We start from the raw sequence: 57671 nt of genomic DNA on the forward strand, positions 1-57671 counted from the left end.
AGAAAATTGGTAAAGTTGCAAAACCTAAATTTGTTTTTCAATTAACTGACTTGCCAAAAACTAGAACTGGAAAAATTATGAGACGATTACTAAAAGCAAAATTATTAGGCATGGAACTCGGTGATCTGTCCTCCCTTGAAAACCCTCTTGTTTTAGAAGAAGTACCTAAACTAGGTTGAGAAAATTCACTTTTTGATACCTTCAATTTCACGAACAATTACTTTATTACATAAAGCAAAACTAAATCGTTGAAATTTATCGTTGATCAGCAAGTTGAAGATATTGAAATGCCTGAAAATCTGAAACTAAACACGTTTCTTCAGGAATTTCACTCTGATTGCCCTCACAAAGAATGCGGATTTGGATTCTATGGATTTGCATTTGGACAATCACCATTCCCGGTTCCTCAAATAATTCAAGATACACTAATCAAAAATGTTCACAAAGGTGAATATGCTGCAGTTCCAGGAATTCCTGAACTTCGAAATGCCATATCCAAATACAATAAACATTATTTTGGAATAGATGTAATTCCTAACAGAATATACGTTGGACCTGGAACAAAAGAACTAATCTTTAATCTTTTAGAAATTTTACACGGTACTGTGATTTTACCTACTCCTGCTTGGCTTGGATATCTACCACAAATCCGATTCTTAAAAAAGAACTACCATATGCTTCCAACAAGAGCAAACAAGAAAATCTCTCCAGCTGATCTACGAAAACTTGCATTAAGATTACAAGACCGACAAAAAATATTGATTTTAAACAACCCTAACAATCCTACAGGATTATTGTATGATAAACTAGAATTAGAAGAAATTGCAGATGTTTGTAGAGAACAAAACGTCACGGTAATTTCTGATGAGATTTATGCTCAAACCTGTTATGACTTTTCCAAGTTTGTTAGTATGGGCAAAATTTATCCTGAAGGGACGTTTGTAACTAATGGATTATCAAAATCCCATGCAGCAGGTGGCTATCGTTTAGGTTATGTGATTTTTCCACAGCATGCAATTGAACTTAAAGATCAATTCAAAAAAATTCTTGCAACAGAATACACTGCCGTTTCAACTCCCATCCAACATGCAGCAGTGGCAGGTTTTGAGATTAGTTCTGAAATTGATGAATATTTTGAAGTCACAAGAAATATTCATCATATTATGGGGGAGTATACTTATCATGAATTATCTTCTATTGAAGGAGTAAAAGCAACAAAACCTGATGCAACATTCTATCTATTAGCGGATTTTAATTCATATGCTCCCGAATTACAAAAAGCAAAAATTTCCACATCTCAAAAACTATCTGAAGCATTAATTGTTCATCCTTATCATACTGCAATTGTAGGTGGTGATAGTTTGGTTCTAGAAAGAACTGATTTTAGTGCACGAATAGCATTTGTTGATTACAATGGTGCTGCGGTATACAAAAATTATCTGGAGCACAAGCCAAAAACTAATTCTGAAAGGACTCAGTTTGTAAAAGACAATGCCCCCAAAATTATTTCAGGAATCAAAATGATCGAACAATTCTTTGAAGATCTTAAGAATGATAATTTACACGAGTTAAATGCTAAAAAGAGTTCAATGATTACTACTGGTTAGTTTTTTACTAATTTTTTCATATTCTTCAAATGATATTTCTCCTTTTGCAAGTCTTAATTGAAGTATGTCTATTGGTTTTGTTCTAATAACTGGATGAATAATCTTGTTCTTGATATAGTCAGTATTAATTGAAATTTGTCTTGTATTGTGATTTACTTTTCTTTTTATTCCATATACTGCACCAAAGAGCACTCCTAATCCCCCAACGGCTAATGCTATTTGTGCCATTTCTGAATTGTTTGTTTGTGTTGTTTTTTGATGGATTAGTGTTGCATCAGCTTCTTGTATAAGATCTTTTTTGAGAATTGAATTTATCCCTGAATCTTCATTATCTATCCCAACTGCTTCCTCTATTGTAATGTCTGGATAATTTCTATCAAACCAAGATTTGTATGTTGGTTCATTGTAATATCTATCCAAATAATATTGTTGATCTTTATTTGGATCCACAAAATCTGCTATACTGTCTGCATATGCATCATCTAACATTGAAATTACAGTCATTGAAATAATTCCAAACATCAATGCAGTTAGTATTGACTTTTTCAACAACACTAATTACTCATTTTTTGATTTAAAAGACGCGTACCTTTTTTCCATAAGAAAAAATAGCAAGTTTTATTACAATTGGAAATTTTGTACCTGGATCTCTTTTTTTGATAATGTAAAGTAAAACATTGTTCCTTTACCACCTTCACTTTTTACGCCTATGTTTCCGCCTAGTTTCTTTACAATTCCTTCACAAATTGCCAAACCAAGCCCACTACCTTCTTTCTTTCTCTTTGATGTTGCATCTATTTGATAGAATTTTTTGAAAATATTTTTTTGTTCCTCGTTTGAAATTCCTACTCCGTTATCTTTAACAAAAAATACTATCTGATTTACCTCATCATATGTACCAATCTCGATATGAGGGTTATCTTTTGGCACAAATTCAATGGCATTTGATATTAGATTGGAAAATACTTGGTTGATTCTGTCTGGATCTGAGACTAACTGGTGATTTTCTTTGATATTTTTCTCTAATTTGATTCCTTTTAGATTACATATTGGCAAAAATGCATTGTATGCTGTATCGACAATTTTTGCTGAATTAATATTTGATTTTGTAATTGTTAATTTCTCTAAATCTATTTTTTGAACAATTAAAACATCTTGAACAAGTTTTTGCAATCTAGTAATTGCTAAATCAATTTCATTTACTGCATCTAGTTGTTGAGAATTTAATTTTCCTAACAACTCTTCTTTTTTTAATAATTGAACATATCCTAAAATTGGCATTAGTGGTGTTTTTAGTTCATGTGATACCATTGACATGAATTCTACTTTACGTTTATCCATGTCTTGAAGCTGTTTGTTTACCTTTCTTTCTTTTTTGATTGTATCTGAAACAATACCTGTCATGTTTTTGAAATTTTCATGAAGAAAATGAAGTTCTTTAATGCCATTATGTGGTAAAAAGTCCTCATCAACTTTTGTTGTTGCTGAAAATTCATTCATTTTCCCAATTACTGATTCTATTGGCATTGTTATTTTTCTAGAAACATAAAATGTTCCTATTAATGATCCAATTGATACTATTCCTGAAAATGCTAACATTACTAATCCCATGGTTTGGTCTGCAGTTGTGATGTAATTCAAAAATCCCATATAGAAAATTATAAAGCTTGTAACTCCAAACATCAAAAATAACACATGTTTAATTTTTAACATGTTGATTCTCCTACAGATTTGCTATGTGAGATATTTTTTCTAATAGCACATCAATATCTACTGGTTTTTGTAAAATTATTTTTGTTCCAGATTGTTTGATCTTTTTCATATTTTCTTGAGATATATTTGAAGCAGTCAAAACAATTACCTTGTATTTGATATCTGACTCATTAATTTTCTCTAAAACATCATATCCGTCCATATCAGGCATGGTTAGATCAAGTATGATTGTATCATAATCATTTTTGATAATGTATTCTAATCCGTCTTGAGCATGATTTGCAATTGTACATTTGTGATTATTTAGTCTCAAAAATGTAGATACCATCTTTGTTATTTGCTCATTATCATCAATCATCAATATATTGAGCTCTTTTTTGACAGTTGTAGTGTTACTCAATTTTTACTCCTTTTTTTACAAGAACTTTTTTGTGAATATACTCTAGGATTTTCTTCTCTTGTTCTATTTCTCTTAATCTATGTTCATACTCTATTTCGTTTAGTTCAGTGTTTTCTTTCTCTATTATATGTTCAGATTTTCTCCAAATCATTTTAAATAATGATTCTAGAGTCGATACAAAAGATTTTGAATCAGTCCACATTGCCATAAATTCTGTATCCGGATTATTTACAAAAAATAACACTTCAGATTCATCTTTGATTATGAATGAAAAATTATCTTGATGATTATCATCTAGTTTTTTGATATTTTTTAATTCTATTCCCTCAAAGACATAATTTCCTTTTTCCGAAAATGTTGTGATTATTTCTAATTCTGATTTTGTATTTTTTAGATAATCCACAAAATCCGTATGATAAAATTTTATGAAATTGGCTTCAGTTCCTAGAACATGAATAGATTTTTTGGTAGTTTTAGTCATTTGCTCAATTTTTACTAATATTGAATTTCTTCCCTGTAAACTTTGAAATCTATTTTCAGGTAATTCTGCTTTTTCACTGTGAAATTCGGGCAGTGTTTCCCATAGTGATATTATGGTTTTCTTTTTTGATTCTAAATCTTCTATTCTTTTCTTTTCATTATTTATTAAAATATTCATTGCATCAGTTATTGGAATGGAATTGAATCGTGATGGTTTTCCAAATATTGAATAAATAATTCCTTTTTGTTCCAAAGAATTCAACAAATGATATGTTTCTGTTCGTGGAATTTTCAAATTTTTAGAGAGTTCTGAGGCTGTTTTTTCACCTGCTTTTGTCAAGTGAAGGTATACTTTTGATTGATTAGGTGTTAATCCATATTGTAATAATATTGTATTGATTTTTTCAATTGATTCTGTGTGTTTTGCATCAAAGATATATCCTTCAACTAGTGCCTCTTCCATTGTCATATTTTTTTAATACATGATATTGGTCTTAAGCCCGTGTCTGTATTACTGTATTACAGATGATTATTACAACATCAAGAGTTTATGCCCATCCCAATGAGGATAATATCCCCATATGTTAGTTGAATCAAAAATCCACCAATAATTAACAACAGATATGGGATTCCAGGTGTTATCCAGGTATTTGGTGTTGTTGAAAACTCTTCATTTTCTGCATGGTGAAATGACAATGTAATTTTTTTAACAGACCCTACTGTTTTTTCAATTGAGAATCCATGTTTTGGATTTTTTGCTCTATACCCAATGAATGATGCTAAGATCTTCTTTGTAGTAGATTCTTCAAATCCTTCAAAAATATTCTCACCTCTAATTTTTGATATCATATTTCTTAATGCATTAATTACCAATGGAACAATAAATAACACTGCAGCATTTGATAGTGTTGTAAATGGCGTTACTGTATTTTCACTAATTGTAATTTGTGGTGCAATTACTGCTAGTGCAATTAATGCAAATGCATCTGCTCCTCCAAACAAGCCCATTCTCCAAATTATTATTGAGATTGGAGCAACAATCAATGCAAATAATGTTGTAAAAATCACCTCTGTTTGGAACGGCTCAAAAATTAATAGTGCCGCACCGGCAACTCCAAAAATTATCCAAAGGTAATCATGAACTTCTCTTTTCCAAATATCAAAAAATCCTCCAATTGCTAGCATTATTAATGCAAGAATTACCCTAATGAGAAATATTTCTGGTGATGACTCCATCATTAATTATTCCATATTTATTGATAAATCTGTTATGTGTCTGCTAAAATTGTAATGTGTTTTACTAACTCTATAACTTCTTTTTTGATAATTTCTAACTCATCAATTTTTTTTTGTTCGTTTGAAATTAATGTAGAGATTACTTTCTCAAATGGTAATCCCATAAACTTTGTAGGTTTCTCAAAAATTACTGAGATTACCCCTTTTTTTTGTAATGTTGATAACAAATAATATGTCTCAGTTCGAGGGATTTTTTGCTGGTTGGATATGTCTATTGCTTTTTTAGGACCATTTTTTCTCAAATACAAATAAATTTTTGATTCATTTTTAGTCAACCCCAGTTTTTTAAGATTGTTTATTATTGTCTCTGATATTTCTTCACGTTGCCTAAAACGTGTATCTGTTTTTTTGACATAAATCTCTTCTATTGCCATATGTTGTAATGTTTGAAAAATGACATAAAGCTCAACATGTATCTTTATAATACATACTGAAAATCTGACATGTTTTTATAAACAAACCCTTGATCCTAACTATTGATTCGTGCAATAATTGTAGATGATGACAAAGAAACAATTCAATTATTTGGCGATCTATTAACTAGTAACGGCATCGATGTAACTGGTAAAGGATACAATGGACAAGATGCTGTATTTTTATTTCAAAAATTGAAACCTGATGTTGTCTTTTTGGATGTTAACATGCCTGTTTATGATGGTATTTTTGCATTGGAAAAAATTAGAGAGATAAACCCAAAAGCTAATGTGATTGTCATATCTGAAAAACTGTCTACTGAAAAAGAAATTAAACTTAATCGATTACATCCATCTGCTTTTATTTGTGAGCCTATTGACGTTGATGAAATTTTACGAAAAACTCATCGTCTTTGTGACCCATCAGAGGACTCATTACAACAAATGAAAAAAACAATGATTACATTAGCAATTAAAAATACCCTTTTAGAATTAGGAACTCAGGAATTTGACAAAGTTGTTATGACTCTTAAAAAAGATTTTGATTGTACATTAGAAGATTGCTATGAACATCCTGAATTTTTAAAACAAGTATTACAAGATTTACTTGGAAATTCATATCATGATGTTCTAAATTCACTAAAAGAGAACATGAAAAATATCTCAACTCATAAATCGACGAATGATTTTATTGAAAACTTAAGTTTATAATTTTGTAACATTTTTTTTGTGACAGTTTATTTTTAAATAAATTGATATAAAATTAATAACACCTATGATTCAATTGAATTATGAGTAGAACCGACAATAAATCGAGTTCCACTCAAAGAAGTAAATACGAATCCTTAATCGTTGCCTCTGTTTTGCTTGCAATTTTACTTCCTGTAAGAATATTTTTTTCCGTTTATGTAAGCGATGATTGGTTTAGCTCATTTGGATTAATCTCTGTTATTTCAATTGTTATGTTGGTATTAGTTAAAAAAAATAAATTGGGAAAGTTTGGAGAAATGTTTCAAAATACTATGTTAAAAATTCAATCTGGTAAAAAAGGTATTTTGGTTTACAGTTATGTTCTATTCATGATTTTATTTTTATCAATGATGATTTTTGCAATAAATCAAGGAAATTCTGAATTTTTACATCTTAAAGAACAACTAATTTCAAATTTAACAGAGTCTGAATTTAAAAATAACATATCTAATCCGATAGAAATCATAGATTGGGTGGGTGGTATTTTTAGTTTTTTTGAACAAATGATTTCAGGTTCCCCCCACATGTATGCATTAATGGCAATGATTAATGATGTATTTGAAGGCTGGTTATTGCATTTCTATACAGTTGGCTTGGTAGAATCTCTTGAAATATTTGGAATTTTGATATTTTATAGAGTGTTGGTTCCTAGGAAAAAAATTTCAAAGTAATCATCTGTCTTTGATGATTGGGATCTTTTCTTTAATTTCGGATGCTTTGCCCATCAGATCTATTTCATCAATAATTTCATCAAATACAGTTAACACCCTTTCAACAATTGGGAATCTTTCAGATATTGGTTCTAATAGACTCTTTTTTCTGATCAAAATTCCACCACCGATCACAATTCCAGGAATCAAAATTAATCCTAATTCGTTTCCACCAAAACCCCCCTGTGATTTTTGAACGGATTCATTTGCTTGAGTTGTAATGATCTCTTTTGACGCAGTAATTATGTCATCAAACTCATGAGTAGTAACTTTTACTTGTATGGATTCAGAGTCTTCTGCTACTAATGAAATTTTAGCTTTACCTGCGTTATCTGTAAATTCTTTGATTTCTTGAATCTCTGCACCTTGTACATCCCACTCTAATTTTACATTACTTAGTGGGGTGTTTGCAATTTTTGCATCTACTACCAAATCAAATGTATTTCCAACATCTACTGAATTTACGGTTGAAATAGTTAGTGATGGTTTTATGTCTATTGAATTAAGATTAAATTTTGCCAAAGGAAAACCACTTGCTAAAATTGCAATTTCACTTGTTTTTGTTTGACTTGGTACGATCTCAAAAAATGAATTGTATGTTTCTTTTTTAACGGTAACAGTTTCAGGTATTTTTACACTATCGTCATTTGATACGATTTTAAAATTCATATCATGATTTGCAAACATCGGATTACCAGAGTCATCAAGTATTTGTAATGAGACTCTATTTTTCATATCTGATAACAAATGATTAGAATATGATAATTCTATTTTAGATGGTTTTACTACATTTGTATCTACTTCGACATTTGTGGTGTATTCGCTTACTTCAAAATTTAATGTATCTTTACCTTCTTTAACAGAATGTGAATTTGTAATCACAACTGATTGTCCTTCACTAACTGCTTGAATATCTGTTTTCACAAATTCATTTGGGGACATAAACAAGTTAGATGTTTTTGGAAAATACCAATTTGCCCCGGAATTATCTGTAAAATATAACATCATGGGAAAATTTGATGTAGGTAAAACTTTTGATACAAGTGGTTCAGCTATTAGGCTAAGTTCTGTTTTTCCGGGCCCATGAATTATTGGAGATGTCACATCTTTTTCTTTACCAACAACAATTACTTCTAACTTATCTGGTTTGACATAACCTAATTTCCCAAAAATCAATTTTGCGCCATCTGCTTTATCAATTCTATCATTTGAAATGGATAAGGCATCTTTGTTAGAAGAATAAATCTCAACATCAATTGTTTTAGTATTAATTAATGAAACTCCATTACCATCTGCAGGATATAGCACCCCGATTAACTCCTCAGAACCTGATGATGGTATTGGAATGGTCTCAAATTTTGTTTGTGGATTTTGTATGTCTCCTGTAAACACTGTTTCTAATTTAGCTGATTCTGAAACAAAATAATCTTGAGCAGATATGCTCACATCGTATGTCTCTTGAAGTCCTGCTTTTACTGATAATTTTGCATACCCTGTTGAATATCCTTGCGGAATTATTAATGCTTCAGGTGTGCTGATATCAGGTGTTCTATTATTTTTGGCATCTTCATGATGAATGTTAAGTGAAATTGGAATTGACTCTGTGGCTTTTACTGGCATTCCTTCACTATTTAATAATTGTACAATTGCAAATGTACTAGAAGTTGCAAAATTACTAATTTTGTTTGGGATTACATAAAGTTGAATTTTACCTTTTTCATTTGTTGAAGATGTTCCAGAACTGTATCCATTAACTGTGATTGTTGCACTATCTGATTCTATCTCGGAATTATCTGCATAAACAATCACCTCTCCTGGTTTTTTTACTTCAAATTCACCCACTGCAAAATATTCTCCTTGCTTAATTGTCACTTGATTGTTTATCAAGTCTATTGTATCTAAATTGGATGTTGTTAGTGATACTACAGTATCTTGTTTTGCTAAAGTTGGGTTAGAATCAATATCTGCTAATTCTACTGCAAAGTATCCTTTTGTAGGACCGTTAATGGTAAAAGTATCAGGAACTGTTTTTATTAATAATTGCTGTTCTCCTTGTTTTACATCATAAACCGTTATTGGAAATTCAACTGAAGAAAATCCTGGTGATGCAATGGCAATTTTTGTATTGCCGGCATCAATTGCTTTTAATTTTATAGATGAAATAAAATTATTTTCGTCCATTTTTATATCTGAAATCTTGATAATATTTTGATCTAATGATGTAACTACCAAATTTCTAATTATGTTGGGATGTGGTACATTATTTTTTAATCCATATATTTGCAAAATTCCCTCAGTACCTTCTACCAATTTTTTTGGCATTATGTCATATCCTATACTTTTTGGTTCTTGTGCATATGTATTATGTGCCATCATTGTTGATATGATCAACACCAAAAGTAAGACCGCCTTCAATACAAAAAACTGCTTCAAGAATTGATATAAGACACTGTATGACTTTTTATGATACACCTAGGTGTACCTAAAACAAAGAATTTACATCTATTATTGAGAATTGGACTAGTGTGATTCCAATCAATGTCATAATTACTAATATTATTGAATACATGAATCCTCCTGAGTATGCACCTGTGATGACTTTGCCCAAAAATAGTCCTGCAGTCCATGATTGTAATAATACTACTATTGGAAATAACCCTAAAGTTGCAGGTACTACTTGTTCGGTACTCATACCTGTTAATTTATGATCTTCTGCAATTTGTCCAAATGAGTCTGTAACTAACAATGTAGTAAACCCTGTAGTTCCCATTAAAATAAAACCCACTAAAAGATATGGCTTTAGTAAATCCCGTTTACTTTTTTGAATTTCGTATATTTTTTCACTTGTTTCTGCTAAAGAATCTAAAGTTTGAGGATTTCCTCCTCCTGATGATATTAATTCAAATAAAATATTGAAACTAATCAATACCTCAAAGGTCTGAATTTCTTTTTTAAGATGTGTAAAAATCTGCTTGAATTCCACTCCCCATTCTATTTTATTGGCAATTCCATTTGCTAATTCATTAAACAAACCATAGTCTTTTCTTTTACATGCATGAATAACACAACTTTCTGGACTCATTCCCGTTTTCCTGGCTTCGGTAATGGTTCGCAGAATTATTGGTGTTGAATCCTCTGATGCTAAAATTTTAGCATATGTTTTTCTAAAATGCATTGTTGGCCATATTGATATTGCAATCAATACTCCTCCCAGAAAATATGGGTTAACTTTAGCATCGGGCAAGATCTCAAACCCGATTATAGCTAAACTAATTGCCAAAGTAGGCACAATAAACACCAAGAGTTTTTTCCAGTTAATCTCCGGAATATTTGAAATAGACATTTTATGTGCTAAAACAATAAAAACAAATGTTATGATTGGAGTTATTATCAAAAGAATTAATTCTGCATCAATTCCTGATTGTTGAGAATCTGTTGTTTGAGATGCCATGGCTGCACCTATGATGTATACTGCAAGCAAAACTACTTGTACTGTCATGTATGTTTCAACAAGCGCTCCCATTTTTACAACGGATTGTTTTTGTGTTTCTGCATGTCTGTCAAACACTCGTTTCATTTTATTTTTCAAGAAATTCATGATGTTGCCGCCACTTTCTATGGTAGACACATATCCATCAAAGAACTCTCCTAAGGCTTTAGAACTTGAACGTGTTTTTGCTTGATTCATTACAGTCAATGGATCTAATCCTAACAAATCAATTCGTTTCAACATCTTTTGTGATTCATTCTGTATTGTTGGAAGAAGCTGTATTGATTTTAGTTTCTCTAAAATAAGATAGGGTCCAATTCCTGCACTGCTAAGTAATGTTACAATTGTTATAAAATAGGGTAACTCTAAGTCAATTTTCTTTTTTTGTTTTCTTTCGAAATCAAGTTCAGAAATTTTACTGATAGATAACATTAGATTTCCTCACCATAATTAATTTTTTTTAAGACTGATTTTGGATCGTTGTAATATTTTCTAATCATCTCAGAAACTTTTCTATGTTCTCGAATGTTATTTGATAACATCCATTTCAAAATTTTTGTTCTTTTATCGTGCTCTCTTAGCACTTCATCAATGTCTATTCCTGTTTGTTCTGAAATTTTTTTGAGATTTTTACTTTCTTCTAATTTGTGCTCAAAATAATCTGACTTTGGATTCCAGGTAGACACAGAATTTGGGCTCAATTCACTGGTAATTTCTTCTACCGAAATTATTCTACGCATACTTTGTCCTGTTTTCTTGTCTTTTACACGTCTAATTACAAGTGCACAATTCATCAATGACATGTAAGCTGCAGGTATGTTCATTGGTTTTTGTTGTAATCTTTTACTTGCAGATTCAAAACTGTCTGCATGCATTGTACAAAGACCTCCGTGTCCTGTTGCCATTGCCTGAAACATCACATATGCTTCAGAACCACGAATTTCACCTACTATAATGTAATCTGGCCTATGTCTTACACCTGATTTGATTAATTCATACAAACCAATTTCCCCTTCACCATTTGGACCATATCCTGATCTTGAAATTAATGAAAACCAATTGTCGTGTGGGATATTAATTTCTGCTACATCCTCTACTGAAAAAATTTTATCATTTTCACTTACTAGTCCTGCAATTGCATTAAGTACTGTAGTTTTTCCACTTCCTGTAGAACCAATAATCATAATCGACATTTTGGCTTCAATCATCATCCAAAGATATGCTACAGTTTCAAGATCAATGGTTCCAAATCCGATTAAATCAATTACAGTAAATGGATCTTCTTTGAATTTTCTTATTGTAAAGCTTGTGCCTTTTGGGGTGATCTCTTTTTGATATAATACAGAGATTCTATGATTTCCTGTTAATGCAAGGTCTGATATTGGATGTGCAGTACTGACATGTTTCCCCGATTTGAAAACTATTTTTGTAATTAATGAGTTTAACTTTTGATGCGTATTAAATAATACATTTGTAGATATACTATCATAATTTCTGTGCCAAACATATATTGGTAGATTTGGACCACTACAACTAATATCTTCAATATTTGGGTCATGCATCAAAGCATCAATTGCACCATACCCTACAACATCTCTTTTTAAAAAATATTTGACCTTCTCTAAACTTACTGTGGGGCTTGAAACAAAAAAGCCTTGATTTTGTTGTATTACATCATTTAGATGAGCGTCAAAATTATCGTTTTTTGCTGGATCTATTGAATCTAGACTTTGTTCTACAAATGAATGTAGACTGTTGTAAATTCGCTTTTCTTCATGATTTAATTTTATCTCATCTACAAAATATTGAAAATTTGAATTTTTTTCATCATACAAAATATTAGCATAACAAAACGGTGCAACAAGTGGATATTTCTTTATGATTTGAAATTGACTTGAAATCTCATTTACTGTTTTCTCATCTAAGAGATCCTTGTTTAGAATATTTTGAATTTTTAAATTATTTTCGTTTTTCATTTTTTATTCACCATAATAGGATAGAAAAAAGAAAGGGGCAAAAAAAGACTCCCCTATGGGTTTTGGATGGTTATACTTAGGGGTGCGCCTGTTTTGCCTGCAAATATGTTCAAACTTGCTGAAGCACCTGCATCAATTGAAGTGATTTTTCCGTCTGGGATTTGGAAATACACAATCATTCTATCACCTGGATTGAGTGCAATTGGGGCTGTAGCCTGTTCAAGACATAGTGTTGGTAGTGCACCTGCATCATCTATGTCAATCTCCAATGTTGTACCATCTGGAGATGTACATGATGTTGTAACAGCACCACCTGCATCAACAGTATCTTTCATCAAAGTTCCTGCACCACCTGTACCTTCATGTACATATGTGCTCTGGAAGTTTGTCACAGATACTCTGGATTGATCCTTATCAAAATACCAATTTGCTAGTGGTACGGTAGTGCCTCTAACTTGAATGGTATCTACTGAAAGAATTCTTTCACCATTGTTTCTGACTCCTGCTGCTCCCCACGCATCACCTGTAGCATCAGTAGCATTTACCCACACTTGAATTCCTGAAACTGCAATACTGTCTTGCTGTGCTCCGGTTTGGAACAAACTTGTTCCATACAAAACAACACCAGAACCTAGTACGACAGATGCTACCAGGATAATTACAGTTGTGAGAACTGTACTGAGTCCTTTACGTTTTCTGAGACCGTGGTTTTTCATTATTGAGAGTAAAAGAGTGTTAGAGGTTATGTCATCTAGTATGTAATATTTTAGACTGACAAACGCAACATATTATTTGATGAGCATATGAATAGTATTAAATATAATAATTTCAATAATAACATAAAAATATATAAAAATTATAGGTTTTTAACTGATTTCATACGATAAATTCGAATAAATTTAGATGTCAATTCACGAATATCTGAACCATAACAAAAATCTGAAAAATATTTTGAAATGTTAGGTGATAAACCTATTCCTATCACTTCTATGCCCATTCTTTCTACTTCTTTAATCGCCAAGTATAATTTCTTATCAAAATTCCACAATCCTGTGGGGAAATCATCTGTAAACACAAAAAGATGTTTGATATCTGCAGGATTTTTCATAAGAGTGCGTCCGGCCAATATGATGGCATCTGGTGTAAATGACAACCCACCACTTTTTAATCCTCCAATTCTTGCACGAACATCTTGATTGTAGTTTCCCTTGAAATCTTTTAAAATAGAAAATTTTTGATCAAAACTGAACAATCCCCACACTCCTGCAGCGCCTGTAAGCTCATCAGAAGCTTCTGCCATACATAACATGAAATCTTTTACTTGCTTGAATCTTAATTTCATGCTTGCACTGTTGTCTACTAAAATTGCCCAACTCTCCTCTATTCGTTGTTCTTCATTTTTATCAAATACTTCTGCATATTGTTGTGTATTACTAGCTATAGCTTGAATGGCTAATTCCATATCAATTTCTCCATAGAAATTGGTTTGAGGATTTTCTGTGTTATTTAATACCATCCTAATTTGTTCTCTAATTTTTTTTATTAGTTTGTGGTTTTCTTCTTTTAGTTTGAAATAAGACTGAATATCTTCATTAGGTACTGTAACTGTATCAAAATTTAATCCAACCAGATCTTTTCTAATTCGTCTAATCACTTTTCTTATTCTTTCATGTTCTTCTAAATACAAAAAATTCAATTTATTGACTTTGTGTTTGAATTCCCCTGTTGGATGTATTACTAGATTATTTTTTTTGATTTGAAGTAACTGTTTGCTGTCATGTGTTTCATAATAAAATGGATTTTTATTTTGCACACTGGTTCTATTTTTATATAATTTTTCAGCCCAATTGACTACTTGTTTTTTATGTTGATCATCAAAACATAACAAAACTTCTTTGTGCATTTCTTCTTTTATTTGGTCTGCGATTTTTGTGCCTAAATTAAGGCCTTTTTTATGATTTCCTACATCTTCGTTATTGACTTTGTTATTTTCATATTCTATTTTCAAAAGTTCCTCTGCGATTTGAGGGTTGATAGTTAAAAGATATCTTTTCACTGCGTCATCTTCTATAAAATCAATTACCTTCCAACATATTTTGGGGGATTTTTTCTGTATCCATTCTTTGTATAATGTGTAATCTGTAACCGCAGAATGAGCTGCTAAATGATATACTGTAGCTAAAAATAAACTCCATACTGTTTGTTCTGATTCTTCTGAATCATCAAACCATCTTCCAGAGTATACCCACTTGTTGTTATTTTTTTTTGGGAGGGGGATTTTTACTTCTAGTTTTGGATAAAATGAAATTATGGGATGTGGAAATTTTTCTGAGAGAACAAGTCTTACATCTTTTTCTTCTTTTTGAGCTGTGTCGTAAAAAACCTTGTAAATGATTTCAAAAAATGTTTGTTGCAACCCTCATCATGTAATGTCGATATTTGTTTCATCTAGGATATCTTTTTCAGACTCATTTACCTCTGGAATCTCTGTTTTGTCTTCAGGGGTATCTTCAATTGGAGATTCGGTGTTTTCTACATCACCTGTATGATCTTCAGATGTAATTTCAGTGTCAATTGGATTGTCTTTAACATTGTTTTGAGATATGGTGTGTGCTGGAGAAGGAATTTTCATGTCTTTTGAAATAATATACATTAATGGAAATAATTCTTGATATATTGTTGATACGATTGATGGCACTCTCTCATCGTCTTGTTTAAGATACTCCTCAACATCTTTTTGAGTTCCATTTATTTTGGCATTTCCACTAATACTAATGACTGAATTTTTAGGTTTTGAGGTAAGATCTAGTGAATATTTGAGCATTGTTTGATGTTCTGTACTTGATTCTTCTTCAAGGTCAACATTAATCTCGTATTTTTTAAAATCTGTATTTTCATTTGATGATTTATTGAACGCTAAATTCGTTACTCCTATTTCATAATTCACGAATAATGTCATGATTATTGGTAATTAACCCCCTGTCTGTAGTTTCACAATACATACCTCTTGTTTAAGACATTCACAAGCATTGTATTTTGTGGATTCAAATAACTTACCTTCTTTTGTTAAAGATAGAAGAACATCAAGAATTGATAACGATGATTATAATTTGAAAATAAATTTTTCAAAGAAAAAAAAGATTGACACATCAAAACTACATGATTACGATATCAAAAAATATGTTAATCCTGAAAATTTCAATTTTAGTTCGAATATGCAGGAACTCATCCCTAATGGAACTCCTGTATATCATGATAATGGAGAAAACTATGTTGAACGAATTGCACGGGCATTGGGATATTTTAAACAATGTGCATTGATAGGTCCTAGTGGAACTGGAAAAACACACATTGTGTATTTAGTGGCTGAATTAACTCAATTGCCTTTGTGGGAAATTAATTGTGGATTACAGACATCTGCATACGATCTATTTGGCAGATATATCGGTTTAGGAAAAGAAAACTGGATTGATGGAATAATTACGTCATGGTGTAGATACGGAGGTATTTTGTATCTTGATGAGGCAAATATGATGAAACAGGATGTTGCAACAAAACTAAATCCTATTTTGGATGCTCGTGGACATATGGTTTTAACTGAAAAAGATAATGAGTTGATTTATCGACACAAAGATGCATTTATGATAATTAGCATGAACCCCTTTTCTGTAGAATTTTCTGGAACTAAACCCCTAAACGCTGCATTTAGGCGAAGAATGAGTGTTTGGCTAAACTTTGACTATATGAGTGTAGATAAAAAAATTGATGAAAAAGAAGTTAATCTGTTAATTGAACGTAGTGGTATCTCTAAGGAGACCTCCAAAAAAATTGTGGAGGTTGCTGCAAAATTACGTTATGATTACAAAACTGGTGATTTGCCTTATGGCCCTTCTGTGGGCGATCTAGCTAATTGGGCACGATTAATTGCTGATGGAACCTCACCAATTGAATCTGCTAATGAAACAATTGTGGCAATGACTAGTGATGATTATGAGATTCAAGATTCAGTTAGAAAAATTGTTAATTCTGTTGATTGGAATCAAACACAAACTAGTGATGATCCTAAAGTTGCTATTGTAACTGCAATTGAAAAAGCTCTTTTGGAAATTGGAAAACCTGATCTAAATAAAGTAAAACAAAGATTGTTAGATGATTATAAACGAACACTTGGCGATTGCTATGAAGAACCAGAATTTCTAAATAGAATCTTAAAGGATCTTTATGGAAAATCTCATGTAACTATAATTGAGTCTATCAAAGTTAATCTTGATAAATTATCTTCATCTCCATCTATTGCAAAATTCCTTGAAGTAATTGCACAGTGATTAATTTGTATATTCTATTTAATCAATTTAAAATCCAAGAATATCTTCTTTTCACGTTACTTGGAATTGCAGGATTGGTTTTATTTGCAAATCTTTTAGGCCAACAAATTGCAACTGAATTTACAGATTGGTCTTCAATGGTTTTATCTGGAAGTGTGATGTTTTTTTCAATTTTCATGGTGTCTCAATATGGCATAAAAGGAAATCACGGAAAAGCATGGATTCTATTTATGTTGTTTTCGACCTATTGGTTTTTTGGAGAATTTATTGGAATCTTATCTGATTTGGTTTTAGGAATTCCAGTGTGGGAATATGCTGATGATTTCTTTTTCATAACAGGCTATCAATTATTTTTTGCATTTCTTATCTTTTATCTAAGGCCCTTTCGAAAACAAATCTCAAAAAAACTAGTGTTGGGTGCAGTCTTTGTATCTATGATGCTCATTATACCCAGCATGATGATGATTGTTGGTTCTGATTCGTTAGATGAAAATATTGCAGTAATAACTGCATATCCAATTTTGGACTCAATAATACTGATTCCTGTTTTAATTGGAGTTATTTTATTTTTTAAGGGTGAAGTAAATTTTATGCTTTCACTTGTTTGCTTGGGTATTGTGTCTCAAATAATTGGGGATAATAGTATGTTATTTGCATCATTAAATGGCATCTATTATCCTGGACATCCTGGAGATATTTTGTTTTTGTGGACATATGTAATGTTTGTATTTGGCTTGTCTAACCAAATTGGTCTTTTCTCTAATGATGAAATCAATATTGCATGTCCTGCATGTGGAAAATCATGTACTGGACATGATTAGATTGAATCTAGTGTAAGTTTTTGAAATTACATACCTATCAATAATATTGATTTTTTGGTTTTTTTAGCATGAAAAGAGGAAAAAAAAGAGCGTTAGCTACGGTGGTTACAAGTGGTATTCTTCTTTCAGCAGTTGCAGTTATGGGAAGTGTTCTTGTTGTTTGGTCTAATAGTGTTTTTGCAACAGAACAAAATGAACTTAATGGCGTATATTCAAATGGCATAAACAAATTAAATGAATTTTTGGTAATTGAAAATATTTGGTTTGGAAATGACACATCAACAAAATTCCTTAACATGACAATTAGTAATATTGGAAATATCGGTCTTAATGTTACAAAAATTACTCTTGATGATACAATTGATAAATCTGAATCTATAATTTCAAATGGTGGAATCCTTCGTAATGGAGAATTTTCATTAGAAATTACATATGATTGGAAAACTACTTCTCCAATCGAGGTAACTGTATCTACTGAAAGAGGTAAAATTTACAAAACATATGCAATGGGACCATGAAAGAAAGAAGAGCTCTGAGCACCGTAGTTGGAGGGGTGTTTTTTTTAATTGTGATAATGACTGCTGCAAGTTATCTCACATATAGTATGGGACTGTTTGATACTTTTTCACAAACTGTATTTGTAATAGATCAAGAAAGAGAAGATAGACAAAAAGAAACTTTTGAAATTTCTAACATTTTAATTGAAAATAAAAAATTTAATTTAACTGTAGAGAACACAGGTGAACTTCCAATAAAATTATCTAGGCTATGGGTTGAAAATACTACAGGTACTGATCAAGTTTACAAATATGATTTAGATTATGTGGTGAGTACAGGTAGTACAATTACAAATATTGGACAAAATCTTGGTTTAACTGCACTAGATTCTCAGACATATAAAATGAAACTAGTTACAGATAGAGGGTCAACAAAAGAATTTTTGGTAAATTCTGCAAATGAATCATTACTCCTTCAATTATTTGCACTTCCTGAAGAGGTTCCAACTGATTTTAAAACCACTCTGTTACTATCTGTTACAAATAATGCAACAAAAAATATTATTTTGACAAATCTTCAACCTACTCTTAATGCAGTATCTTTAGGAGCTACTGCAGTTTTAGAAGGATCTATACCTGAACCTCATCCTGTATTGGAGCCTGGAAATACTGCTTTCTTTGAATGGCATTATAGGTTAACTGGAGAGGATGGTCAAAAAGTTCGTTTTGATGCTAGTCTTGAAAATGGTATTCCTGGAAACATTGTATCCAAAGAAGTTGAAATACAAAAAATTTCTTTTGCAGAACAAAGCACAAATGCATTACAAAGTAGTTTGTTATCTCCAGGTTCATCAATTGGAAAGGATATTTTAATTTTTCATACTGAAACACTTGATGCGTTAGATGGCAGACAAATGTGGTCTTCACTTCCTGAAGATAATTTGGGGGAAGTCATTGATTTGAGGCAATCAAATGCTGTATTTTACACAAATTATGATGGAAATGTTACAGTGAATATTCCTGATGGAAATTGGAATTCAACATTGCGGTATATCAGTAGTCCTGTTCCGGACAGCTTGATGCACACCGGATCAGATTCTGAAACAATGGCATATCATTTTGAATCTGATGTCGATTCTCCACTTGATGCTACTGGAAATACTATAATGTCATTAGGAATTGGCATAAATCGTCCAATTTGGAATGGTACTGGCCATCAAGGAGCAGGTGCATTTCAGTTTTCAGGGCAACAATATGCATCAATTACAGTTACATCAGATAACAACATACAAGACAGTCCGTCAACCACTTCAGGCTGGTTTAAAGCATCATCTGCTGGACCTGTATCCAATCAAGTTATTTATTATGGGGATAATACCGGAGGTACAAAATATTACAAACTGTTTCTAAATCAAAATGGACATTTTGTATTTCAAATTGATACGGGATCTACCACTACAACTTGTACTAGTACATCTTTTTACAAAGATGATTTATGGCATCATTTTGTAGCTGTTATGCCAGACGACAATGATTGTATCTTGTATATAGATGGAATACTACGTGACTCACAATCTTTTTCAGGAAACAGCTCTATTAGTTTACAAGGAAATATTTACATTGGTGCATCCAACCAAATTGGATTAGAAGGTTTTGTAGGTTCAATAGATGACATTATTCATTGGAATGATTATGCTTTAGTTGAAGATTTACTAGAACAAGAGGTAACGGACTTGTTTAATACAAATTATGGTACTTCTGCACATTTGTTGGATTTTGATATTAGAATTGTTGATCAACTTGGAAATAATCTTGGTGTATCAAACAAAACTGTAACTCAAAGTTTTAGTTATCCAATGAAATACATGAGTGATTTTGGAGAATATAACAATCCTATATCGGATATTTGGGGGCAGTTTAATTTTACATCATATGTGTCAGAAAATAAAATAATTGATCAAAATGAGCGATTAAAATTCAACATGACCATGACAGTAAAACCATTGGGACATCTTGATATGAAAATGATAATTGATGATTCAGATGTAGTTTCTGGTTTGGGAAACAGTTTTCTTCAGACACCAAACCCTTCAATATCTTATCCTGGATTTTTCACATATGATAATTCTGAAAGAGGTTCTTTGAATATTTTTAATCCCAGTGCAGATGGACATTTTATAAAATATCAAAGCAGAGTAATTTTTGAAGATGAGTTAACGGGTATTCCTTATGCTTCATTTATAGACAACACTGGCTCGACATCTATAAACCCAAATCAGGATAGTCCAATTATGCCTAGCAACCAAACATCTACATTTGAGTTTGAAAAACCCCGCAGTCAACCTGGTAATACATCCAGTGATCTTATTCCTGAAGGAAGGTACAATCTATACGTATTTTTGGACGGATATGACCAAAAAGGACAAATTTTTCTGCAAACAACCAAAATTGGGGTTGTCAGAGTGATTTGAGACACTAGTTTGTAACATTGTCTTACATACACATACTCAATATCGAATTATGGATTTTATAATATATGGCGACAAGTCTTGATGTGGATATTAGAGAGTTTGATGATGCTCTAAAAACCACGGATTTACTGGTAGATGAATCTGTTCAAGTTTATGAATTAGAAAATGAAAAAACAAATGTTGTAGATGAATTGTACAACACATTAAAAACAATTACAGAGTTTTTAGGATTTTCAGTTAATTTACCAACAAATATTTTAAAATATGACTCAGATACCAAAATAACATTAACACCATCATTAGATGTTATAATTAAACATCCTAATGGAAAAGAAGAGGAAACAAGATTTGATGAATTAACCATTCCACAAATTTCACAAATATTACAACATGCAATCACTCCTTTAATTGATTTAATTAATAAAGAAAAAATAATTCAAAATAAAAACATTACATTTATTCGAACTGTAACGAAAAAATTATCTAAAATTCAAAATATTAACTATGATGAAAGTGTAAAAACTATTGAAGATAATACAAATGAAAATAAAGAGGAGTTGTAGATTTGAACTCTAACCAAATCCATCATTTTAGATCTGTTGATGAATTACATGAATCTGTTGATAAAAATTTAGAAGCACTAAATAAAAAAATTGATGATTATTCAAAATTATTAGGTGAAAAAATTCGTTCTGAAGAAAAAAATGATGATAGTAAATTTTCTGATTTAAAAGAAAAACTGGATATTGTAAACTCCACAGACTCAAAAAATACAACAAAGAAAAAATCCAACAGTAAAAATCAAAAACAAAGGAAAACAAAAAAAGGAGAACAGAAAAATTGGATACAATATCAAGACGTTCATCTTTACAATGGAATTGGAACCAGAGGTGAACTTGAATTATATTTTAAATCCTTAGAAGACATGAAGGCAAAAGCCGAAAAACTAAAAAATACTAAAGAAACAATCACACAATTAATCTCAACTGGCATCAAAAAAGATCTTGGCTGTGTGGGATTGGAACAAGAAAATGGTTCATATCAATTAGCTTTTGTACCTTCGGAGTTAAAAAGGCCAAAATTTACTTACAAATCGATCATGACTATAGGATGTGAATTGTAAATTGATACAAAATTATCTTAAAAATATTTATAATTCATGCGTAAATCGTGCCTCGATTGGAAATAAACGATCAATTAACCGATCAGTTAGATCAAAGCTTGTTGACTTGATCATGATAAATCCACTCATTCAATCAACATATTCTCGGAGAAAGATAAATTGACAGAATCACACCAAGTATCAATATTTGAACAAGATCCAGATTCAAGTTCATATGAACACAAGAATTCTGTAGATGAGCTACAAAATCAATTCTCAAAATTTGGTTTAACTTCTAATCAGTGTAAGGTCTATATTTTCTTAGGCAAATATGGATCAAAGACTGCACCAGAGGTGTGTCGTTCATTAAAAATCCCCAGAACTGAAACATATCATTTACTTACTACATTACAAAATAAAGGAATTGTTTCTGCAACATTTCAACACCCAATCAAATTCACTGCATTACCACTAACTAAAGCGATTAAATCAATTGTGAACACCGAAAAAGAAAGAATCAAAAAATTAGAAAATCAAGAAAAAGAATTAACAAAATTATGGAACTCAATTCCAAATTATCATGATGAAGTTGAAGATTTACAGGATGATAAATTCCAAATGCTTCAAGGTGAAAACCAAATTCATGGTAAAATTAATGATATGATAATTAATGCAAAAAAAGACTTTATTGTTATTGGAAATGAAAAAGACTTTCTAAAATTTTATCATGCAAACTTTTTAGAACCTTTAGACAAATCTCCTGTTGAACTTAAGGTATTAACAAATTCTACAGATAGAACATTATATGTTTTTGATGAGATTGAAAGAACTAATGTTAAAAAATTGCCTGCTGCTGTAAATGGAAATATTTGTTTTGTCATAAAAGATGACGAAGAAGTGTTATTTTACATGAAGAATTCTGAATCTGGAAAAGAAAATGTTACTGCAATGTGGACAAACTCTACTGCAATGATTTACTCTAAAAAATTATTATTTGATACACTCTGGTCAAAATCTAAAAGTATTCCCCTTTAGGTTCAACCTTATTGTATGTCTGATAAAGACGCTTACTCTTCTTTATATAGAAAATTAGGACATTTTTTGTGTGAATAATCACGAAAAAAAGATCCGAACAGGAATTCCTGGATTTGATTTGATAGTTGATGGAGGATTAAAGGAAGGAAAATCTATTGTTTTATCTGGTACTACTGGCAGTGGTAAATCTACTTTTGCTATGCAATTTTTGTATAATGGGGCATATGATTTTGGAGAATCAGGAATTTATGTTACATTAACTCAAAGTCCTAATGAACTAATCAGTGATTTTAAAGGATATGGTTGGGATATTCAAAAATTAATTGATGATGAAAAGATCTTAATTGTTGATGCACGACCTTTTAAAAAAGACGAAGACTTTTTTGAATCTGATGATTCTCTATACAAAACAGAACCATTCCCATTTGTACATTTAACTCAATTAATTATTCAAGGAATAAAAAAAATTAATGCAAAGCGACTTGTAGTTGATTCTTTGTCTGTTCTAAATATGCAATATACCAATCAATTTTCTGCCAGACAAGGTATGCAGAGGATGATGCAAAGATTGGAAGAAAAAGGGTGCACCTCCATCATTATTTCAGAAACCCTAGAATCTCGAACTCCTCCTGAATGGTATATTGCGTCTGGAATTGTAATGTTAAACCACTTGCAAAAATCAAACACCATGGAAAGATCTATTCAAGTAATTAAAATGAGGGGAACAAAACACAGTGAACAAACTTATCCTATTAGATTTAATGAAAATGGATATCATGTATTACATCCAAGATTGCAGACAATTTAATAATTTTTTAATATTATTATAGTAAGTTCATATTTTGTTATAAATAAATTTTCTTGTATGTAATTTTTTGCACATACTATTTTTAATAATATATTATTTGTTTATTAAAGTATGAACTTTAATTGCAAAGGCTGTTACTGTGTAAATCCACATATCGTGGATCCTGGTTGTAAATGTTTATGTCACGCTAAATCAATCAATAAAAAAACAAATTGAAACCATGAAGGCAAACTAGATTTAAATTTCATAAACCACCATCTATCATATTGGGTAAATTCAAGGAATGTTCTAATTGTAAAATGGATGGTTTGAGTATACCATTGCGTTTGGATAAAAAAGGTAAAGAGTTTTGTCCTATGTGTGATGAACTGTAAATTTAGATAAAAATAGGAACAAACCAATCACTGTTTTGATTATTTCTTTTTTCTAATTTGTTGTGCAACCATTGGTAAGAACGCCCCTACATCTGAAACAATTCCTAATGCTTGCCATGTACCTCTATCCATAAGTTTTGTGACTGTTGGTTGATTGATATCTACAACAATTACTTTGACATTTGCTGGAAGCATATTTCCTGTTGCAATAGAGTGAAGCATGGTTGAAATCATTATGACCATCTTTGCATCTTTTAGAACTTTTTTGTATTCTCTTTGAGCTTGTGCAACATCAGTAATTACATCTGGTAATGGACCATCATCTCTGATAGATCCTGCTAAAACAAAGGGAACTTTGTTTTTTACACATTCATACATTATTCCTTTGGTAAGTTTTTTTGTTTTTACCATATTAGAAATGGAGCCAGATTTGAATACAGAATTGATTGCATCCATATGGTTTCTATGACCATGATATGCTAGTGTTGCGTCTTTCACATTCATTCCTAATGAGGTACCCATGGTTGCATATTCAATATCGTGAACTGCTAATGCATTACCAGCTAAAACCCCATCAATGTATCCTGATCTGATTAATTCTGATACTGCATCTGATGCTCCAGTATGAACTATTGCTGGACCTCCTACAATGACAATTTTTCCTCCGTTCTTTTTTGTATTGTAGATGTCATCTGCAACTTTTTTTGCAATATGTTGAGTTGGTCGTTCACTAGAACTTGAACTTCCCATAAATTCAAAGACATTAGAGCCTTCTCTTGGTCTCTCAGGAGGATTAATTTTGACTCCTCCTTCACCAACTATGATTTGATCACCTTTTTTGACATCTCTTACTGGAACACAAAATGCTCTATTCCCTTTTACAACAATACACTTGTCCATCATCATATTTTCTACTTGAATCCATTTTCCTTTGTAAAAAACTTGGGTGTGATTGTTTGTTGTACTGTAAAAATTATCTGGCATTACATTATTTTTTGGAGATTTTTTTAGGGTGATCTCTTTTTGAATTTTAGATACTGCACCTTCTCTGTAAATTGTTTGTAAAATCTCATCTAGATGTTTTTGATTTTTACCTTTAACTAACAGTCTAGCATATGACTGATCTTTTTTTCTTTTACCGATATTGATTTCTTGTACTTGAAACTCGCCTTGTAAATCCATAATTTTATCAAAGATCTTAGTCAAAATCAAGGAATCAATCAAATGTCCGCTAACTTCGATCTCTTGAGAAAATTTACTCATTTTACTATTCTCCACATAATCATAACTAAAGCTTTACGTTTTTTTGAGGCGAAAATTATACTGGAAGGATTACCTTTCCTTCAAACTTTGGGATATTATCTGATTCAAATGCTTTTTCTAATCTTTCTTTTTGATCTTTAGTAACTCCTTGAACAATTGTCTTAGAAGCGCCACTGTTGTCCACTAAAGCAAGAATGTATCCACTATTATCGGTCAAAACAAAGCCTGCTGATTCATCAACAAATGCATACAAATTTTCTTCACCGACTGGTTGCCAAACATTTGATTTTGTATCTGTCAAAGCTAATGCAGGCATTGCTTTACCATCAGTTAATTTGTTAAGATACTCTCTAGCATCTGCTACTCTTTTTTGGCCAAGTTTTAGTGCTTGAAAATACTGCATGTATGACAAATTATCTGGTTGCTATAAAAACAATATTGCCTCAAAAGATAGTTATACAATATTATTCTAAATGGGTCATGCCTCTTACAAATAATGTAATAATCAAATTAAATGAAATTACTACCATGATTGAGGATAAATCAAAATTATCTGAATCTGAAATTGATGAAATAAAATCAATATTCAAAGAATTGGTGGAAAGCGGAGAGAGATATGATGTTGATGAAATAGAGTTTTGGTTTGAAAACGAAGGTAGTTGGAAAACAAGAGAACCAAGAATACGAATTGCAAATATCTCAAACTACATTCAAGACAAATACCAACAAACAGCCCATCTAAGAATAATTTCTGATGATGATTGTAGTTGTGGGCATTAAGTCTCTAGTTGTTCTAATAATCTGCCTACAATCTTTGCATTTTCTTCTCTTTGAGTTAAAATCTCATTTAATCTCGATTCATTTTTTTCTTCATTTGTTATTATTTTGAAATATTCTTCATCTAAATCACTATTAGATTGTAATCTTTTAATTACTTCAAACAAGATTCCAATTACTTGTTTTTGTGCATCAATTAATTCATCTTTTTCAGTTTCTGACATTAATTCTCATCAGTTATCTTTGTAAATAATTCTTTTAATTTTGGATGTGTTATGCCTGTTCTTGCAGATTCCAAAAATGGTTCTAATTTTTCTTTAGAGTGTCCGTTAGACTGATAAATTTTTGCCTGAAGTGCCATCTCTAATTTATCAACTTGATGTACTATTTGGCTTTCAGGAGAATTGTTTTCTTGATACTCTTTCCAAATTTCAGCATACTTTGTTCTTAGTGATTCTGGTAAGGTTTGAATTATTTTTTTAAATGCATTATTTTCTAAACTTTGTTTTTCATTAACATCCATTTTATCTGGAACAATATCTCCAGTCTCTGATTCTGCCAAATCATGTAGTAAAATCATTTTTAAAATTTTTTCTGAATTTAATTTTTCTAAATCAGAAATTATCATCCCAATAACTGCCATTGAAAACGTATGATCTGCAACAGACTCAGGTTTCTCAATAGAAAGTTTGTCAATCCATCCTTGACGTGAAATATTTTTCAGATTAGCAGCAATTCTCAAAAAATTTTCTGTCATAATGTGATATTCCACATATTCTCCTAAAGAGTTTTGAGATTTTCGAACAACATAATAGTTGAAACTACCCAATAATTTTGTGAAAATATACACCAAAACAGGTGATGATGGCAATACTGGGCTACAAGGAAATTTACGTATCTCAAAATCTCATCCAAGAATATTTGCATATGGTGCAGTAGATGAAGCAAATGCTGCATTAGGGATAGTTTTAGCGAATCAATTAGATGAAGATATTTTCAAGATTCTTAGAAAAATTCAAAATGATTTGTTTGTAGTAGGTTCTGATCTATCCAATCCAAACCTTAACGATGTAAAAAATAGAGTGACCTTGGAGATGATTCAATATTTAGAACAAACTGTGGATAAGTTCGAATCAGAATTGCCTCCATTGACAAATTTCATATTACCTGGAGGTTCAATCCCTGCAGCACAACTGCATTTTACAAGAACAATTGTACGTAGAGCTGAAACATTGACGGTCCAGCTTGCCGAAAAAGATGAAATTAATTCAAATTGCATAATTTACCTTAATCGATTGTCTGATCTATTTTTTGTGATTGGTAGGTTAATCAATAAACGAAATGGTAAAGAAGACATCATCTGGAAAATCTAAAAAGACACACTTTAATTCCTCAATGAAAATATTTTTTTCAAGTGCCGTGGTAGCTCAGCCTGGGAGAGCACTCGGCTGAAGACCGGGCTGTCGCGCGTTCAAATCCCGCCCGCGGCACTGTATTTCATCTTAAAAAATATTGGATGTTTTTGAGTATAATTACTCAAAAAATCATTATGCATCTACTAAATTATAGAAGCTTTTTCCAGAGGCCGATTTCTCAGAGATACATTTTACTGGACCTAGTGGATTCCCATTATTGACATCAGAACGTAATTTTTCATTACTAAATTTTTTTACAATTGCCACTCTGGTTGTATGAAATTTATTTACAAAATTTCCTTCAATCTCAAAAGTTTCTTTGGTTGAAATCTTTACTCCTTTTGTGACTAGTTCTCCTTGAGTGTAATCTGAATCTTCAATGAATGTAATTGTAAAAGCTTTATCACCAATTTTTGCCAAACTGACTGAATCGCCTATTGTTGCATAATCTGCTAATGTGAGGTTCTTTTTAGTTGCATAATCTGCTGATACTTCGCTTAGAATAGATGCATTATCTGCTAATGTTGCTATCTTGTTTCACCTCCCAATAATTTATCAAAAAGATATTTTTTGATAAATTGAACTCAGAGTAAACTATTAACTCAGATGGCTACTTTGATCTATTTTTTCTAGAAAAAATAGTACTGATCGGATGATCTTGAGTAGATTTTCTGAAAAATCAATTCTACAAAATCTTTAAAAATAAGGCGACCTCTAGATTTTCGACATTCATGGCTGAAAAAAAATCTCCAAAGAAAACCACAAAATCAAAAGATGTTAAGGCTAAAGCAACAAAATCAAAGACAACTACAAAGGCAAAAGCCACAAAAACTAAGGCTAAAGCAACAAAATCAAAGACAACTACAAAGGCAAAAGCCACAAAAACTAAGGCTAAAGCAACAAAATCAAAGAGTAAAAAAGATGAACCAGTTGGAGATATGGGGATAGTCATAGTAGATGATGATATTGAGATTGATCAAGAAAAAGTCAATGAAGAAAGACGTGCCTATTTAGAAGAAGCAAGGTCTCAGGAAGCATTTGACTAGGAATCTTTATTCGATTCGATAACGTAGTACTAGTATGCGTGCATTATGTCTAATTACTGTAAAACCCGGTAAAGTTGATTCTGTTGTTGAAATTCTAAAAAAGAAACGCAAGGTAGTAAAACAAATTATGGTAGTTACTGGCAGAGCAGACATTAGTGTTCTTTTACAAGGAGGATTTGATGATATCAACAATATGGTAATTGATTTTAAAAAAATCAAAGATATTGTAACTACTGAAACTCTAATTGAAGTGGAGGTTAATTTGGGATGGTAAGGGCAATTATCTTGGTAAAATCTCCAAAAAAATTAATAGCTGCTAGACTGCGTAAGGTCACTTCTGTGTCTGATTCATTTCCCACTAGTGGCCAATTTGATGCAGTTGCAATTATTGATGTAAAACAACTGTCTGAAATCAAAGAAGTAGCCAATCAAATTCAAAAAATCAACGGAGTTGAACGAACTGAAACCATGGTTGAAGTTCAATGACAATTAATTTAAACAACTTCGAGGTAGACCTTCTGTGAATATCAAAAAAGTCGGAAATGTGATTTTGGCCGTAAAAGACCTAGATAAATCAATCAAGTTCTATAATGAAATTATTGGCCTTCCAATAAAGAATCAAAGAAGAACATGGGTGGATTTGGGCACTTCTGGAGCTTTATTGAGTCTTCATCCTGCTTCATTAACTGAACAGCATGGAAATGCTCTTGAAAGTGGAATCACAATCGGTTTTCTAGTTGGAGATGTAAAATCTGCAGTTGAAGAACTAAGAGAGAAAGGAGTTAAAATTCATCGCGATATTGTCGAAAAAGATGCAGGAAAAAATGCTGTAATTTCTGATCCTGATGATTATTTAATTTCCTTGTTTGAACCAAGTTTCTCAGATAAAGCTGAACAAACTGGCGGATACCACGGATTTACACCTGCTTAGACTATCTTCTTCATCGAAGAAATAATTTTCTCTAAGCCTTTTTCTTTTCGATTAATTGAAACATAGTATGTAATGTCATTTTTTTGTAAAATAATAATTGTTACTTTTTCATGTTGTAAAATTACATGTTCTAATTTTCCAATAGTAGTGGCAGTATTTTTTCTTAAAGACATTAGTGTTGAAATTATAAAAAATTCATTTTTTACTTGTTCAGATTTCAATAATGGTTTAAGATTTGGCTGAACAATTCCTACTAGGGTTCTGCCATAAACATTGATCACTCCTGCATATCTTACACTCTTTGAAACGCCAAGAATTTTTTGACATTGTTTTCGATACTTCACTATAGTATCTTTCCATTTATCTGCAGGGGTTTTAACCATACTAAAATTTGGATTTGCAATTAATAAAGATACTTGTCTTAAAAGTTATCAGAAAATTTTCAATCTTGTTTTTTAGATTGTTTCTCTAATTTTTTCTTTAATTCTGTATTTTCTTTTAGTAGTTTGTCATTTTCTGCTTGAAGTGTTTGAACAGAATTTTGTCTAGTGTATAATGGATGGCCTGGAGGAACTATTTGATTTCCAGTTAACAGTCCTGAAGCATATTGTTGATACATGTGTTGAAATCCTTGAAGTTTTTGACTAATTGTTTCAACGTCTCGTGAAAATTGTTCTTTTACAGGATTTATGTTAATTCCAAACATTGGATGTTTTAATCCTGGGGGCAATCTAGGAAATTGTAATGCCATATGAGGGATATTTGGATTCAAACCATAGAGGTCTTGTAGGTGTTTATGTACGGGATTTTCCACGAATCTAGTCTAATTTTGCCATATTTCTGCCTTGCTTTAGGCATTTGATATACCGTTTAGTGAAATCTGAGTCATTTTTGCTCAACTTGAGCTGATCGCAGATCCTTATACCATCCCAGTTTTTGATCGCTGATACGCATGGCAGAAATGAAAAAAACATGTCTTAGATGTAAAAAAGACATTGCAGAACAAGATCTACACAAGATAGTGATCTATGTTGTTCAAGAAAAATTTACAGAGCATCATTATGAACACGTAGAATGTCCTGACAAATTTACTGTATAATCAAAACTTGTGATTCATCCTTTAAACTCATAAACTTTGTAAATCTCACCAGTTACTCTGGAACGATATTTCCATTCATCTTTTTTCCACACAACTTCTACAAAGTCTCTTTGAAAATTTGGATGTAGTCTTTTGTACACATCATTTCCAATTAAAATTTGGTTCGGTTTGGCCATATTTTGAATTTTAGCTGCAATGTTCATGGCAGGTCCCATCAAATCTACTTGAGATTGTTGTTCATCTGCCCCATATCTTACAACAATATTTTGCCCAAAGTCAACACCAATCTTTACCATTAAATCTGGATAATCATATTGATTTAAGATTGGATTGATTCCTTTTTGTATCACAGAAATCATGGATTTAGCACAATTCACTGCACTGTCTGATGCAAGTAAACCATTACTTTGTGCATCAAAATATCCAATAACAGCATCACCTACAAATTTTAAGACATATCCCTCATATTGTCTAATAACTGCTGCCATCTCTTGTGCAAAAGAACTGATAATTATCGCAATCTTTTCTTCAGGCATCTCTAATGTCATAGTGGTAGAACCAACCAAATCAACATAAATTACAACTAAATCTAATTTTGAAAATACATTTTTTCTCAAGAATTTATCTGATTCATTGGCTACTCCGGAATACTGATAACCCTTCTTCAAAGCGCCCCATACTCGTTTTTGAGTTTCTAAAATCATTGATTCTGAATCCAATGTTTTTTCTGACGTTGAACTAAGCAACATATCTACAACTTTTTCTTGATTAGAATCAGACTCATTTTCCACATTATTTTCTGCCATATTTTTCTCCTATTCCAAGGGGAATTCCTGTCCACATTTGGCACATTTTCCTCTTTTTCCACGGTATCCATCGTGATAATACTCTATAATCTCCCCCTTGCAATTAATACAGGTAAAATTAGAATTTTCCATGACTAGAATTCCCCGATTGTATATTTAGATATTGATGAAGGTTTAATGCGAGCATTAATTTGGTAAATCTTGTGCGTTTAGGGACAAGATCTCCAAATGAATTCATTCAACTTTTGAATGAAAAAAATAATGCTATTCAAAATTCATTTCTCTCAAAAATAACAGACATGACAAAAATGATTGATACAAAAGTTATGTTAGGTGATGCAACAGTTTCTGAACAAAAAACATTTGATCCAAAATTAATAATGGATTATTTTCAAAATATTAGTAAAAATCTAAAAGATTGGTCTATTCAGGATGTGACAATATCAAACAATGAGGATGTTAGAAGAATTTTCATGAAGTTTGAAATCATGGAAGGTAATTATCTGATTTCAGGCCATGTCTCAATACAATTTCATGTGTTGTTATATTACAAGCCAATTCAACGAGTAATAGATTGTCAAAAAGAACTAGCTGAAATTATTGATATGACAAAAAACAAAGAAGAAGAACTTTCTAACAACAGCGATCAATACGTTTTAGATAAATTAAAAGAAATGGGATACAAGGATTTTGATCATCAAAAACTCTTCGAAGTATTTTATGAGAATGATGAATTTAGAGAAAAAGTATTTGCTGAAATTGAAAAACAATCCGGAGTAGATTTTCAAAAATTATCGGAAAAAAAGACTAAATTGTTTAACGAATTAGATTCTCTTTTAATTGAAACATATCAAACTACTCCAACATTAATTGATGATTCAAAACTTGTTACAGGTGAAGAAGGATGTTTGTGTACATTTGATTTAGAATTTATAAAAAATAATACTAGGGAGGGGCTATTTGATCCTCGAAAAATGTCTGACTCTACTAAAGAAAATATTCTAAAACGATTAGATGAATTTTCAAAGATAATTAATTCATAAATTAAGACCAAGGAACCAGATATGAGAAAGATTCTCAAAGGGGAGTCTGGTTCCACGATATACTTTTAATTCATTTTTTAACTATTTAGTCATTCCTAGAATTTTACGTATAAAATTTGACTAAAAAAATAATTTTTGTATAGAAGAAGTCAAATACATCGTTTTCTTAGCAACATTTCCAATGGAGCCAACATTTGATGAGATAAAAAAAGCAAACTCTATGCGAGGAAATGAAATAAAGAAAACTCCTTTAATTCATTCACCTACTTTTAGTGAGTTAACAAAATCTGAAGTTTATCTTAAAGCAGAGTTTCGACAAAAAACTGGCTCATTTAAAATTCGTGGAGCTTATTACAAAATCAAATCATTATCTGATGATGAAAAGAAACATGGTGTAGTAGCTGCGTCTGCAGGAAATCATGCACAAGGTGTTGCATTAGCTTCTGCTCTCGAAGACATCCCATGTACAATCGTTATGCCAAAAAATGCATCTCCTGCAAAAGTTGCTGCAACAAAAGGATATGGTGCAAACGTTATCTTAGAGGGCATAAACTATGATGAATCATCTGCTAAAGCAAAAGAAATAGCAAAAGAAACCAGGGCTACAATGATTCATGCCTTTGATGATCCTCAAATTATCGCGGCTCAAGGAGTTATTGGGTTAGAGATACTAGAGGATTTGCCGGATGTTGAAGAAGTTTATCTTCCCATAGGTGGTGGAGGATTAGCAGCAGGTACATTAATTGCAATAAAAGAAAAAAACCCAAACATCAAAGTTATTGGGGTACAGTCAAGATCGTTTCCATCTATGTATGAGTCAATTAAACAAGGTACACTAACTACAAGTGGGGGTGAAAGAACAATTGCAGATGGCATTTCAGTAAAAGTTCCAGGACGATTAACATTTAATGTAATTAATGAACTCATAGATGAAATTGTTCTAGTAGATGATACTGAAATCACAAAAGCCATGTTTTTGTTAATGGAAAGAATGAAGTTTGTAGTAGAACCAGCTGGTGCTGTAAGTTTGGCATATTTAATTTCAAAAAAGCCTGCCCCTGGAAAGAAAGTAGTTGCAGTATTGGCAGGTGGAAATGTGGACATGTATCTTTTAGGTCAAATAGTCGACAAAGGATTAGCTGCTATGGGCAGATTACTAAAACTATCAATATTGCTGCCTGATAGACCTGGTGCTTTCAAAGATATTGTAGACGAAATCACCCTTGCTAATGCAAATATTGTAGAAGTAGTTCATGATAGGTTGAGTTCACATGTTAGTGCAGGCTCTGCTGCAGTTACTATGAATTTAGAAACTCAAGGAAAAGAACAAGCAGATGCATTAATTGAAGTATTAAGACAGAAAAATGTTCAATTTACATTATTAACATAATTATTTGAATTTCTTTTTTGTAAATTTAGCAAGTCCTTGTTTTTTCATTTGTTCGGATTCTTTTAGAACTGATTTGTGTTGATCTGATTTGTGTTGTCTGAGTTTCTTTTGTAACTGCGGAAATTCATTTGCAAGTATTTTTATCGCATATATTCCTGCATTTCCAGCTTTGTTTATTCCCACTGAAACTACAGGAGACCCAGATGGCATTTCAGTAATTGATAACAATGAATCTAATCCGCCAAAAGCAGAAAATTTTGAAGTATCTGTTTTCTTTGGATGTTTGTCATTATAGACTAGTATTGGAACACCAATTACAGGGATAATTGTATGAGATGCTATCATTCCAGGTAGATGTGCTGCTCCTCCAGCTCCTGCAATAATCACTTTGAACCCCATTTTTTCTGCATGTTGTGCATATTCTGCTAATCGTGAAGGAGTTCTATGTGCTGAAATAATTTGATCTTCATGTTTGATTTTGAATTCATCAAAAATCTCTGCAGCACCTTTCATAATTCTACTGTCAGAACTTGATCCCATTATTATTCCAACAAGAGGTTTTTTTGAATACGTCACAATATTAGAAAAAACTAGAGAGTAATTAACAATAACTATTACAAGAAATAATTGAGTCATCAAAAACAACATTAGCTATTTTTATTCGAAAAATATGGGGTAGGTAATGGCAAAAGTTCTAGGAATTATTGGTGGAGGACAACTTGGAATGATGATAGCAGAGGCTGCCAAAAAGATGCCTGAAGAGGTTTCAAAAATCATTGTGTTGGATCCTACTGAAAATTGTCCTGCATCTCAAGTTGGAGCAGAACAGATTGTTGCAGATTTTAAAGATAAGAATGCCATAGTCGAATTATCTGAAAAATCAGATATTATTACTTATGAAATAGAATCCGGAGATAGTGAAGTACTAAAATCTGTTGAAAAGAATGCAGAAATTAACCCATCCCCCGAAACATTACATACAATTCAAGATAAATTTTTACAAAAAACATTTCTAAAAGAAAATAACATTCCTGTTCCTGAATTTATAGAAATTTCAAATATTAATGATGTTAAAGAGGGTTTAAAAAAATTTGGATATCCTGCATTACTAAAAGCAAGACGAGATGCATATGATGGACGAGGTAATTTCAAAGTGGATTCCGAAGACATGATCCAAACAGCATATGATTACTTTAAAGGTCAAAAATTAATGTTAGAAAAATTTGTTCCATTCAAAATGGAAGTTTCTGTAATTGCAGCTAGAAACACCAAAGGTGAAATCAAAACATTCCCCCTTGTTGAAAACATTCACGAAGAAAATATTTTACGTCAGACAATTGCCCCCGCTAGAGTTTCTGAAGAAATAACAAAAAATGCAGAAAAGATTGCCAGCCAAACTATGGATGTTCTTAAAGGTGCAGGTGTTTTTGGAATTGAAATGTTCGTGACACAAGATGATCAAATTGTAATTAATGAAATTGCTCCAAGAGTACATAATTCTGGACACCATACTTTACAATCAAGCGAGATATCTCAATTTGAACAACATTTGCGTGCAATCTTGGGGTTAGACCTTGGAAGTACCAAACTTTTACGTCCGACTATCATGTACAACATACTTGGAACGAAAACCTTTGAAGGAGAATACAAATCACTTGAGATTCCTGATGAAAATCTATTTCTTAAAATGTATGGAAAGAAAATCTCAAAACCTATGAGAAAATTAGGTCATTTTAATCTCATTGCAACTAACAATGAGTCAATTGAGGATCTATTAAGAAAATTAGAATCAATAAAACCCAGGGCTGTAGTTCAACCTCTCTAACTAAGTTTATTAATTGTGAAGAAAAAAAATTAGTATGGCACTAACTGCAGCATTAATTATTACAGGAATTGCAATAGCATTACTTCTAATCTATGCTGCTGATGTGGCAGTTGCAATGTCTTCAGATAGCGATTATGGATTTTTACCACTTGATCACATGCAAAGAGGTATGGGTTTGGGAGCACCTGCATTAATTTTACCAATTATCGCATTTTTCATCTCACTGAAAGAACCATCTAAAGGATTAGGGGTCATGATAATCATCACAGGTCTTTTGATCATCCTTGGAGGAATTGTAGTTATGGTAAATCCTGTACCTGCATCTGAAACTTCGAATAGAGATCCTATAGCTTCAATGGCCATGATGTTAATTCCAGCTGTAATCCAACTAGCTTTAGGTGGAATCAAAATAGCAAAATCATAATCTGAATAATCATGCCAATTTGTGCAAAATGCAGTAATGATGTAAAAAAAGTATATGATTGCGATCATACTGATTTTGAAGAATATTGTGTTGAATGTTATACTGAACTACATTATTACATGACAGAGAGTGAAAATAATGCTGACTGACCGTGAAATAGCCATTTATGCTCTAGGAAAAACTGAGGGAGTTCACTCAATAGCTGAAACTTTGGGAAAAGGTCTTGATGATGAAAAATATATTGAATCTTGGAATAAAACTATGAAATTATTAGGAATTGAGTTACCTCTCAAAGAATTAGAAAAAATTTACAAGGAATTTGCTGAAAAGATGGAGCAAATAGTAGATGAATCAGAATCAAAAAATAAAGATAATGCAGGTAAGGAAACTCTAAAAACAAAATAGAAAATTTTGATATACTCTAAAAATTAGACGAATACATTGAAAGCAATAATTTTAGCTGGGGGACGTGGAAAAAGACTAAAACCAATAACAGATTATGTTCCAAAACCTATGGTTCCAATAAAGAACATCCCAATAATAGAATGGCAAATAAGATATCTAAAAAAATTTGGAATCGATGAAGTCATCATTTGTACGGGTTACAAAACAGAAATGATTGAAAATCATTTGAATATGAAAGACATTGGAATTAAGATAAAATTTTCAATTGAAAAATCCCCATTAGGTACTGGAGGAGCTATCAAAAAAGCAGGAAAGATGATTAAAGAAAAATCATTTTTTGTATTAAATGGAGATACAATCACAAACATTGATTTGAAAAAACTGCAAAAAAAGAAAAATGCAATTGCATCTATTGAATTAAGAACAAAATATGGTATTTTAGAAACTAATGTTGATAAAATTCTAAATTTTAGAGAGAAAAAAGAAATATCTGATACTTGGATGAATGCAGGAATTTATCATCTGGAAAAAACAATTCTAAAAGAACTTCCAGATAAAGGAGATATTGAAAAAACAGTTTTTCCAAAATATGCAAAAAAAGGTATTTTGAACATGGTTAAATTCAAAAATACAAAATGGCATTCTGTAGATTCATTCAAAGATATGGAAGAATGCGCTTTAGAAATAGAGAAAATAATAAAATAAATTTTTGGTTTATGCACCAGTTCTGTGCAGGGTTACCATCATGTATGCAACTTCTTCTACAAAGGGTTCATCTTTGCTAGCAGATGCATATTTTGTTGCATCATCCCAAAAATCTGATTTTTGGGAGGGGTTTTGTGCAAATATTTGTTCACTCAACGTTTGATAGTTTGCAGATTTTCTGATAATACGACGCCTCAATGAAAATTAACCCAATGCTAAAACAGATACACTAGAATATCCAATTGGCGTAGATAATTCATGCGTATTGCGTGCAGTTTAGGCTCAATGCTTTCAGTAAATGAGGTGCTAAATTGTGCTGAAAAGATAGCAAAAACTCAAACCGATACTATCTGGGTGCCTGAAACATGGGGAATGGAGAATTTTTCGATGTTAAGTGCAGTATCCAGTAGAACGTCTACTCAGAAAATAGGCTCATCCATAATTAACATCTACTCTCGCAGTCCTGCAGCAATTGCAATGGGGGCAGTTACTGTAGATACCATATCTAATGGAAGAATAATTTTAGGTCTTGGAACTAGTAGCTTGCCAATTGTAGAGACTTTTCATGGATACAAATTTGAAAAACCGTTACAAAGAATGAAAGAATATGTCGAAATAATTAAAATGATTACTTCTGGAAAGCCTATTAATTATTCAGGAAGTATTTTCAATTTGAAAAATTTTACATTATTGATCAAACCACAAAGAGAATCAATTCCAATATACATTGCAGCAGTAAATCAAAAAATGGTGGATTTAACATGGGAAATTGGGGACGGAGTGATTTTTTATCTTAGGCCAAAAAATGAGATGAAAGAAACAATACAAAAAATGCAATCGAAAAGAAAAATTGATGTTACATGTCAAATAATTACATGTATTTCAGAAAATTCGGAAGAAGCAATAGAACGTGTAAAAAAAACATTAGCATTTTACATTTCTGTAGGTAAAATTTATAGAGAATTTTTAGCAAAAAATGGATTTAAAAATGATGCCTCAAACATATTTGAAGAATTCAAAAAATCAGGATTTTCATCAAATCACGAATTAGTTTCAGATTCAATGTTAAAAGAACTAACTATTTCTGGAACTCCTGATGAATGTAAAAAACAACTTGATAACTTTAAACAAACAGGAATTAATTTGCCAATATTACAATTTAATCCTGTAGGCAATACCATGAAATCTTTTGAACTACTACAAAAAACATTTTTGGATTAGATAGAAATGAACAAAGTAGGAATTGCAGCATACGGCATCACACCATTTACTAAAGATAACAAAAAAATAGAATCAATACTTTTAGAATCTGCCATAAATCTTCTTGAGAACAATCCCAACATCCAAAAAAGTGAAATTGATACAGTATTGGTGTCTACCAACAATAACTCAAAATATCTATCTCCTATTTTATCAGAAATCCTTGGAATTCAGCCAAAAACAGCCCATTCTATTGAAAATTTATGTAATTCAGGCACAAACTCTATAGTTTCGGCATACTCATACATTGCCTCAGGCCTTGCAGATATAGTGCTAGTAAGTGGGGCTGAAAGATATGATAGTCCTGGTCAGATTTTAGAATGGGATAATTCCAGAGGAGAATTCAAACATCCAATATTTTGGGCATCAATTTTCACAAGTTCCTATAAACGAAAATTTTCGGTAACAGATGAGCAATTAGCAATGGTTTCAGTAAAGAATCATGCACAATCTCAAAATAATCCAAATGCTCTCTCGAAAAAAACCTATTCAATACAAGATGTGATGAATTCTAAAAAAATTACTAAGGACATCAGATTACTTGATTGTTCAAGATCATGTACAGGTAGTGCATCAATAATTTTGGCATCAGAAAACATGATGAAAAAAATTACTGATCAACCAATATGGGTATCGGGAATAGGGCAAAAGACAATTTCTGCAGGATTTACAAAAAATGAATCATTTTATTCAATGGAATCAACAAAGACAGCAGCACATGCAGCATTACAAATGGCAAATAAAAAAATTCAAGACGTTGATGTGGCAGAAATACACGATGCATTTTCTGTTTGTGAACCGATGGCTTTAGAAGCACTTGGTTTTTCAAATCCAGGAGAGGGTCTAATGCTTGTCAAAGAACTCTACGAGTCAAAAAATCTAAAAATCAACCCTCGAGGAGGTTTGATAGGTTGTGGTCATCCCTTAGGGGCAACCGGTATTGCACAAACAATAGAAATCACACAACAATTACAACATAATGCAAAAAATCGACAAGTAGAAAATGCAAAAGTAGGATTAGTACATAACATGTCTGCGGCAGCAACATCTTCAACTATTTTGGTGTTAGAAAAATGAGTTTTGAATCAGAACTTTCTAAAGGAAATTTTTTGATTCCCGAATGTACTATTTGTCAAAAAATTGTATGGCCCCCTGAAGAGTTTTGTACCCAATGCATGGGCAAAACATCCCTAAAAAGTGGGAATTTCCAAGGTAAAATTATTGAATTTTCTCAACAAAATGAAGATTATTTTTGTATTGTAGAGATAGAAAAATCATTTAGACTTATGGCAAAAATGTCTACAGAACCTCGAATTGGGCAAATAGTGAAAATTACAAAATGTGGAATTGATGAAAAGAATTACTATTTTGAAATTAATTGAATTTTGTATAGATGTAAGGAGTTTCAGTTGTTTGATCAAATGTCCAAACAGTAGGAAGAGAAACAGTATTCATCACTTGTAAATTATGATTTTGAATTAGTGAACTCCAACCACCATCACTCAAATTTCCAGATAAATGACGTTTTGAATGAGTTCCTGCAAATACTATACCCGTAGAATTTTTGAGTTGATCAAGTGAATTTATCTTTTCTATAATGCTTGTTGCCAACATGTCACCCCCCATTTGGGGCAACCCACCAATAAAAAACACAGGGTGTTTTAATTGAAATTTGGAGTAATCAAATTCTAATGCATCTTCACAATGAGGATCAAAATTATGATTTGTTTCATTACAAATTAGTTTCTGTAATTCTACTAGTCCATCATCAATTTCAATGCTATGTGTTGTAAATCCTAAAACTTTTCCACAAAAAGCAATTCGTCCATCCCCTGAACCAATATCTACCAATTCTTCATAGCCTAATTTTTTTGCAATTAATGTCATCAAATATGCTGAGATCATCCAAGTAGGATAAAATGGCTGACAGCTAGTACCATGTTTGATACTGTTTAACCAATAATCGTTAATGTCTCCTTCGTAAATGATGCAATCAGTTCCCAAAATGTTTTCTTCAAAGGAGTTATTGTAAATGGGATTTTTTTCTGCAAATTGATGAAGAGAATTCAGATGATTTTCATCTAATGGTAATTTCTCAGAATTTGAGACAGGTAATAATTCTTGAATATGAGCATTTCCTGAATAATTTTTAGTGAAATTTTGTTTTATTGAAACAAGGTTCTGAACTATCTCATCAAACATGAATTTTGTAAAAATAAGGGTTTGATAAACTCATTGTAGGTTAATGTGATTTATCAGATGAAAGATAGGCAATTTCTTGCTCTACTTTTTTTAATTGATCAATCGTAGTAGTTTGTAATTTTTTAATTTCTTTAAGTTCATTTTCTGAAGGATCCATTATTGATTGAAATTCTAATTGTTTTAGAGTATTGAGATAAAAATCACGTTGTTCAAGTAATTTTTCAATTATTATTTCAGACACAAATTAAGTGAAAATACATCATATTTAGACAAAGTGTTTGATAATTTAATTAAAATTATTGAATTCTAGTAAGACACATTATCATTTTGGCAATCTTCACATGGACAATGCCAATGACACTGAAGATTTTGACGTTCTTTCAAATCTTTTTTCTTTCGTGCCATAAGCCCTATTTTTTCTTAATACTATTATTATTTTACCAATCTTATGCAGTTTATTTTCAATCATAAATTTGAAACGAAAAACTCAATGAATTTTAACGGGTATTATGTAATTACCAGCCTTACTATATCTAAAAAGAGGAAAATAAAGTATGCATTCAAGAACATTAACCGTATCAAAACTATCTAAAAAAACTAAGACAAATAATCAAAAAGCTGCAAAAACACGAAGACAAAGAGGGTATCAATGGGAAGATACTTTGGTTAAACGGTTCAATACTGCTCCAAATTGGAAAGCATTTAGACTAGGTTCACCTAGTATTGCACTACCAGATGTATTGGCAGTAAATACTGAGAATAGTACAATTTTTACTATTGAGGCAAAATCTGGAACAAACACTTCACTTCCAGTTCCATTTGATCAGATTGAAAGATGTTTGGAATGGATAAAGACATTTGATATTTACAAAAAAAGACAGGTATTGTTAGCATTCAAATTTCTATCAAAAAAAAGGATAGGGGTAGGTAAATATGAAAGTCGAGAATTAAGGGAGTTTTACAAAATTTGGGATGAAAAGTTAGACATTACTGATTGTGTATGCACATATGAAGGAAAAATTTATGCAAAGATAGATGGTTCACGTAAAGAGATCAATCTCAAAGAATGTAACATGCCATTTAAAACAAAACAGCGCACATAGTGCCTAATTTTAAAAAACCTGCAAATCGTTTTTAAAGAATAAACAAGAATCAAAGACATTGACTGATGTAAACAAGGATGAAGAAGCCCAATCACAATGGGATTTAGAATCTAAACGAATTCAAGAAATCAAGAATCCTACAGAATCAAAAGAAAAGGTTTCAGAACCAGTTGTAGAAACTATTCAAGAATCAGAAGTGCCCGAAATTAGCATTAAAACAAATTATGATGAAAAACCATCAACAGAGATTAATTCAGCAGCACTTTTAGAAACTGCTTCTGATGCAGAAGTAAATTCTAGAATCAGTTTTGAAGAATTTACTGATGAAAAAACTCTGATCAGTCATGATGCGTTTGGAAACAAACAAATGAAAATCAAAGTATTAGAAGTATCTGATGAAACCCCTCCAATGAAATGGAAGTTTGGAGATAGAGTTAAAGTAACTAAAATTTTGATAACCATAAAACATCTCACAACACAGGAAGTAGAAGAAGGCGAATTTGATGTTGAAGCAATAGAAAGAGAATTACAAGAAAAAAGACACTACACTTCCACCAATAGATGGATCCCTGCAGAAGATATCAAAAATGGATATGTTGTAGGTTCCAAACATACACGACTAATTAGTGATGCCTCTGCATTAGACTACATAGTATTCTAATTATTCATTATTTTTCTCTGAAAAACATTATAAAGATAAGAATTCGAAAAACGGTATGAGTTCAAAAGAATTCGATGTTAATGGTACTGATTACAAAATTGTAATAACAGATCAAGTAGTAGGGCACGTAAACAACCTCAAAAACCTCTATAATTCAACATATGAAGATCCTGAAAGTTTTGAAGATGTCAGTGCAGAAATTTCAAACACCATAAACGAGATTGCTGCCACAGTAGAGCCAGAAGTAGAAGATAGTGATCTTGATGGATTAATTCAAGAAGTTATCAAAGCAGTAGATAGAAAAGCTGAAGAAATTGAGAAGGAATTAGAAGGAAAAGAAAAACCTAAGAAAAAATCAAAATCTAAAAAATAATCTCATTTGACCTTAAACTCATAAAAATTTGGGGGATAAATTATATTCTAAATAAAACAATATACAGCATGTCTGGAAGTTGTGAATGTGGAATTTGTGGCCACCATGCAGAATCAGAATGTCTTGAAAAAGAATGCAAATGTTGCTTAAATTTTCATGAAAGATCAGGACCTAAGCGAAAATAATTTTAAATTAATTTTCTTTAAAACAACTACAGTTCTTAGACAGGTGTCTGTTACAGCCAAATAATTTATGATCTTTGCATCCACACAATACACATTTCTTTTCACTCAAATCTTGTCCATCAACTCCTTTACATCTTCCACCATTTTATTATCCTCAAGTGATTCTAAAATCTTTAATCTCATGTTTTTGACTCTATGAATATCATCTTTGTAAAGAGGCGCCATTGTCTCAATTTCTTGTTCAAAAGAGTAATTTTCCAAATAATTTTTGAATTTTGATTTTAGAGGTTTAAAGTCAGAGTGAGGTATTTTACTATCTTCAATCTTGTTTGAAATGACTTTCAAAAACCCATTGATTTTAAGTAATTCTTTTTTAATAATGTCTAGATCTCCAGGTTTATCATTAATTTCTTTAAGATGTTCATAGGATTCAAGAATTTGTAGCAGTATACTTTTCAGATATTCGTTGTATGTAACCACAACAAATTTCTAAAAACATCTAATCTAAAGTTTAGGAAAAATAGCTTGAGCGGTGTAAAAATTACACATTTGCTTTAAATTATCATAATTTTTTGTAATGACTATGCAAGGAGACGCATATCTCAAATGTATTGATCCACAATGTGGTCTAGAATATGCAGTTGAGAGTACAAATGTACAATGTGAAAAAGGACATCTACTTGATGTAAAATACAAAAACAAACCCTCTGAAAATCTAAAAGAGATATTTTACAAGAGAAGAAACCCTCAAGGAAGTATTTTCAATGAAAGTGGTGTTTGGAGATTTAGAGAATTACTAAACTTTTGTCAAATTGATACTGAAGATATTGAAGAATGTTCAAAATATTTGGTTTCCCTTGATGGTGCAGAAGGAAGATTATCAAAACCCTACCAAATGTCAAAAGCTGCAGAATTTGTAGGTATTTCAAATGAAAATTTATGGTTACAACCTGAAGGATACAATCCAAGTGGTTCTTTCAAAGATAACGGTATGGCTACTGCCGTTACTCATGCAAAGATGGTAGGTGCAAAAAAGATTGTTTGTGCATCAACTGGAAATACTTCAGCATCTGCAGGCATGTTTGCAGCTAATGAGGGAATAAATTGTGATGTATACATTCCTGCAGGACAAATTGCTCCAGGGAAATTAAGTCAAGCATATCAGTTTGGAGCTCAAATTTTAGAGATTGATGGAAATTTTGATGATGCATTAAAACAATCATTAGATGATGCGCTGAATCATGAGGGTTACACAGTAAATTCTATTAATCCATTTAGAATAGAAGGACAAAAAACAATTCCATATAGAGCACTAGAGTATTTGAATTGGGATGTTCCTGATTGGATTGTTTATCCAGGAGGAGCTTTAGGTAACACTTCTAGTTGCGGAAAAGCATTAATGGAATTGTATGAGTGGGGTTGGATTAAAAAAATTCCAAGAATTGCAGTAATCAATTCAGAAGGTGCAAGTACATTATCTGATTTGTATAATGGAAAATTTGAAGGTGAAGAATTACGCTGGAATAAAGGAAGACCAAATACAGAATTAATCGACAAATATTATGATCATTTAGACAAAGAAGGAATTAGACCAAAAACTAAAGCTACTGCAATTCAAATTGGAAGACCTGCAAATATTTTGAAAGGTTTACGTGCACTTGAATTTACAAATGGAGTTGTAACAACTGTTTCAGATTCAGAAATGCTTGATGGAATGTCAGTAGTTGGTCTTAATGGATTTGATTGTGAAATGGCATCAGGGGCATCCGTAGTAGGAGTTAAAAAATTAATGAATGAAGGAATAATCAAGAAAGACGACACAGTTGTTGGAATTCTTACAGGTAGACAAAAAGATGCAATGCTCCCAGTAGATTATCATAATAATCCCCAAAACAAGTTTGCAAAACCTCCAAAAAATTAGCCTCATTTTCTAGACTCCTAAACTACGTAGAACACTAAGAGTTAAATCCAAGATCAACAGAACAAATCTAACCAAGAGATGGTGCATAATACATAAAATGAATAACAGGCATAGTTGTTCTAATTTGATTTTTGGAGGAAACACATGGTAGAGCTTTGGATGGAGTTAGGAGCTCTAGCTGCATTAATTGGGTTATCTGGATTCTTCAGTGGATTAGAAGTTGCTCTAGTTGGAACTAGTCAAGCAACTGTGGAACGTTTACTCAAAGAGAAAAAAAGAGGTTCCAAGGCACTTTACAAATTAAAATCAAATCCTGGATGGATGATGTCTTCAGTAAACTTGGGAAACAATCTAGTTAATGTTGGGTCTTCAGCTCTTGCCACAGTGGTGGCTATCAAAATTTTTGGAGATGAAGGACTAGGAATTGCAGTTGGAATAATGACATTTTTAATTATCATTTTTGGAGAGGTTACACCAAAGACATATTGTAATGCAAATGCATCAAAAGTGGCATTACGTACTAGTGGAATATTGATTTTCTTTAGTTATGCAACATATCCAGTTGTGTGGGCATTAGAAAGGATAACACGAGTAATGATCAAATTAACTGGAAGTGACTATCACCCCCCAGCATTAACAGAAAAAGAAATCAAAGGAATTATTGATCAAGGGTATAGAGATGAAGCAATAGAGCAAACAGAAAGAGACCTAGTTCACAGTGCTCTGAACTTTGATGATACTGTAATTCGAACTGTTATGACTCCAAGAACCAAAATGTTTGTACTACCAGCAAAAATGTTAATTTTTGATGCACTACCATTAATTAATAAAAGCACACATTCTAGATTTCCAATTTATGGAAATACAAATGACGACATTGTGGGATTCATACATGTTAGAGATGTTTTAAGAGAATTAGAATCAGATAACAAAATGGTTACACTAAAGGAAATAGCAAGAGAACCTGTATTTGCATCACAAGAAAAAATGGTTAGTGCATTACTAAAAGAAATGAAAGGAAGAAAAACACACATGGCAATAGTTATTGATGAGCACGGAGGAGTTGAAGGATTAGTGACATTAGAAGATCTGATTGAAGAAATAGTTGGAGATATCGAAGATGAAACAGATGCAGAAATAAAGAAACACATGCGAATAGTAGACAAAGATACATTGATTGTTAGTGGTGAAACTCAAATTGATCAAATTAATGAATATTTTAAATCAGATATTCCTGAAGGGGATGATTATTCAACACTAAATGGATTATTACACCATAAACTACAAGATATCCCTCATGAAGGAGATAAAGTAGAGATGAATAATTTGAAAATTGTGGTAGATAAAGTAGTAAAAAACATCCCTACAGAAGTTAGAATAGAGAGAATACGTGAAAAAGATTAGATTTTTTTAAAGTGGTCTTGTAATTTTTGTTTCTTTTCAGCCATATGAAATATTGATTCAGTATGTGCAAATGCCTCAGAATATGACTTTTCAAATAACATTGCTTGCATTAACATATGATTTTCAGGAATGACAATTCCTGTTTGATCATCAGAATACATCATTTGTACTGTATCTCCAATTGAGGTAGTCATGTTAGCGTGAATGTGAATCATATTAGTATCTGTGAAATTAAATCCCATATTTTGAGCATAATCTCTGATATCTTTTGTTCCCTTTGCAGTCCAAAGTGTCACAACACCAAATTCATTTGTAAATAATTCATGAATTTCTGAAGGTTTTGGAGCAGTTCCTTTGAATCTAATGTCCATAATGTGTAAATGCATTTGTCTTGTAGGAACTTTGATTGCTCGAACATATAGTGGTGCATCTTTTCCAAAGTATAATTTCACATCATCTCCATGATGAGGTTTTTCAGTCATTTCGATAGTATCTGAAACTTTTTTGTCGGTTTGTTCAATGTCTGCCCATCTTCGGACAAGTGTAACATCAAATCTAACAAGATCATCTCCAAATTTGTCTCTTAATGGTTCAAGGATTCTCCCCATTCCAGTAACATTGCAGCTGCCTTGCATAACATGATGTTTACCTATTGCAAGATCATAGTTTGCTCTAGAATTAAACAATAAATCTGAAACTGCACTATCCCCCATTGTGGATTCACCACCCTGATAAATTGCAGGAAGATTACGTGGTTCATACAAGTTTTTTTTGTTTTGATAACCATGTCCGCCAGGTGCAGCATCAATTACAAGATCACAATCATCTAATGCAGATTCTATAGAGCCTGAAATTTTGAAATCTTTGAAATCATCTAGTTTTTTTTCAGGAACATAAACATTCAATCCTCTAGAAATTGCATTATTAACGTCATTATCTGGAGAGTATTTTCCAACTCCTACAACTGAAATTTCAGGATCATCTTTGAGAAAGGCAGTAATTCTACTACCAATGGAGCCATATCCATTGACAAAGACCTTTTTCATGAAATTTCTAATCGAGTCCCATTTATTTAGATTGATTCAAAAACTAATGCTCAAAAAGTAGACACTAGTAGGAATTTTAATGATAAATCCACATATAATAACAAAATTACCATTAGCAATAACAAGAATTGGATAAAAATTCCGTAATTTCAAAATTAACTAAAGTCATAGAAGAATCAACTGGGGATTGGGGTAGAAACCAGTACTTACTCAAAGTAATTAAAAACAATAGAGAAATCACAAATTCAGATAAAGCATATTTAGAAAAAATTCTAGAAATTGATAATCTAACAATTTCAGAAGAACCAATAATTCAAACAAAATCCCTAAAAAAAGACAAATCTGTATTTTTGAATCCTGATTTAGTAAAATGCAAAACATGTCAAAAATCAATCAATCTAGATGAAAAATCAATTAGACACCAAAATAATTGGTATCATAAAATTTGTCATCAACAGACTTTTAGAACATCACACCAACAGAAAGAAAAAGAATCAGTACAAGAGCGAATTAAAATCAAAAAAGACCCAATACAATTTCTATTAACTGGTGCAATTTTTGCAGTATTGTGTGGTTCAGTCTATTTCATTTTAGGGCCAATCAGTATGATTGCAATGGGACTTGGAGGAGCCTTAACAATTTATCATGTAATAGGTGCAACTGGAAAGTTATACTCACGTAATAAACATGGAACAAGAGGACCATCTGCATTCTTAGTATTTTTACTTGCATCCCCATTTCTGATAGCTGGACTGATTGCATATGAGGGATATACATTGTTAGAATCACCTGTAAGAATTATTTTGTTATGGGCCATGACCATATCATTTTGGTCTACAATGTTATTTGTTCCAATGGCAGTACTTAGTAAGTATAGAGAAGACATACAACCAGACGTAAAATCATATCCAAAAATATCCATAATCATTCCTGCATATAATGAAGAAAAAGTGATTTCAAATACCATAGAAGGGTTGTTAGAAACAAATTATCCTAAAAAAGAAATTATTTTTGTTGACGATGGAAGCAAAGACAATACATTACGAATCGCAACAAATTACAAAGATCAAATCAAAGTTTTACATAAAGAAAATGGAGGAAAAGCAACTGCAATCAATTATGGAATTCAATATTCTACTGGAGAAATCATAGTAATTGTGGATGCCGATACTATTATTGGAAGACAGTCATTAAAAGAAATTGTAAAAGGATTTGAAGTAAACGAACATGTTGCAGCTGTTGCAGGAAACATTAAAGTTAGAAATCAAAAAAATTGGATTACAAAATGTCAGGCTTTAGAATACATTACTGGAATTCAAATTGTAAGAAGAGCATTTGATGTATTTGGTTCAATTACCATAGTACCTGGAGCATTAGGTGCATTCAAAAAATCATTTCTAACAGAGGCAGGAGCATATGGAAAAGAAACCATTGTCGAAGACTTTGATCAAACAATTAAACTTCTCAAGGCAGGATTAATCACTCAAGGTAGTGCAAAGGCTACAGCATATACTGAAGCCCCAAATACATTACGTGATTTTATTGCTCAAAGAAAGAGATGGTATCGTGGAAATATTCAGGTGTTAAAAAGACATTCAGATGCACTAACTAATCCTAGATTTGGGTATTTGCAGAAGTTATCATTACCATATCTTTTCTTAGGGATGGTCATTACACCAATTATTGGATTTACGGCGACTGCAAACGCAATTTTAGGTATAATCCTGGGTGATTGGTGGTATGTATTACAGGTATCCTTAATCTTTACCGTAGTACATTACTTGATGACTGCGTTGGCTCTAAGAATTGACGGTGAAGACCAAAAGTTATTAGCATATGCAGGATTCTTGGTATTTGGATTCAAGCAAATTGTGGATGCATTATTATTAAAAGCAATGATAGAACAAATAACAAAGAAAAAAGCTACATGGACTAGTGCAAAGAGAGTTGGAGTATAAAATGAATTTAAAATATTTACCATTACTTGGGATAATCCCTTTGTTAGTATTTGGGTTTGATGTTGCAAATGCTGAAGAATCTCAAACAATCAAAGTTGAAGTGAAATATACAAATGGAGACAGAGCAGATTTTTACGGAATGAGTCTAGTTGTTTATCAAGACTCTAGTAAAGAAATATTTTTAGAAAAACAATTAGAGAGTAATCCAGATACAATTACAGTTCCAAAAAATCACAAGTACAAAATTGAAATTTATGCAAACGGAATGTATGCAGGGGTAGGATATGTACAATTAGATAATTCATCTAAAGAAATCACAATCAATATTCCATTATCGGGGGGACTAAAAGTTAATGTGTATTATAAAGGCGGAGAAACTCCAATTGAAGGTGCAAAAGTAGTAATAAAATCAAATGATAATACAGAACAGAGACAAGGAATTACAAACAAACAAGGAGAAACATTACGTTTTTGGATCCAATCAACAACAATTCCTGAAGATTATTACATTGCCGATGTATATATTGGAGAGTTATTATTAACATCTCAAAAACCAGTTAAGCTTCAACCAGGTTTAACCAGAGATGAGAAAATTGTTACAAACATTCCAGAAATTGTGGAAGATTTGATAACAATTATTCCATTCAAAAATGCAACAACAAAGATTTCATCAACAGATCCTACTCATACAGTTACCATGACCAATCAATTTACGGGAGACATGTATTCAAATAAGGTTAATTTTAGAGGAGAGGGTCAATTTTCAAATCTAAAATCAGGCACATATTTAGTAGAAATCACACCTAATGATGAAGGAAACTGGCCAAAAACTACAGTTCAAATCATAGGAGACATTGACCATTTCAACATATTCAAGAACCAACCGATTCCAAAAAGTGACAAATCAGAAGAGATTCTAAATGAAATTGAATCTTGTAACTGTATTGCATTTCGATTTGATGATGTTCAAGATTATTGGTTAAATGATGTTCAAATTGAATATATGAAAACCTTTGCAGATAAGAATACTCCGTTAACAATTGGAATTATTGCAAATGCATTTGGAGAGGATGTAAAGTTGAAAGATTTTATTATAAATAATAAAAACAAAAAAGGTTTTGAAATTGCAAGTCATGGTATAGGGAATACTCCATTTACAGAATTTACATTAGAAGTTCAAGATGAAAAATTAAAAGAATCAGTACAAAAGATTCAACAAAGTGTAGGAGTTGAGCCCAAAGTCTTCATTCCTCCACAAAACAGATTCAATGAAGATACAAAACAAGTTTTAATTGAAAATGGATTTACTCATATCAGTTCTAGTTTGTTACATGGTGACCCTCCACCATTTCCGCTAAAAGGTGAAACCTTGTATAGATTTCCTGAAATGAGTACAACAGGAGAATATGATACTGGAAAAAATGTCTTTGTAGGAATCTCACATGAAAAAACATTGTCAGATGCACTTAATGGAATACACACCTACGGATTTGCAGTAATTACATCTCATCCACAAGAATTCTCCGTAGTTATTGATGGAACATACACAAATCAAGTAAATGCGGAACAAATTTTGGAATTAAAAACATTAATTGAAAAAATTAAAGAAAAGGGAATTAAAATTGTTCCAATTGGAATGATTAATCATGGAACCCAATTAGTACCCGATTGGATTAAGAACAATGCCGGTTGGTGGGCAGATGGCTCCATTGATGATGAGACATTTGTGCAAGGAATAGAGTATTTGGTTCAAAAGCAAATCATCACAGTTTCAGAAAAATCTCAGATAGGCTCAAGTGAGCAAACAGTTCCTGCATGGATTAAGAACAATGCCGGTTGGTGGGCAGATGGCTCCATTGATGATGAGACATTTGTGCAAGGAATAGAGTATTTAGTAAAAAATGGAATTATTACATATTAGAAACTTTGTAGTTTGTACTAGATTTCCATCTAGCATCTTCTAGTTCAAACTTGTTTTCACACTTTAAACAAATGTATTCGACTGAAATTTCTGGGAAAAACTCTTTACAATTATTACAAATGTAATGATTCTTCATGACACGATAATCCACACCTAATGCCTTTATCTCTTTTTTACAATTTGGACAATGATCATTTTCATATGTACTTTCTTCAGTAATATTTCCACAATCATAATGTTCAATTAGTTTTCCTAATTTGAAATTTGAACTTTTACAGTTTGGACAAAAGAATATCTGAGATGTCCTTACAGAATCACATTGATTACAAGCAATTTCTTTTTTGTCTTCAGTACGAATAATTTTTCCATCCTGTTCTAATTTCTGCAAATAAGTAGTAATAGAATCATCTTCAAAACCCAATATTCCAATAATTTTGTTTAGAGTGATTTGATTTGCAGATTTTAAAATAAAATCAATATGATCAGAGACTTTCTTTTCTGCATCATCTGCGGCTTTTTGTAGTAATTTCATTTGTTCAGATTCTTTTAAGAAAAATGATTGTTCTTTTTCGATAGTTTGGAAAATTTCTTGTAATTTTTCAAATCTGATTGGTTTTTCCAGGTATTGGTATACTCCCAATCTAATAAGCTCTTTAATTCCAGCATCATCTTTTTCAGTTGCAGTCTCTAAAATAACTCGAACATCAGGTTTTACTTCAAGCATTTGTGTCAAGATAGAACGTGCATCCATATCTGGAAGCATATAATCAAGCAATACAACAGGTTGTTTTCCCTGCGACACCAATCCTGTAAAAGTAGTGATTGCAGCAGTACCTGTATCACAGGTATGAATTTCTGTATATCCTAGTTTTTCTAGATAGTTCTTTAACAGCATTCCAATAGCAGGACTATCTTCAACTATCAAAACATCGTCTTTGTTAGCCAAATTTCCCCTCTCAGTTGTATGTATAGTAAATTCTTTATAAAATAAACATTCCAAAATTGACTATAACTTGAATTTTAACAACATACTGCTGTTTTTGGTATTAGGTATTGGGATGACTACTAGTTTTGCATACGGACAAGTTGACGCACTAAACGATATTGAATTTTTACAGACAGGAACAATAAACACTGTTGAAAATGAATTTACAATTAGTAATGATATAACAGTAAGAGAGTTCTTTAACGGAAATATTATTCGAGTGTCAGGACAAACCATTGAAGGATTCCCATATATCACATATTCTGAAATTTTTAATGAAAAAATTGAAACTCGAGGAATAATCTTTGTTGGAGGGGAGTTTGTAAAATTATCCTTTGAAGAAAACCCTACACAAGAAGAAACTACAAAAGAGAAAGAAGATGATTTACAGATTTTAGTTAAATATTCTCAAAGAGTTTATTCAAAACAAACTGCATCAATTGAAATTAAAACATACGATCCAGAACAAAATAAACTAAAAGATTTTAATCAAAACTATGGATTTATTCCAAATGTCAACATCAATCTAATTGTTTTAGATGAAAACAATAAAGAATTCTATTCAGTAACAGGAACCACCAATACCAAAGGATTTTTTGAGACAAAATTTTACATTCCTGAAAGATATCCTCAAGAAACTCTAACTGTAACCATTACTGCTGAAGATGAGAATTCAAAATCATCAAAAATTTTACAGATGTTTACTTTGGGAGCAATACCTGATAATGACAGTTCATCATAGCACAAAGACTAAATGAGCTAAAAAATTCTCAAAAACCATTGATACATGGTCCATCTTTAGCAATAGGTGCAGGAATTTCTGCAGCAGTTTTAGTGATTGTGTTTTTGAGTTTTGACGGAATTGGTAATGACTCAGAATTAATAATGCAGCCAACACCTACAGTTCAACCAGAAGGGCCTGCAAAAATAACCATGGAGACATTTTTGAGTAATGGTTCTCCAATATTGGGTGATTCTAATGCGCCAGTAACCCTAGTAGAGTTTGGAGATTACCAATGTCATTTTTGTAACGTCTTTTTCCATTCAACTGAAGGAGATATTTTGAAGAATTATGTAGAAACTGGAAAAGTACGAATGATATTCAAAGATTACAACATTATTGGTCCAGATTCCATTAATGCATCACATGGTGCACATTGTGCAAATGATCAAGAGATGTTTTGGGAGTATCACGATATTTTGTATAACAATTGGACTGGAGAAAATAATGGATGGGCATCATCAGAGAATTTGTTAAGATTTGCACAAGAGGTTGGATTAGATATTGACAAATGGTCTGAATGCATGATAAATGGTAAGCACTCTCAAACAATAGTTGCAAGTAATGATGATGCAAGAGCACTTGAACTTACTGGAACTCCAGCATTTTTTGTAATAGGACCAGATGGTAAAGTTACAAGATTATTTGGAGCACAACCTTATGATACATTTGAACGAGTTTTTGATACAGAGTTAGAAAAACACAGTTAGCGATCAAAATAGGCATGCCAAGTCAAAAAAAGTGTCAATATTTCCTTCCTAGTTATCTAGAATTTACCCGCTAACCTTATTAGTGAATTATCGGAGGCAAGCTTATGGCAGCTGGAATTGATGATATTGCAATATACATCCCCAGATTATACATTGATGCTGCAGATTTTGCAAAAGCTAGAGGATTAGACCCAGTAAAATTACAAAAAGGCCTGGGAGTTTCTCAAATGGCAATAGTTGATGCTAATCAAGACCCCGCTATCTTAGCTGCTAATGCTTGTTTGAAAATTATGCAAAAAAACAAACTATCTCCTGAAGATATTGGCAGATTATATGTTTCAACAGAATCATCATTTGATGAATCAAAGGCAATGAACTCATACGTCATTGGAATGCTAGAACAAGTTTACGGTCAAGGTGCATTTGAGCACTGTGGTGGAGTTGAGACCAAATTTGCATGTGTTAGTGGCTCTTATGCCCTATATGATAATACAAATTGGATTAGAGCCGGAGAAGCTGAAGGAAAACATGCACTAGTAGTAGTATCAGACATTGCAAAATATGACATGGGTTCTAGTGGAGAAATGACTCAGGGTGCAGGTGCAGTTGTAATGCTTCTCAATGATGACCCTAGACTATTGGCATTTGATCCAAAAGTAACCTCAACTTCAATCAAAGATGAATATGACTTTTACAGACCATTTGGAAAGGAGACACCTATCGTTCATGGTCAATATTCTAATATGTTATACATGATTCAAGTAAGAAAAGCACTTGAAGCATACAAGAAAAAAGTAATCTCATCAGGACTAATCAACATAGAGCCAGGCGAGACAATATTAGACCACATGGATTACATCAACATGCACTTGCCATACAGTAACATGGGCAAGAAGGCATTAGCATATTTGGTAAGACATGAGTGGCGCCAACTCCCAAGATGGAAGAAAATATTACAAGAAATCGGATTGGAAGAACCAGTTCCAAAAGATCCTCGAGGAACCATTGAATCAGTATTGGGAGATGAGGAATTTATGGCAAAGGATCACGAGTTTACAAAATTATTTACAAAAACTCCTGAATACCAAGAAGTATATGAATCAAAACTTGCAAGTTCATTAATTGCATCTAGTATGATTGGTAATTTGTATACCGCATCATTATACTTAGGATTTAGAAGTAGCTTAGAATTTGAATATCAAAAAGGAATCAACCTAGAAGGAAAGAGAGTAGGATTTGGATCTTATGGTAGTGGAAGTAGTGCAATGGTGTTTAGTGGTGTAATTCAACCAGGATGTGAAGAGATTGTAAAGAACATGAATCTAGAGGCAGAGATTGGCGATAGAAGAAAACTAACCTGGGAAGAATATGAAGAACTACATGAGAATAAATTATCACCTGAAGATTCAATGCTTCACTCAAAGAAAGAATTTAGTTTGGTTCATGTGAAAACTGAAACTGAATCTAGAGGCGAAAGACGTTATGTCTATAATGAATAAAATTATCTAGCTTTACGTTTGTAGCCTTGTTCTATTTTGCAGTTTGATAACGAAGAGTTTTGAGCTTTACTTGTGGTATTTTTCTTTTTTGAGGTACTAGTCTTTTCTTCAATTTTGAAGGTTTTGGGAATATTGGAGATATTTTCTTTGTTTTTAGTATGAATAATGTTTGTTGGAGAAGTTTGTTTGTTGTTTTTCTTTTTTGGTTTATTTGGATCTACAGGATTTTTTTTTGTCCATATGATATTTTTGATATTAGTAGATGAAGAACGTTCAATATTGTAATCTCCTAATGATTTTCCCATGACAACCTTACAGACTAGAGAGTTTAAGCGTATGGAATGAAAAACATGAATTATTCATATAAGGTACATGAAGGATTAGATAAGAATGGATGAAGATGCAAATCCAATCAAAGATTATCTGTTTGATTATATCAAAAGATCACAAACAATACCAAAACTAATCTCTGAGAAAAAATTTGATTTGGTAATTAATGAAATCATCGAGAATTGTTATGACAAAATCATAACCATGGATGAAAAAAATGTATCAATAGGAGTGCTAGCCACAGGAATTTTGCATTATTTACTAACTAATGCACTATTGCCTAGTCAGAGAAAAATAGAGTATCAAGGAATGGAATTAGACATCATAATACCAGATGTGAAAACTTTAGAAAAAGATCCTAAAATGACGCTAGTCATTTGCATTCCAAAATCATCAAACAAACAAGTAATCGAGGAGAAAATTAGTCAACTTGAAAAAATTCAACCAAACAAAGAAAACATCTGGGTGGTTTTATCTGAAGATATACCACTAGATAACAAAACATTTGTGTTATCCAAAAAAAATGATTCATTTTTGAAGATCATCTTTGATATTGCACAGTTTAGCAATGTTGGAGGGGCAAACAAGTTCAAAATTTTACGAATATGATTAATTCATGTGATGTGTTATTATAACAAAACTAAGATGAGCAGATAAAGACAATTCTACCAATCAGAAAATACATTATTTTAGATAACCCTTTTTCAGCATTTGAAAAAGAAGATTTTCTAGAATAAAAAGAGAATAAATATCAAAAACACATACCAAATTCATGGCATCAATTATCATAATTCCAATAATCATAGTTGCAATAGTAGGATTAACAGGGTATCTGGTGTACAGATATGCAATGTATGATTTTATTTGTAAAAGATCAGTAAGTAAAACATTACAAAAGTACAATATTCAAAAAACACCATCTCAAATAATCAAAGAGTATTATGAGGAAAAAGGAGAAGTAAAATCCCATAAAGAAATTCAAAATTTAGAGAAATATTATAGACAAAAAGAACCAGATCAATTTCTGGCAATGTATGATATTATCAGAGAAAAACAGTAGCTAAATAGACAGCATATGCAGAACACACAAGTATTATCAACAGAGATGTAGAGTCCATAATTGGAATTATAGTTCTAAGCACTTTTGGTAGAGTAAAGACAGTAATTTTTACAGGTATGTTGCTTAGAATTTCATTTTGAGACAAAAGGTTATTAGAAAACTTTGTAATTGTTGAGACGAATGACAAAAAAAATTCTGATAGTAGACGACACAATTGATATTTTGGAAATATTAGCAGATGGTTTGGAATCTGAGGGATACGAAGTAGAAACTGCAAACAGTAGTACAAAAGGACTAGAAATGATCAAAACAGACGCATACGACATAGTTCTACTAGATGTTCAAATGCCAGAAATGACAGGATTAGAAATTATAAATTCTTTGAAAGATACATCCGTAATCAGAACTACAAAGATTGTTTTAATGACAGCATCAGAAATTCCTAGTGAAGATATGACAAATTTGATGAAAATAGGACTTGCAGCATGGGTAAGAAAACCAATTAATTTAGAAATTCTATTAGGACGATTAAAAACACTGTAACAAAAATACCTAAAATTATGGGGCCATTGGGATTTGAATAAACGGAGTTCCACCCTCACCAACTACTAGAGGTAATTTTCCATCCCAAGCTTGAGTCTTTAACCATTCCAAATAATTTGGATTCTCTGAAAGTGCTTTGTTGATAATTGCAATTGCTTCTGCTTCACCTTTTGCTTCGGCAATATTTGCATTGGCAAGACCAATTGCATTTGCTTCACGTTGACGTGCTTCAACTTCAATTCTTCTCAAATCGTTTTCTGCTCTGAGTGCATTTTGCTCTGCCTCTACTTTAGATTCAATTGCTTGAGCAAACAATGGGGAGAATTCAAAGT

The 57671-nt window shown here is 31.8% G+C and carries 70 protein-coding genes and 1 tRNA gene (2 of these 71 cut by a window edge); 42 read left to right on the plus strand and 29 right to left on the minus strand.

The genetic code is table 11. The features are described from left to right. Nucleotides 1-179, plus strand: the 3' end of a protein-coding gene (locus ACX12B_RS04215) for an AMP-binding protein (RefSeq protein WP_459352805.1). It extends 1747 nt beyond the left edge of the window; only the last 179 of its 1926 coding nucleotides appear in the window; its start codon lies beyond the left edge, outside the window; its stop codon occupies nt 177-179. 69 nt (nt 180-248) lie between these two features. Next, nucleotides 249-1607 (plus strand): pyridoxal phosphate-dependent aminotransferase, encoded by a 1359-nt coding sequence (locus tag ACX12B_RS04220; RefSeq protein WP_459352806.1) that lies wholly within the window; start codon nt 249-251, stop codon nt 1605-1607. On the opposite strand, the gene ACX12B_RS04225 is transcribed toward ACX12B_RS04220, so the two are convergent. The 6 genes from ACX12B_RS04225 to ACX12B_RS04250 all read right to left on the minus strand — a co-directional run bounded on the left by ACX12B_RS04225 (nt 1587) and on the right by ACX12B_RS04250 (nt 5870). Beyond that, nucleotides 1587-2162, minus strand: coding sequence for an SHOCT domain-containing protein (locus ACX12B_RS04225; RefSeq protein WP_459352807.1), 576 nt, complete (start codon nt 2160-2162; stop codon nt 1587-1589). The two genes, ACX12B_RS04220 and ACX12B_RS04225, sit on opposite strands and share 21 nt — an antisense overlap. Before the next feature lie 66 nt (nt 2163-2228). Beyond that, nucleotides 2229-3320, minus strand: coding sequence for a sensor histidine kinase (locus ACX12B_RS04230; protein WP_459352808.1), 1092 nt, complete (start codon nt 3318-3320; stop codon nt 2229-2231). A 10-nt stretch (nt 3321-3330) separates the two neighbouring features. Next, nucleotides 3331-3720, minus strand: a complete 390-nt coding sequence (locus ACX12B_RS04235) for a response regulator (RefSeq protein WP_459352809.1) — start codon at nt 3718-3720, stop codon at nt 3331-3333. After that, on the minus strand, nt 3713-4669 hold the full coding sequence (locus ACX12B_RS04240) for a TrmB family transcriptional regulator (RefSeq protein WP_459352810.1): 957 nt from the start codon (nt 4667-4669) through the stop codon (nt 3713-3715). The genes ACX12B_RS04235 and ACX12B_RS04240 overlap by 8 nt, the downstream gene beginning before the upstream one ends. A 71-nt stretch (nt 4670-4740) precedes the next feature. Further along, entirely contained in the window at nt 4741-5439 is a 699-nt protein-coding gene (locus ACX12B_RS04245) for an A24 family peptidase C-terminal domain-containing protein (RefSeq protein ID WP_459352811.1), read from the minus strand. A 29-nt stretch (nt 5440-5468) separates the two neighbouring features. Next, nucleotides 5469-5870 carry a helix-turn-helix domain-containing protein gene (locus ACX12B_RS04250; protein WP_459352812.1) on the minus strand — a complete coding sequence of 134 codons (402 nt, stop codon included), beginning with the start codon at nt 5868-5870 and terminating at the stop codon, nt 5469-5471. Nucleotides 5871-5972: 102 nt separating this feature from the next. Here ACX12B_RS04250 and ACX12B_RS04255 point away from each other — a divergent pair, with 102 nt between their 5' ends. Together ACX12B_RS04255 and ACX12B_RS04260 are read left to right on the plus strand one after the other, a co-directional pair. Next, on the plus strand, nt 5973-6620 hold the full coding sequence (locus ACX12B_RS04255; RefSeq protein WP_459352813.1) for a response regulator: 648 nt from the start codon (nt 5973-5975) through the stop codon (nt 6618-6620). 80 nt (nt 6621-6700) lie between these two features. Continuing rightward, the gene (locus ACX12B_RS04260; protein WP_459352814.1) at nt 6701-7330 is read left to right on the plus strand and encodes a hypothetical protein; all 630 of its coding nucleotides are present in this window, start codon (nt 6701-6703) and stop codon (nt 7328-7330) included. Here the strand turns inward: ACX12B_RS04260 and ACX12B_RS04265 are convergent, their stop codons facing one another. From ACX12B_RS04265 to ACX12B_RS04290, 6 genes are all read right to left on the minus strand, one after another. After that, on the minus strand, nt 7331-9763 hold the full coding sequence (locus ACX12B_RS04265) for a hypothetical protein (RefSeq protein WP_459352815.1): 2433 nt from the start codon (nt 9761-9763) through the stop codon (nt 7331-7333). Between the two features lie 88 nt (nt 9764-9851). Beyond that, nucleotides 9852-11291 (minus strand): type II secretion system F family protein, encoded by a 1440-nt coding sequence (locus ACX12B_RS04270; RefSeq protein ID WP_459352816.1) that lies wholly within the window; start codon nt 11289-11291, stop codon nt 9852-9854. Then, on the minus strand, nt 11291-12835 hold the full coding sequence (locus tag ACX12B_RS04275) for a type II/IV secretion system ATPase subunit (RefSeq protein ID WP_459352817.1): 1545 nt from the start codon (nt 12833-12835) through the stop codon (nt 11291-11293). Before ACX12B_RS04275 ends, ACX12B_RS04270 begins: the two co-directional genes overlap by 1 nt. A 53-nt stretch (nt 12836-12888) precedes the next feature. Continuing rightward, entirely contained in the window at nt 12889-13551 is a 663-nt protein-coding gene (locus ACX12B_RS04280) for a hypothetical protein (RefSeq protein ID WP_459352818.1), read from the minus strand. Nucleotides 13552-13691: 140 nt separating this feature from the next. Then, entirely contained in the window at nt 13692-14891 is a 1200-nt protein-coding gene (locus ACX12B_RS04285) for a VWA domain-containing protein (RefSeq protein ID WP_459352819.1), read from the minus strand. 366 nt (nt 14892-15257) lie between these two features. After that, entirely contained in the window at nt 15258-15782 is a 525-nt protein-coding gene (locus tag ACX12B_RS04290) for a hypothetical protein (protein WP_459352820.1), read from the minus strand. 91 nt (nt 15783-15873) lie between these two features. On the opposite strand from ACX12B_RS04290, the gene ACX12B_RS04295 reads away from it, so the two are divergent. The 8 genes from ACX12B_RS04295 (at nt 15874) to ACX12B_RS04330 (ending at nt 23894) form a co-directional block, all read left to right on the plus strand. Then, nucleotides 15874-17160, plus strand: a complete 1287-nt coding sequence (locus ACX12B_RS04295; RefSeq protein WP_459352821.1) for an AAA family ATPase — start codon at nt 15874-15876, stop codon at nt 17158-17160. 5 nt (nt 17161-17165) lie between these two features. Beyond that, nucleotides 17166-17981, plus strand: coding sequence for a hypothetical protein (locus ACX12B_RS04300; protein WP_459352822.1), 816 nt, complete (start codon nt 17166-17168; stop codon nt 17979-17981). A gap of 68 nt (nt 17982-18049) precedes the next feature. Then, the gene (locus ACX12B_RS04305) at nt 18050-18499 is read left to right on the plus strand and encodes a hypothetical protein (protein ID WP_459352823.1); all 450 of its coding nucleotides are present in this window, start codon (nt 18050-18052) and stop codon (nt 18497-18499) included. Next, complete coding sequence (locus tag ACX12B_RS04310; protein WP_459352824.1) at nt 18496-20949, plus strand: LamG-like jellyroll fold domain-containing protein; 2454 nt, start codon at nt 18496-18498, stop codon at nt 20947-20949. Before ACX12B_RS04305 ends, ACX12B_RS04310 begins: the two co-directional genes overlap by 4 nt. Nucleotides 20950-21014: 65 nt before the next feature. Next, the gene (locus tag ACX12B_RS04315; RefSeq protein ID WP_459352825.1) at nt 21015-21512 is read left to right on the plus strand and encodes a hypothetical protein; all 498 of its coding nucleotides are present in this window, start codon (nt 21015-21017) and stop codon (nt 21510-21512) included. Between the two features lie 2 nt (nt 21513-21514). After that, nucleotides 21515-22072 (plus strand): hypothetical protein, encoded by a 558-nt coding sequence (locus ACX12B_RS04320; protein WP_459352826.1) that lies wholly within the window; start codon nt 21515-21517, stop codon nt 22070-22072. 159 nt (nt 22073-22231) lie between these two features. Then, a complete protein-coding gene (locus ACX12B_RS04325; RefSeq protein ID WP_459352827.1) occupies nt 22232-23086 on the plus strand; it encodes a TrmB family transcriptional regulator in 855 nt (284 codons plus the stop codon). A 70-nt stretch (nt 23087-23156) separates the two neighbouring features. Next, complete coding sequence (locus tag ACX12B_RS04330) at nt 23157-23894, plus strand: RAD55 family ATPase (RefSeq protein WP_459352828.1); 738 nt, start codon at nt 23157-23159, stop codon at nt 23892-23894. Nucleotides 23895-24307: 413 nt separating this feature from the next. On the opposite strand, the gene ACX12B_RS04335 is transcribed toward ACX12B_RS04330, so the two are convergent. After that, the gene (locus ACX12B_RS04335; RefSeq protein WP_459352829.1) at nt 24308-25531 is read right to left on the minus strand and encodes an ornithine cyclodeaminase, nickel-pincer nucleotide-dependent; all 1224 of its coding nucleotides are present in this window, start codon (nt 25529-25531) and stop codon (nt 24308-24310) included. A gap of 55 nt (nt 25532-25586) precedes the next feature. Then, the gene (locus ACX12B_RS04340; protein WP_459352830.1) at nt 25587-25934 is read right to left on the minus strand and encodes a hypothetical protein; all 348 of its coding nucleotides are present in this window, start codon (nt 25932-25934) and stop codon (nt 25587-25589) included. 77 nt (nt 25935-26011) lie between these two features. Here ACX12B_RS04340 and ACX12B_RS04345 point away from each other — a divergent pair, with 77 nt between their 5' ends. Beyond that, complete coding sequence (locus ACX12B_RS04345; RefSeq protein ID WP_459352831.1) at nt 26012-26311, plus strand: hypothetical protein; 300 nt, start codon at nt 26012-26014, stop codon at nt 26309-26311. Here ACX12B_RS04345 and ACX12B_RS04350 read toward each other — a convergent pair. Next, nucleotides 26308-26532 carry a hydrolase gene (locus tag ACX12B_RS04350; RefSeq protein ID WP_459352832.1) on the minus strand — a complete coding sequence of 75 codons (225 nt, stop codon included), beginning with the start codon at nt 26530-26532 and terminating at the stop codon, nt 26308-26310. The genes ACX12B_RS04345 and ACX12B_RS04350 overlap by 4 nt on opposite strands. Next, a complete protein-coding gene (locus tag ACX12B_RS04355; RefSeq protein ID WP_459352833.1) occupies nt 26532-27065 on the minus strand; it encodes an HD domain-containing protein in 534 nt (177 codons plus the stop codon). The genes ACX12B_RS04350 and ACX12B_RS04355 overlap by 1 nt, the downstream gene beginning before the upstream one ends. A 79-nt stretch (nt 27066-27144) precedes the next feature. Here ACX12B_RS04355 and ACX12B_RS04360 point away from each other — a divergent pair, with 79 nt between their 5' ends. Then, entirely contained in the window at nt 27145-27681 is a 537-nt protein-coding gene (locus ACX12B_RS04360; protein WP_459352834.1) for a cob(I)yrinic acid a,c-diamide adenosyltransferase, read from the plus strand. Nucleotides 27682-27724: 43 nt separating this feature from the next. Beyond that, nucleotides 27725-27798 (plus strand) — tRNA-Phe (locus ACX12B_RS04365). Nucleotides 27799-27855: 57 nt separating this feature from the next. On the opposite strand, the gene ACX12B_RS04370 is transcribed toward ACX12B_RS04365, so the two are convergent. Further along, entirely contained in the window at nt 27856-28143 is a 288-nt protein-coding gene (locus tag ACX12B_RS04370; RefSeq protein WP_459352835.1) for a hypothetical protein, read from the minus strand. A 311-nt stretch (nt 28144-28454) separates the two neighbouring features. On the opposite strand from ACX12B_RS04370, the gene ACX12B_RS04375 reads away from it, so the two are divergent. Genes ACX12B_RS04375 through ACX12B_RS04390 form a run of 4 tightly spaced genes read left to right on the plus strand, consistent with a single transcriptional unit; the run spans nt 28455 to nt 29700 of the window. Continuing rightward, the gene (locus tag ACX12B_RS04375) at nt 28455-28769 is read left to right on the plus strand and encodes a hypothetical protein (RefSeq protein WP_459352836.1); all 315 of its coding nucleotides are present in this window, start codon (nt 28455-28457) and stop codon (nt 28767-28769) included. Between the two features lie 34 nt (nt 28770-28803). Next, nucleotides 28804-29043, plus strand: a complete 240-nt coding sequence (locus ACX12B_RS04380; protein WP_459352837.1) for a hypothetical protein — start codon at nt 28804-28806, stop codon at nt 29041-29043. Next, nucleotides 29037-29255 carry an Lrp/AsnC ligand binding domain-containing protein gene (locus ACX12B_RS04385; protein WP_141975544.1) on the plus strand — a complete coding sequence of 73 codons (219 nt, stop codon included), beginning with the start codon at nt 29037-29039 and terminating at the stop codon, nt 29253-29255. Before ACX12B_RS04380 ends, ACX12B_RS04385 begins: the two co-directional genes overlap by 7 nt. Nucleotides 29256-29289: 34 nt before the next feature. Further along, on the plus strand, nt 29290-29700 hold the full coding sequence (locus ACX12B_RS04390; RefSeq protein ID WP_048069743.1) for a VOC family protein: 411 nt from the start codon (nt 29290-29292) through the stop codon (nt 29698-29700). Here the strand turns inward: ACX12B_RS04390 and ACX12B_RS04395 are convergent. Continuing rightward, on the minus strand, nt 29697-30083 hold the full coding sequence (locus ACX12B_RS04395) for a hypothetical protein (protein WP_459352838.1): 387 nt from the start codon (nt 30081-30083) through the stop codon (nt 29697-29699). The genes ACX12B_RS04390 and ACX12B_RS04395 overlap by 4 nt on opposite strands. Nucleotides 30084-30142: 59 nt before the next feature. After that, the gene (locus ACX12B_RS04400) at nt 30143-30514 is read right to left on the minus strand and encodes a hypothetical protein (RefSeq protein ID WP_459352839.1); all 372 of its coding nucleotides are present in this window, start codon (nt 30512-30514) and stop codon (nt 30143-30145) included. Between the two features lie 138 nt (nt 30515-30652). Here ACX12B_RS04400 and ACX12B_RS04405 point away from each other — a divergent pair, with 138 nt between their 5' ends. After that, nucleotides 30653-30799: a hypothetical protein gene (locus tag ACX12B_RS04405; RefSeq protein WP_459352840.1), complete on the plus strand. Its 147-nt coding sequence runs from the start codon at nt 30653-30655 to the stop codon at nt 30797-30799. Nucleotides 30800-30813: 14 nt separating this feature from the next. Here the strand turns inward: ACX12B_RS04405 and ACX12B_RS04410 are convergent, their stop codons facing one another. After that, nucleotides 30814-31605, minus strand: a complete 792-nt coding sequence (locus tag ACX12B_RS04410) for an adenylate/guanylate cyclase domain-containing protein (protein WP_459352841.1) — start codon at nt 31603-31605, stop codon at nt 30814-30816. A gap of 203 nt (nt 31606-31808) precedes the next feature. Here ACX12B_RS04410 and ACX12B_RS04415 point away from each other — a divergent pair, with 203 nt between their 5' ends. Together ACX12B_RS04415 and ilvA are read left to right on the plus strand one after the other, a co-directional pair. Continuing rightward, nucleotides 31809-32648 (plus strand): hypothetical protein, encoded by an 840-nt coding sequence (locus tag ACX12B_RS04415; RefSeq protein WP_459352842.1) that lies wholly within the window; start codon nt 31809-31811, stop codon nt 32646-32648. Between the two features lie 181 nt (nt 32649-32829). Further along, nucleotides 32830-34038, plus strand: a complete 1209-nt coding sequence (gene ilvA / locus ACX12B_RS04420; protein WP_459352843.1) for a threonine ammonia-lyase — start codon at nt 32830-32832, stop codon at nt 34036-34038. Here the strand turns inward: ilvA and purE are convergent, their stop codons facing one another. Further along, nucleotides 34039-34614, minus strand: coding sequence for a 5-(carboxyamino)imidazole ribonucleotide mutase (gene purE, locus ACX12B_RS04425; RefSeq protein ID WP_459352844.1), 576 nt, complete (start codon nt 34612-34614; stop codon nt 34039-34041). Between the two features lie 106 nt (nt 34615-34720). Here purE and ACX12B_RS04430 point away from each other — a divergent pair, with 106 nt between their 5' ends. The 4 genes from ACX12B_RS04430 (at nt 34721) to ACX12B_RS04445 (ending at nt 37397) form a co-directional block, all read left to right on the plus strand. Next, nucleotides 34721-35863, plus strand: a complete 1143-nt coding sequence (locus tag ACX12B_RS04430) for a 5-(carboxyamino)imidazole ribonucleotide synthase (RefSeq protein ID WP_459352845.1) — start codon at nt 34721-34723, stop codon at nt 35861-35863. A gap of 34 nt (nt 35864-35897) precedes the next feature. Then, on the plus strand, nt 35898-36287 hold the full coding sequence (locus tag ACX12B_RS04435) for a hypothetical protein (protein WP_459352846.1): 390 nt from the start codon (nt 35898-35900) through the stop codon (nt 36285-36287). A gap of 138 nt (nt 36288-36425) precedes the next feature. Continuing rightward, nucleotides 36426-36692 carry a hypothetical protein gene (locus ACX12B_RS04440; protein ID WP_459352847.1) on the plus strand — a complete coding sequence of 89 codons (267 nt, stop codon included), beginning with the start codon at nt 36426-36428 and terminating at the stop codon, nt 36690-36692. A 36-nt stretch (nt 36693-36728) separates the two neighbouring features. Next, the gene (locus tag ACX12B_RS04445) at nt 36729-37397 is read left to right on the plus strand and encodes a nucleotidyltransferase family protein (protein ID WP_459352848.1); all 669 of its coding nucleotides are present in this window, start codon (nt 36729-36731) and stop codon (nt 37395-37397) included. Nucleotides 37398-37406: 9 nt separating this feature from the next. Here the strand turns inward: ACX12B_RS04445 and ACX12B_RS04450 are convergent, their stop codons facing one another. After that, on the minus strand, nt 37407-37553 hold the full coding sequence (locus ACX12B_RS04450; RefSeq protein WP_459352849.1) for a hypothetical protein: 147 nt from the start codon (nt 37551-37553) through the stop codon (nt 37407-37409). Between the two features lie 102 nt (nt 37554-37655). Between ACX12B_RS04450 and ACX12B_RS04455 the strand changes: the two genes are divergently transcribed. The 3 genes from ACX12B_RS04455 to ACX12B_RS04465 are packed head-to-tail and all read left to right on the plus strand — an operon-like array spanning nt 37656 to nt 40039. Continuing rightward, on the plus strand, nt 37656-38618 hold the full coding sequence (locus tag ACX12B_RS04455) for an LLM class flavin-dependent oxidoreductase (RefSeq protein ID WP_459352850.1): 963 nt from the start codon (nt 37656-37658) through the stop codon (nt 38616-38618). Between the two features lie 6 nt (nt 38619-38624). Continuing rightward, entirely contained in the window at nt 38625-39734 is a 1110-nt protein-coding gene (locus tag ACX12B_RS04460; protein WP_459352851.1) for a thiolase family protein, read from the plus strand. Next, nucleotides 39731-40039: a hypothetical protein gene (locus tag ACX12B_RS04465; protein WP_459352852.1), complete on the plus strand. Its 309-nt coding sequence runs from the start codon at nt 39731-39733 to the stop codon at nt 40037-40039. Before ACX12B_RS04460 ends, ACX12B_RS04465 begins: the two co-directional genes overlap by 4 nt. Here ACX12B_RS04465 and ACX12B_RS04470 read toward each other — a convergent pair. Beyond that, nucleotides 40032-40859, minus strand: coding sequence for a hypothetical protein (locus ACX12B_RS04470; RefSeq protein ID WP_459352853.1), 828 nt, complete (start codon nt 40857-40859; stop codon nt 40032-40034). The genes ACX12B_RS04465 and ACX12B_RS04470 overlap by 8 nt on opposite strands. Nucleotides 40860-40899: 40 nt before the next feature. After that, a complete protein-coding gene (locus ACX12B_RS04475) occupies nt 40900-41100 on the minus strand; it encodes a hypothetical protein (RefSeq protein ID WP_459352854.1) in 201 nt (66 codons plus the stop codon). A gap of 313 nt (nt 41101-41413) precedes the next feature. Here ACX12B_RS04475 and ACX12B_RS04480 point away from each other — a divergent pair, with 313 nt between their 5' ends. Genes ACX12B_RS04480 through ACX12B_RS04490 form a run of 3 tightly spaced genes read left to right on the plus strand, consistent with a single transcriptional unit; the run spans nt 41414 to nt 42996 of the window. Then, nucleotides 41414-41962, plus strand: coding sequence for a resolvase (locus ACX12B_RS04480; protein ID WP_459352855.1), 549 nt, complete (start codon nt 41414-41416; stop codon nt 41960-41962). 58 nt (nt 41963-42020) lie between these two features. After that, entirely contained in the window at nt 42021-42623 is a 603-nt protein-coding gene (locus ACX12B_RS04485; protein ID WP_459352856.1) for a hypothetical protein, read from the plus strand. A 55-nt stretch (nt 42624-42678) separates the two neighbouring features. After that, on the plus strand, nt 42679-42996 hold the full coding sequence (locus ACX12B_RS04490; RefSeq protein WP_459352857.1) for a hypothetical protein: 318 nt from the start codon (nt 42679-42681) through the stop codon (nt 42994-42996). Nucleotides 42997-43286: 290 nt separating this feature from the next. Here the strand turns inward: ACX12B_RS04490 and ACX12B_RS04495 are convergent, their stop codons facing one another. Beyond that, nucleotides 43287-43661 carry a hypothetical protein gene (locus ACX12B_RS04495; RefSeq protein WP_459352858.1) on the minus strand — a complete coding sequence of 125 codons (375 nt, stop codon included), beginning with the start codon at nt 43659-43661 and terminating at the stop codon, nt 43287-43289. Nucleotides 43662-43764: 103 nt separating this feature from the next. Here ACX12B_RS04495 and thrC point away from each other — a divergent pair, with 103 nt between their 5' ends. Then, complete coding sequence (gene thrC / locus ACX12B_RS04500) at nt 43765-45102, plus strand: threonine synthase (protein ID WP_459352859.1); 1338 nt, start codon at nt 43765-43767, stop codon at nt 45100-45102. A gap of 144 nt (nt 45103-45246) precedes the next feature. Further along, nucleotides 45247-46506 carry a hemolysin family protein gene (locus tag ACX12B_RS04505; RefSeq protein WP_459352860.1) on the plus strand — a complete coding sequence of 420 codons (1260 nt, stop codon included), beginning with the start codon at nt 45247-45249 and terminating at the stop codon, nt 46504-46506. Here the strand turns inward: ACX12B_RS04505 and ACX12B_RS04510 are convergent. After that, on the minus strand, nt 46503-47552 hold the full coding sequence (locus ACX12B_RS04510; RefSeq protein WP_459352861.1) for a type II glyceraldehyde-3-phosphate dehydrogenase: 1050 nt from the start codon (nt 47550-47552) through the stop codon (nt 46503-46505). The two genes, ACX12B_RS04505 and ACX12B_RS04510, sit on opposite strands and share 4 nt — an antisense overlap. A 128-nt stretch (nt 47553-47680) precedes the next feature. Here ACX12B_RS04510 and ACX12B_RS04515 point away from each other — a divergent pair, with 128 nt between their 5' ends. Both ACX12B_RS04515 and ACX12B_RS04520 read left to right on the plus strand, forming a co-directional pair. Beyond that, on the plus strand, nt 47681-49510 hold the full coding sequence (locus ACX12B_RS04515; protein ID WP_459352862.1) for a glycosyltransferase family 2 protein: 1830 nt from the start codon (nt 47681-47683) through the stop codon (nt 49508-49510). A 1-nt stretch (nt 49511) separates the two neighbouring features. Beyond that, the gene (locus tag ACX12B_RS04520) at nt 49512-51431 is read left to right on the plus strand and encodes a polysaccharide deacetylase family protein (protein ID WP_459352863.1); all 1920 of its coding nucleotides are present in this window, start codon (nt 49512-49514) and stop codon (nt 51429-51431) included. Here the strand turns inward: ACX12B_RS04520 and ACX12B_RS04525 are convergent. Further along, nucleotides 51421-52377 carry a TackOD1 domain-containing metal-binding protein gene (locus ACX12B_RS04525; protein ID WP_459352864.1) on the minus strand — a complete coding sequence of 319 codons (957 nt, stop codon included), beginning with the start codon at nt 52375-52377 and terminating at the stop codon, nt 51421-51423. The genes ACX12B_RS04520 and ACX12B_RS04525 overlap by 11 nt on opposite strands. Nucleotides 52378-52489: 112 nt before the next feature. Here ACX12B_RS04525 and ACX12B_RS04530 point away from each other — a divergent pair, with 112 nt between their 5' ends. The 3 genes from ACX12B_RS04530 to ACX12B_RS04540 all read left to right on the plus strand — a co-directional run bounded on the left by ACX12B_RS04530 (nt 52490) and on the right by ACX12B_RS04540 (nt 55406). Then, nucleotides 52490-53158 (plus strand): hypothetical protein, encoded by a 669-nt coding sequence (locus ACX12B_RS04530; protein ID WP_459352865.1) that lies wholly within the window; start codon nt 52490-52492, stop codon nt 53156-53158. Between the two features lie 38 nt (nt 53159-53196). Beyond that, nucleotides 53197-53907 (plus strand): DsbA family protein, encoded by a 711-nt coding sequence (locus ACX12B_RS04535; RefSeq protein ID WP_459352866.1) that lies wholly within the window; start codon nt 53197-53199, stop codon nt 53905-53907. Nucleotides 53908-54011: 104 nt separating this feature from the next. Beyond that, entirely contained in the window at nt 54012-55406 is a 1395-nt protein-coding gene (locus ACX12B_RS04540) for a hydroxymethylglutaryl-CoA synthase family protein (RefSeq protein ID WP_459352867.1), read from the plus strand. Nucleotides 55407-55408: 2 nt separating this feature from the next. On the opposite strand, the gene ACX12B_RS04545 is transcribed toward ACX12B_RS04540, so the two are convergent. Further along, nucleotides 55409-55711 carry a hypothetical protein gene (locus ACX12B_RS04545; RefSeq protein ID WP_459352868.1) on the minus strand — a complete coding sequence of 101 codons (303 nt, stop codon included), beginning with the start codon at nt 55709-55711 and terminating at the stop codon, nt 55409-55411. A gap of 85 nt (nt 55712-55796) precedes the next feature. Here ACX12B_RS04545 and ACX12B_RS04550 point away from each other — a divergent pair, with 85 nt between their 5' ends. From ACX12B_RS04550 to ACX12B_RS04560, 3 genes are all read left to right on the plus strand, one after another. Beyond that, entirely contained in the window at nt 55797-56345 is a 549-nt protein-coding gene (locus ACX12B_RS04550) for a hypothetical protein (RefSeq protein ID WP_459352869.1), read from the plus strand. 163 nt (nt 56346-56508) lie between these two features. Further along, entirely contained in the window at nt 56509-56796 is a 288-nt protein-coding gene (locus tag ACX12B_RS04555) for a hypothetical protein (RefSeq protein ID WP_459352870.1), read from the plus strand. Nucleotides 56797-56976: 180 nt separating this feature from the next. Beyond that, nucleotides 56977-57339 (plus strand): response regulator, encoded by a 363-nt coding sequence (locus ACX12B_RS04560; protein WP_459352871.1) that lies wholly within the window; start codon nt 56977-56979, stop codon nt 57337-57339. A gap of 15 nt (nt 57340-57354) precedes the next feature. Here ACX12B_RS04560 and ACX12B_RS04565 read toward each other — a convergent pair whose 3' ends face one another. Then, a protein-coding gene (locus ACX12B_RS04565; RefSeq protein WP_459352872.1) for a prohibitin family protein crosses the window boundary here: on the minus strand, nt 57355-57671 show its 3' end. 547 nt of this gene lie beyond the right edge of the window; only the last 317 of its 864 coding nucleotides appear in the window; its start codon lies beyond the right edge, outside the window; its stop codon occupies nt 57355-57357.

It is taken from the genome of Nitrosopumilus sp. S6 (genome assembly GCF_054515815.1).

What these genes read in the sequence shown, in the direction of transcription:
- ACX12B_RS04530 (WP_459352865.1), top strand. Translation starts at nt 52,490, where the DNA reads ATGACTACTAGTTTTGCATACGGACAAGTTGACGCACTAAACGATATT.
- ACX12B_RS04435 (WP_459352846.1), top strand. Translation starts at nt 35,898, where the DNA reads ATGGCACTAACTGCAGCATTAATTATTACAGGAATTGCAATAGCATTA.
- ACX12B_RS04350 (WP_459352832.1), bottom strand. Translation starts at nt 26,532, where the DNA reads ATGTCAGAAACTGAAAAAGATGAATTAATTGATGCACAAAAACAAGTA.
- ACX12B_RS04505 (WP_459352860.1), top strand. Translation starts at nt 45,247, where the DNA reads ATGGTAGAGCTTTGGATGGAGTTAGGAGCTCTAGCTGCATTAATTGGG.
- ACX12B_RS04560 (WP_459352871.1), top strand. Translation starts at nt 56,977, where the DNA reads ATGACAAAAAAAATTCTGATAGTAGACGACACAATTGATATTTTGGAA.
- ACX12B_RS04550 (WP_459352869.1), top strand. Translation starts at nt 55,797, where the DNA reads ATGGATGAAGATGCAAATCCAATCAAAGATTATCTGTTTGATTATATC.
- ACX12B_RS04430 (WP_459352845.1), top strand. Translation starts at nt 34,721, where the DNA reads ATGGCAAAAGTTCTAGGAATTATTGGTGGAGGACAACTTGGAATGATG.
- ilvA (WP_459352843.1), top strand. Translation starts at nt 32,830, where the DNA reads ATGGAGCCAACATTTGATGAGATAAAAAAAGCAAACTCTATGCGAGGA.
- ACX12B_RS04375 (WP_459352836.1), top strand. Translation starts at nt 28,455, where the DNA reads ATGGCTGAAAAAAAATCTCCAAAGAAAACCACAAAATCAAAAGATGTT.
- ACX12B_RS04335 (WP_459352829.1), bottom strand. Translation starts at nt 25,531, where the DNA reads ATGAGTAAATTTTCTCAAGAGATCGAAGTTAGCGGACATTTGATTGAT.
- ACX12B_RS04545 (WP_459352868.1), bottom strand. Translation starts at nt 55,711, where the DNA reads ATGGGAAAATCATTAGGAGATTACAATATTGAACGTTCTTCATCTACT.
- ACX12B_RS04490 (WP_459352857.1), top strand. Translation starts at nt 42,679, where the DNA reads ATGAGTTCAAAAGAATTCGATGTTAATGGTACTGATTACAAAATTGTA.
- ACX12B_RS04270 (WP_459352816.1), bottom strand. Translation starts at nt 11,291, where the DNA reads ATGTTATCTATCAGTAAAATTTCTGAACTTGATTTCGAAAGAAAACAA.
- ACX12B_RS04245 (WP_459352811.1), bottom strand. Translation starts at nt 5,439, where the DNA reads ATGATGGAGTCATCACCAGAAATATTTCTCATTAGGGTAATTCTTGCA.
- ACX12B_RS04455 (WP_459352850.1), top strand. Translation starts at nt 37,656, where the DNA reads ATGCGTATTGCGTGCAGTTTAGGCTCAATGCTTTCAGTAAATGAGGTG.
- ACX12B_RS04380 (WP_459352837.1), top strand. Translation starts at nt 28,804, where the DNA reads ATGCGTGCATTATGTCTAATTACTGTAAAACCCGGTAAAGTTGATTCT.
- ACX12B_RS04275 (WP_459352817.1), bottom strand. Translation starts at nt 12,835, where the DNA reads ATGAAAAACGAAAATAATTTAAAAATTCAAAATATTCTAAACAAGGAT.
- ACX12B_RS04250 (WP_459352812.1), bottom strand. Translation starts at nt 5,870, where the DNA reads ATGGCAATAGAAGAGATTTATGTCAAAAAAACAGATACACGTTTTAGG.
- ACX12B_RS04240 (WP_459352810.1), bottom strand. Translation starts at nt 4,669, where the DNA reads ATGACAATGGAAGAGGCACTAGTTGAAGGATATATCTTTGATGCAAAA.
- ACX12B_RS04410 (WP_459352841.1), bottom strand. Translation starts at nt 31,605, where the DNA reads ATGGCAGAAAATAATGTGGAAAATGAGTCTGATTCTAATCAAGAAAAA.
- ACX12B_RS04315 (WP_459352825.1), top strand. Translation starts at nt 21,015, where the DNA reads ATGGCGACAAGTCTTGATGTGGATATTAGAGAGTTTGATGATGCTCTA.
- ACX12B_RS04385 (WP_141975544.1), top strand. Translation starts at nt 29,037, where the DNA reads ATGGTAAGGGCAATTATCTTGGTAAAATCTCCAAAAAAATTAATAGCT.
- ACX12B_RS04480 (WP_459352855.1), top strand. Translation starts at nt 41,414, where the DNA reads ATGCATTCAAGAACATTAACCGTATCAAAACTATCTAAAAAAACTAAG.
- ACX12B_RS04395 (WP_459352838.1), bottom strand. Translation starts at nt 30,083, where the DNA reads ATGGTTAAAACCCCTGCAGATAAATGGAAAGATACTATAGTGAAGTAT.
- ACX12B_RS04405 (WP_459352840.1), top strand. Translation starts at nt 30,653, where the DNA reads ATGGCAGAAATGAAAAAAACATGTCTTAGATGTAAAAAAGACATTGCA.
- ACX12B_RS04230 (WP_459352808.1), bottom strand. Translation starts at nt 3,320, where the DNA reads ATGTTAAAAATTAAACATGTGTTATTTTTGATGTTTGGAGTTACAAGC.
- ACX12B_RS04465 (WP_459352852.1), top strand. Translation starts at nt 39,731, where the DNA reads ATGAGTTTTGAATCAGAACTTTCTAAAGGAAATTTTTTGATTCCCGAA.
- ACX12B_RS04440 (WP_459352847.1), top strand. Translation starts at nt 36,426, where the DNA reads ATGCTGACTGACCGTGAAATAGCCATTTATGCTCTAGGAAAAACTGAG.
- ACX12B_RS04460 (WP_459352851.1), top strand. Translation starts at nt 38,625, where the DNA reads ATGAACAAAGTAGGAATTGCAGCATACGGCATCACACCATTTACTAAA.
- ACX12B_RS04260 (WP_459352814.1), top strand. Translation starts at nt 6,701, where the DNA reads ATGAGTAGAACCGACAATAAATCGAGTTCCACTCAAAGAAGTAAATAC.
- ACX12B_RS04540 (WP_459352867.1), top strand. Translation starts at nt 54,012, where the DNA reads ATGGCAGCTGGAATTGATGATATTGCAATATACATCCCCAGATTATAC.
- ACX12B_RS04340 (WP_459352830.1), bottom strand. Translation starts at nt 25,934, where the DNA reads ATGCAGTATTTTCAAGCACTAAAACTTGGCCAAAAAAGAGTAGCAGAT.
- ACX12B_RS04520 (WP_459352863.1), top strand. Translation starts at nt 49,512, where the DNA reads ATGAATTTAAAATATTTACCATTACTTGGGATAATCCCTTTGTTAGTA.
- thrC (WP_459352859.1), top strand. Translation starts at nt 43,765, where the DNA reads ATGCAAGGAGACGCATATCTCAAATGTATTGATCCACAATGTGGTCTA.
- ACX12B_RS04510 (WP_459352861.1), bottom strand. Translation starts at nt 47,552, where the DNA reads ATGAAAAAGGTCTTTGTCAATGGATATGGCTCCATTGGTAGTAGAATT.
- ACX12B_RS04345 (WP_459352831.1), top strand. Translation starts at nt 26,012, where the DNA reads ATGCCTCTTACAAATAATGTAATAATCAAATTAAATGAAATTACTACC.
- ACX12B_RS04305 (WP_459352823.1), top strand. Translation starts at nt 18,050, where the DNA reads ATGAAAAGAGGAAAAAAAAGAGCGTTAGCTACGGTGGTTACAAGTGGT.
- ACX12B_RS04310 (WP_459352824.1), top strand. Translation starts at nt 18,496, where the DNA reads ATGAAAGAAAGAAGAGCTCTGAGCACCGTAGTTGGAGGGGTGTTTTTT.
- ACX12B_RS04280 (WP_459352818.1), bottom strand. Translation starts at nt 13,551, where the DNA reads ATGAAAAACCACGGTCTCAGAAAACGTAAAGGACTCAGTACAGTTCTC.
- ACX12B_RS04355 (WP_459352833.1), bottom strand. Translation starts at nt 27,065, where the DNA reads ATGACAGAAAATTTTTTGAGAATTGCTGCTAATCTGAAAAATATTTCA.
- ACX12B_RS04555 (WP_459352870.1), top strand. Translation starts at nt 56,509, where the DNA reads ATGGCATCAATTATCATAATTCCAATAATCATAGTTGCAATAGTAGGA.
- ACX12B_RS04470 (WP_459352853.1), bottom strand. Translation starts at nt 40,859, where the DNA reads ATGTTTGATGAGATAGTTCAGAACCTTGTTTCAATAAAACAAAATTTC.